Consider the following 57,671-nt stretch of genomic DNA (forward strand, 5'->3'; position numbering starts at 1 on the left):
GACTGGGAAGTACCAACTCATGTCGTACGTCCCTGGTATCAAAGGTACCATCTTTATTAATAGCAATGGACCAGATACTGCTTTGTTTATCTTCTTTGTTTACCATTGCAGAATAGTAGAGACGTTGGTTGCCATTTTTATCCGCGTGTACTCCCAAACCCCACACCCTTCTTCTTGGATCTGCCAGATTCCAGCACTCGGGTGAGGTATCAAATTGCTGCGGACACTGATTGATGTTTGCTTTGGAGGTGGGGTCAAAAGAAATAGCGGTCAATGGAGGAGCCTTGTCACCGGTAATACCTACGTAGCTGCTACGACCATCCTTACCGTGATCAAATAGTTCCAGCTCTTTACCTGTCTTTGCATCAATACGGTGAATCATACCGGTTTCCAGATCTGAGACATAAAGTTGTTTATGCTGCTTGTCATAAGTGATGTTACCCAGGGCTGCACCCGTATTTTTGCGGCCGTTTAGGGTAACCTCTGCAAAGATTTCAGGCTGATAATCGTTTGCTGCCTGCAGACGATAGATAGTTCCCGGACCACCATTAATACCCCACATACCAGGCATCCATCCAAGATTGTCTTTAGTTCGATGTAAGCCAAATTTTGATGTTGCAGTAACGTACACGACCGCAGGTTTGCTGTAGTCAATAGCGATACCAAAAATCTGTCCGGCATTTTTTGCCTTGATAGGCAAGCGTTGTGGTTCATCGATCCAATGTTGTCCTTGAGGAGGGGGCTTTGGAGCGCTGACATTGATGATACTGCCAACAGTGCCATCTACATTGATCACGGCCCTATTTTTGTTATCGTCCGGGATGGTTCCAGAAAAACGTGTCACGTAGGCCTCCCCATGTTGGAGAGGCTCTGCAGCATAGGTGCTAAAAGAAGCAATTATAATGAGAATTGGTGCACATACCCTAAGAAATTTATTCATGATTACACTTCCTTAGCTATTATTTTCTTCGCTTCCCTGCTTGTCAAAACAGGTGTAATAGGCATCGATATTATCTCCTGCCTTATTGGTGCATTCTGAAAAAATTGAAAGGTCCTGCTCATAGGTATAATGAATGTATGGGGTTATCAGTACTCGCGAAGCGCCATGATCGGTATTACCAAAGCGATCGATTTTACCTTTAAGTTCAGGGCTTTGATCAATGAATGCATTTTTTAAAACATCGCCTTTGATAAAGTTATCGGGCAATTGATCGAAGGGTCCGTCATAATAATTATTTACCATAGAGTTACCACTATAAACTCCGATGAGGATGAAGCGGTTTTTATAGTTATCTTTATAGAAGGAAAATCCGGTACGAGTGCCAATGATGATGTCTTTGTTCGTTTTGGAAGGGGTGAATGTCTCAGGAACATTTTCCCGGTCATTTAGTATATAGTGGAATTTTTTTATCTTCTGGTTGTAAACCAGATAAAGTTGGATGCCTGACTCATCATATACCGGACCAATAAATTGCTCATCTTCGCGAATTTTGCTAATTGGCGGTAGAACATTACTAAGATCATGGAGTTTAAAAATCACTGATTTGTTTCGGTAACTTAATGAGTATTTTAAAGGGGCAATTTTTTTTAAAACTACGCCATCTGTTTTTTCAAATTTTTTATAATGATTGATGACTTCTTCATTCCATCGATTAAAAGTAGAGAAACAGGCAAAATGCACTATACCTTTATCCCGATCCAGTGCATCCAAGCGTATATTGCCCGACAACTCGATGCCATTGTGATGAAATGAGTAATAATAATAGTTTTCGGTTGGGTAAACTGTAACTTCTTCCGGTAATTGCTCAAATACAAAACTGAATATTGATTCTGTAGAATTAACATCAATCGGTTGATCAGTTTTTAACATTTCAATATAATTTTGGTTGGTCATCAGGGTAGGTGATTGGCCCGCGTTTGCAATGAGTGGTTTGAGTATAAGTACGAAGGATAACGCTAAAATAGAGATAGTTTTAGCTAACATGTCATTCCCTTGCAATTGTTATTCCTTCTTTTGAGTATAGAACAGAGTGTGCAAAACTCAATACATTGGATTTTATTTTGACCAATGGCGGCCGCGAAATACAATTACCAATTGAGGTGATGCTCAAAAGTACTCTTGTGGAAGAAATGGGCACAGCATAAACCTATATTATGAGTATGAAAATGATTTCAATGTTTGCAATCCCTAATTGTGATACGGTAAAAAAAGCTCGCAACTTTTTAGAGAAAAATAAAATTGATTACCAGTTTATCGACTTTAAAAAATCGCCACCAACAACAGCACAAATAAAAGAATGGAGTGAGTACGCGGGTGAACTTCCGATCAACAAAAAAGGAATGACCTACCGAAAATACAAAGACCATTACGAAAATTTGACTCTATCCGAAAAAGTTGATTTTATTATTGCAAACACGTCACTTATCAAAAGGCCTGTTTTAGTTGAAAATGGCAAAGCAATCGCCTTAGGTTTTAATGAAGAACGATACAACGAACTCCTGGAAGGCATGGATAGTAATTCTTAATAGATGTGTCTTTGTCCTGAATCTCATTGACACATTCGGTCCAACAATCAAATGGTTTTTTGAAACACAACTCCCTTCTGGGTTTCTAGTGCTTTAAATTAGGGGACATTTTGGGTTTGGGCAACCATTTTTCAGTACATTATTACTGGATGAATTTCTCAAATTACTTAGGTTCAATCAAATAAATCACCCCATTAAAATCATCGGATAGATACAATTCACCATCGATGCCCTCTAATGACCAATCAAATCCAACCGAGTTACGTAGTCCTTTGGCATAAATCGTTAAATGATTATCTCCTGGTTTAAACCGCGATATAGAGGCTCTTAAAGAATTTCCTTCAATGCAGGACATTGCAAGAAGAGCCAATAGATACGTTTAAGTGTCCCTGGCTACTCCTGTTATCTTACATAGGCCCGGGCGACATAGTAGGATTCATCGGATTTGAGAAATCAGCCAGTAACTTTAAAATTAATACAATAGAAGCGATACTGACACTTACAACAGCAAGTGAGTAATGTGGAAACAGACCATGCATATTGCATAAATCATCATATATGCTGCTCATGGTTTCATAGACCGTTTTTCCTTGTTCAAGAATCTCTTCATATTCACTATCCTCTAGTGCTATTGTATCCACTTGCTTCATCATGTCGTGGTAAACAGTGAGTGGTGAGTATCGTTTTGCAGATAAGGATGGTGCTGCGGAGGAAAAATCATATTGACAGGTTGCTATTTGATAGTCAGTTAATTGATTGCTTGGCTCAATATATTTAGAGCGAATAATAGTTCCGCCATGCATAAAACCGGCAACGTGAAGTAAAAAATGCGCGAGCAAAGTTTTAGGAGTCAATTCTTCTATTTTCTTAAGATAACTTTTAGTTGTTTGGGCTATTTGGTGATCATTAATTTTGTCAGTATTCACACCTAATTGGTGTAAATCACTTTGGATTCCTGGAGTACGCCACAAGTGTTGAAGATAAGATAAAGCAAAAAATGGATTAATTTCTGATTTCCCTTTAAGAGACAAGGTTTGCAATTGTGTTTCTATGCCTTTAATAATCAAAAAGTGTTGGATTAATCGAGAGACATATAAGTCTTTAGGAATTTTTGTATTTTTAAAAAGATATTGTGTTTTAAATCGATGATGCTCCGCTTTTTTATGTTCGGCAGTAAGTGGGCCTGGCCGTCCCTCTTTGTACGTGGCAGTTAATAAGGCTTTGCTATAAAACATGAAGTACCTCTCCTTGATATAGAGACGCGCACTATGCCAAGGCATAGCTGCATCATACATGAGCTAATATGACAATGATGAGACTAATACTCGGCTTCATTAATTACTTCGGATTATATAATATCAAAAGAGTGGGGGCTACCGACAACCCAGAGAGATTAAATTCGGGTAACATTCTGAGAATAAAATTAATTTTAAGAAAAAGCACGGTAAGAACAGCAGCATTTTGGGATGCAGTATCAAAACGCCCCACCTGCGTTGTGGCAGAATCTTTGCGCTCATGATCATAGACTCCAATCGATGGGTTCACGACCATTTGCTTTTAAAAAAGAGTTTGCCTTTGAAAAATGGCGGCAACCATAAAAGCCTTGATGAACCGAAAATGGAGAGGGATGAGCTGCAGTTAATACCAGATGTTTTTTCTCACGAATCAAAATACTTTTATTTTTTGCATGAGCCCCCCACAATAAAAATACTAAAGAGTGCGAGCAATGATTTAATTTTCGAATGACATTGTCGGTAAAAATGGTCCAGCCTATTTTGGCATGAGACTGTGGCTTGTTCTGTTCGACACTCAACGATGTATTCAGCAGCAAAACTCCTTGAGCAGCCCATTTTTTTAAACAACCGTGATTGGGAATTGGCATATTTAAATCATTTTTTAATTCCTGGAAAATATTTTTTAAAGAAGGGGGCGGCTTAACGCCCGGGTTCACTGAAAAAGAAAGGCCATGAGCCTGACCTGGGCCATGGTAGGGATCTTGCCCTAAAATCACCACTTTAACTTGCTCATAAGCAGTTTCTTTAAAAGCATTAAACAGGTCATTTTTTTCGGGGTAAATGACTTTACCTGCTTGTTGTTCCTGAGTGAGGAATTGTAAAATAGATTGGAAGTAAGGCTGTTTCTTTTCATCGCCTATTATATCCCTCCAGGTAGTAACAGAATCTGGCATATTCATCTCGTAATTTATCATGGGCAAAATCGTAGCACGGATAGGCAATGAAATAAATTAGCCCGACATGCTGATTGGCTTTGCAGAGTCATTATTAGCAATTTATTAATTTGTTTTTGCAATGTCGGAGTTGCATATTTACTAAATCTTTTATAATTGCTGTACTCATTAATTTGCCTGAAAAATTTTAAAAAAACGCTCTGGTTATAGTTTCTAAAGTTCAGCTTAAAAGATAAATTTATCGAGCAATTTACTGCAAAATTTAGGACAATCAATTAACAATGATATTGAGATATGTTTAATAAACAAGGGAAGGCAAGCAATAGGCCTGAATAAGTAGCGGCAAGCCTACTGCGCTAAGAGAATAACTATAATAAACGGACTAAATATTTTATGAACTTATCATCAGTTTCGCACTATTCCAGCATGTTAAAGATAAAGAGTAACTTAAAGTGCGGGGTGTTTTGCTTTGTATTTTCTTTGAACTGTTTCGCCGCTAATAATGAGACTGAGCTTTCAAAAAAAATCGCTGCTATCGAAAAAAAATCGAACTCTATTATGGGTATTACAGCCATTTATATAGAGCAGAATAAGATGATTGTCCATAATAGTGATAAGCGTTTTTTTATGGCAAGTACAATTAAATTGCCAATTGCTTTAGCTTTTTTGCATCGCGTTGATGAAAAAAAAGATTCATTAAGTCGGGTTATTAAGCTCGATTTGCATAACTCAGTTCCTGGCTCTGGAACCCTATATCATTTATTTGAAAAAAGAAAACTCAGCTTGTCTTTGCAACAAATACTTAAGCATATGTTAAGTAACAGTGATAACAGCGCGAGCGATACTCTATTGCAGGCAGTAAATGGCCCTGATTATGTAACGAAACGCATGTATGCCCTCGGATTCAAAAATATTTTAATAAATCGTTCCATTCTGGAAATGTTCCTGGATACAAATCATGTAGACCATTCTTTGTTAAAAAAACCTCGACCGGTATTTTTTTGGCAAAAAACATTTAACAGCATTCCTCTTGAGCAAAAGAAAGTGGCATGGCAGCATTTTCAAAATGACGTGCGAGACACAACCACTCCTGAAGATATGGCTAAATTATTAGTGAAAATATATAAAAAACAGGCTCTTTCAGAATCCAGTACCAATATTCTGATGAAGATTATGGAGCAATGCAGAACAGGCAGAAGTAGAATAAAAGGATTGCTCCCTGCAAATGTAAAAGTAGCTCATAAAACTGGCACATGGGCGATATACGAACAAGATTATTTAAGATATGCAGGATCTAAAAAACTCTATCGCTTTGCCAGTGATGTTGGAATTATCACCTTGCCTCATAATAAAGGGCATATTGCGATTGCTGTATATATTAAATCACGGGAAGCGAGTGACTATTCACGAAGTCGCGCCATTGCTTTAGCTAGCCGGGCTGTTTATGATCACTTTATGAAACAATAAATCATAATGAAGCAAGTATCGATGAACTTAATAGGAGCAATTGGCCCTGTAATGAACAATTGGTAAATAAGGCTAAAGCTCATGAAAAAATATATCTGGTATCATCCATTGTATGTCCTTGAAACACCAGGTCAGGTTCTTAACGGCCAAAAGGCCAATGCAATTAGAAATAACTATGTAATCTTAAATGCAAACGAACTTTATAAAGTGAGTAATGCCGATCATTTAACCCTTGTCGGTCATTCAACTTCCCCGGGATTGACCCAGGATGGAGGGGATACGGGTCTTTATCTTCAGGGAGAAACTGCAATACAAATTGTCGATAGATTAACGAAGTCCGGTCTTTACTGCGCGCCTAAAGTATTATCTTTAGAATGTTGCAGGGCTGCTTTGAAAGATGGAATTGCTCAAAAATTATCGGCTCATCCTTTTTTTAAAAACAGTATTATTGAAGCTAATACAAGTGGGATTGGAAGAAATCCTGGTAATGCGGGTTGGGGAGAAATGGCAGAGGACATATTTGGTCGGGTGGTAATCAACGCAGTAAAAAATCCATGGCTTTTCTTACTCAGAGGATTTACTGTTGCAAGTTGTCTGATATGGGTCCGCATGTCTGGAACAAAATTAAGGAAAAATAAGAGCTATTCATCCATCATTTATAGTTAAAAATTCACTCAAATTAACCTATTTAAACCTACTCAATACCGTATGAATAGTGATTGCTACTACGAATTGTCTTAGGTCATTTTACCACAACTCTATCAGAATGACTTATCCACAAGTCCACAGGTCAGGAGAGCTTCACTTTCTCGTATAGGCCTGTGGGCCTTGTGGGTAAGTCATGACGCTCTCATTTAGGGTTTATGGTCTTTTCCGGCCATAATACACCTCTGCGGGCGTTAAATAATTAAAGGACTGGTGAAGCCTTCGGTTATTATAATACTCAAAATACTCCGTTAAGGCCTAATATAGGCGCGGTTTTCTGGACACAAAAAAAGGTTTTTTAAGAGCTATTCTTCTTAATACAAAGAGGAGAATAAAATGTCTAAAAAGCGAGCTTATTATACGGCGGCCAAGAAGGCAAAAATAACGCTAGCTGCGATTGAGGGGAAACTCACACAAGCGCAAATTACCAGTGAATACGGTGTTCACGCAACGCAGGTAAAAACTTGGAAGCAATCGGCCATCAAAGCCATTAACGATTTATTCTCTGGGGCTAATGAAAAAGAAGCCAAGTCCCAAGAGCAGCTTGTTGAGGCATTATATCAAGAAATTGGTCGACTTCAAGCGCAGCTATCTTGGCTAAAAAAAAAGCATGAACTTTAGTCTGGATGAAAAGCGCGTCATGATTGATCCTCTTGCCGAGCTCACCATTCGTGAACAATGCTTGCTATTAGACTTGCCTGTTTCAAGTTATTATTATAGTGCCAAGCCCATTTCTGTCGAAGATGAAGCGCTTATGGCGCTACTTGATGAGCACTATCTGCAGTATCCATGTGAAGGTAAAATTAAGCGGGCAAGATGGCTGTCAAAAGAAGTAGGCTATCCTGTTGGTAAACGTCGAGTAAAAAAGTTGATGGAAATGATGGGGTTATCGACTGTTTACCCAAAGCCAAATACAAGCGTTCCCAATAAGGAGCATGAGGTGTTCCCTTATTTATTAAAAGAGGTGGATATCACCAAACCAAATCAGGTTTGGGCCGCAGATATCACCTACATCCGCATGAAAGGAAAGCATGTGTATTTAGTAGCTATTATGGACTGGTATAGTCGTTATGTGATTGGATGGGCTATTTCACCTACTATGGAGGCTGAATTTTGTATTGAGGCGCTTAGAAACGCTTTGCTGCATTCGCGTTGTGAGATCTTTAACACGGATCAGGGTTCTCAATTTACCTCAAAAGATTGGATAAATACGCTAAAATCTCACCACATTTCTATCAGCATGGATGGGCGAGGACGTTATTTAGATAATATATTTATCGAGCGATTGTGGCGTAGTGTTAAGCAAGAAAAAATCTACCGGTATGATTTTGATACAATTGAAGAGGTTGAGCTGGCCTTAACGGAGTATTTTGAGTATTATAATAACCGAAGGCTTCACCAGTCCTTTAATTATTTAACGCCCGCAGAGGTGTATTATGGCCGGAAAAGACCATAAACCCTAAATGAGAGCGTCATGACTTACCCACAAGGCCCACAGGCCTATACGAGAAAGTGAAGCTCTCCTGACCTGTGGACTTGTGGATAAGTCATTCTGATAGAGTTGTGGTAAAATGACCTAAGACAATTCGTAGTAGCAATCACTATTCATACGGTATTGAGTAGGTTTAAATAGGTTAATTTGAGTGAATTTTTAACTATAAATGATGGATGAATAGCTCTTATTTTTCCTTAATTTTGTTCCAGACATGCGGACCCATATCAGCCAGCTCAACCTCTTCAATTGTATCAAAATCATACCGGTAGATTTTTTCTTGCTTAACACTACGCCACAATCGCTCGATAAATATATTATCTAAATAACGTCCTCGCCCATCCATGCTGATAGAAATGTGGTGAGATTTTAGCGTATTTATCCAATCTTTTGAGGTAAATTGAGAACCCTGATCCGTGTTAAAGATCTCACAACGCGAATGCAGCAAAGCGTTTCTAAGCGCCTCAATACAAAATTCAGCCTCCATAGTAGGTGAAATAGCCCATCCAATCACATAACGACTATACCAGTCCATAATAGCTACTAAATACACATGCTTTCCTTTCATGCGGATGTAGGTGATATCTGCGGCCCAAACCTGATTTGGTTTGGTGATATCCACCTCTTTTAATAAATAAGGGAACACCTCATGCTCCTTATTGGGAACGCTTGTATTTGGCTTTGGGTAAACAGTCGATAACCCCATCATTTCCATCAACTTTTTTACTCGACGTTTACCAACAGGATAGCCTACTTCTTTTGACAGCCATCTTGCCCGCTTAATTTTACCTTCACATGGATACTGCAGATAGTGCTCATCAAGTAGCGCCATAAGCGCTTCATCTTCGACAGAAATGGGCTTGGCACTATAATAATAACTTGAAACAGGCAAGTCTAATAGCAAGCATTGTTCACGAATGGTGAGCTCGGCAAGAGGATCAATCATGACGCGCTTTTCATCCAGACTAAAGTTCATGCTTTTTTTTTAGCCAAGATAGCTGCGCTTGAAGTCGACCAATTTCTTGATATAATGCCTCAACAAGCTGCTCTTGGGACTTGGCTTCTTTTTCATTAGCCCCAGAGAATAAATCGTTAATGGCTTTGATGGCCGATTGCTTCCAAGTTTTTACCTGCGTTGCGTGAACACCGTATTCACTGGTAATTTGCGCTTGTGTGAGTTTCCCCTCAATCGCAGCTAGCGTTATTTTTGCCTTCTTGGCCGCCGTATAATAAGCTCGCTTTTTAGACATTTTATTCTCCTCTTTGTATTAAGAAGAATAGCTCTTAAAAAACCTTTTTTTGTGTCCAGAAAACCGCGCCTATATTAGTCCTCATGGAACATATACCATTGAGGATGTTATAAAAACAATTTCGCCTTCTGATTTCCATAGACTTTTTTTTACTTATTATGATGCAGGCATCTTGGGTGGCCGAGTTGGCCGATATTGTTTCTTTTCTAAAAATGAAATAACTTTAGAGCAAGCATTGATTTTTGCAAATGAAGATCCAAAGTCAGCTACTTCTAAAGCATTAGATTGTCTCTGGGGGCAGAGCTCTTAGCTTGGCGGTGACCGTGCACCGCCCAACCTGTTGCTTTGTAAAATTTTTATTTTTGTATTACATCTTCATCATTTGATAAAAATTTATCCTGTCATTGACCGCGGGTATTGAATAAATCAAAAAAGGGGTCGCTCTTGCCCCCTCTATAAAACACCCAAATCATCGAACACAGGGTCTTTTAGAGCCTACTGCTTCATTAAAGTACGGCTGTCGCATGATTGCTTTGTCAAAAAATAGAGGAGCTAGTTATCGTTCTTTTTAGTCAAAAAATCATTCGAATAAGCTATATCTGCCCATACACTTCTTTTGTCAACTGCAGTGGAGGGATTGAGTCCAGAGAAAATGGAATGTTTAATTAGAGCGTTCTCTTCTTTAGGTGAGGACTTGTTTGAGTTATCAAGCTTTGACCCTATTGATGGTTGTCGTTGAACGAGCGTTGCTGTTGCCACAGGCAACGTATTTGCATTTCGCTTTTGGGTTTTGGCGACACTTATTACAGAGTGATTTTCTCCTAATTGAAGGCTGCTTGGTTCACGAGCATAAGTACTAGATTCACTGAAAACGGAACCTTTAGATTGAGTTACTGCGGATGTTAGAATCTTGGTTAATTTGTTCTGTGCAGATAAAGACGATGAGTTGGGTGAGCACTCAGGATTTATCTTTGTTGCGGGTTGTCGTTGACGGACTGTTGCTTTTGCTGCAAGCGGCGTAAAAACAGCTCTTTTTTGTGGTTGGGTTACATTTCCGCAGCGACTGTTTAATCGAAGGTTGCTTGGTTCAAGACAACTTCCTTTGATAACAATATCACCTTTTGCAGTCACATGGCTGCTAGTGCCAATGTTACCATTTATTACTACTTCTCCAAGTTTAGACGTAACTTGTCCATTACTACCCAGGCCTTCCAATTGAACTCTGTCCCTAGCTTTAAGCGTGACATGATTACCAGCCCTACCACCCACTTCAATTGCATGAGCATTGATAGTAACTCCATCGAAAATTGAACCTTTAATTTGAACTTTTACCGGGGTTAGAAGTTTGGATTCCTGGCTTTGCGCAGATAAAGATGATGAGTGGCTTGCGATATCGGGTTCTTGGTTATCTGTGATTACAATGTTTCCATAAACTGCGATCTCGTAACCTATATAAGTGTTCCCATCAATTTCTGCTTCGAAGAGTATCGGTTCCTTTTCTATTGATGCGATAGGATGATGTTTACTACCAGATGGCGCGCATCTTGACCAGGTACTTGGAGTGTTAGCCGTAATTTTAAAGCAATTATTGCCAAGATCAGTTATTTGACCTTTGGTATCAATGCGTTTATCACTATTGGCATTTTTTTTATTCCTGCTGAAAGGTTGTTGTGATAATTCAGGTGAAAAATAGGCATTAATCTGAGTATTAGCACCGACATTGCCATTGATAAGCACTGAGCCAAACAGAACTGTAATCTCAGCTCCATTACCTACATTATCCAGAGTTAGATCCTCCCCTATAAGTATAATTTTTTCGCCACTCAATACTTCCTTCATTATTTTCATAATTTTCTCTAAATATAACAAACATGGTGCTCACTATATCACCAAAAAGGATTTTTCTAAATCGTTTTATTTTATATTGTGGTCACTTGTTTAGTATTTGTCATAATTTACAAGAAGCATGCCGAAAACAGCGCTCCACCTAACGGCTATTTAGCTCTAAATCATACTCTCCCGATGTTTACGAAACAAAAAAAACCTGTTGGGTCTATATTTAAACTATGCCTGCCAAGTATTTGGACAAAACATCATGACTTCCAGTACGAAAAAAATAATGCAAATTATTCACAATCCCTTGAATGTTCCAAGCTCAAAGACGGTAGATCGTTCACAAATGACGCTATCCCCTATCGGCAGAATCTGTTTTCGAGGGGACAGTCGTTCGCCAGATGATGTTTTTGCCAAAGGTTTTAAGTTACGTGAAATTATTACTGAAAAACTTTTCAAAAAAATAGAGGACATTCAAACAACACATCTTGATAACAAAGGATTTAATCCACAAAAATTTATAGAAGATGTGGATGCATTAACTGAAATCATAAAAGAGGAGGCGACAGAGGGTTTGGTTAAAGAGTTTTTAGGTCTGCCTTCTTTTTTAAAAGATGGCTGGATCAGTCAGGTTGTTGACTGGGTGGCCAATGATTCCATCGTGGTAATCGAAGACAATCAAAAAGAGGATTTAAAAAAAGGGATTTACCGCCCCTTTGAGTCGCAAAACTTTATTTCCCTATCAAAGCGCTTTAAATCAGCCCTCCTTTTTCCCGTGCCTGGAAGCCTCACTGATAAACCGCTACAGGATAAAACCTATCTATATGCAGTGTATGTTGAAGAAGGATATGATGTGCACATGCAAGGCATTGTCAGCAGTCTGATCAATGCCCATACTTCAGAAAAGGACTTGTTAAGCGCCTTTAAAAAAGCCAATCCACATTTAAGTAAAGAACAAGTGGAGGATCACATAAAGAAAATCACCGTCATTCAGAATATAATGAATATAAGCCTTGAAGATGCTGTGATGATGTATGCAGAGGAAATCGTTTGTAAATCCATTCCTCGCGAACAGATTATTGCAGCAGTAGAAGTTGATCGGCAGCTCAGATTAAATGATGAGAATCAACCCAGTGGAACCTTTAAACTAAAAACCGAAGTGACCGTTAATGAGGATTGCACACGACCCGAGAAAACCATTAAGCAGGTTGAAGACTTTCTAAAACAGGAAATTAAAATAAATCAACAAGCCTATGACAACAAGCCTATGAGCAGGGCGCGGTGGCCAAAGATAAAACGATCCCTGAGCCAGAGGAAGGGTTTCATTCTGGCTTTAATATCGGTTTAAAATAATAAAAACGATAAATTGTTGTGCTTTTTGCTTTAACTACATCCATATTTGCTTGACCACTAAATATTGGGGTCTTCTTCATTTCTGTTTTTTGTTCGGCACAAAGGTTATTATAGGTCATTAAAACTTTAACTCTTTATGTACCAGCCTTAATATGAAAATTATTACGTCCATTCATTTTTTTATAAGCACCCTCTTTATTATTAATAAATTGGGGTATGCATTTTCTTGTCATGAGCCACAGATCATCCATCAAAAACCAATTCAATTTAATAAAGAGCGGATTGCTTTAACTCGTGAATATCAATTAACTCATTATGGTATCGATTCAGAATCAATTGAAATTGAGCCAAGAATGATTGTAGCACATTGGACCTGCATACCCAGTTTGGATGTTACTTTTCGTATCTTTGATTCTCCAGCTTTACCGAAAAATTCGCCACGACGGAGTGATATACCTGGGGAGTTAAATGTTTCGAGTCATTTTTTAGTTGACCGGGATGGAAGTATCTATCAGCTTATGCCAGAAACCTGGATGGCCAGGCATGTTATTGGTCTGAATCATTATGCAATTGGCATTGAAAATATTGGGGGCTTTGAGGGAAAAGATGATTTAACAGAAGAACAAGCCCGAGCAAATGCTTATCTGGTATGCTATTTAACGAAAAAATACCCCACAATAACGCATGTTATTGGGCATAATGATTATTTGAATTTTAAAAAAACCTCTTTGTGGCTTGAAAAAGATCCAACCTACCAAACCGATAAAACAGATCCAGGGCCAGTATTTGTTAATAAAATAAAGAAATTAATTTCCAGGTCATGAGATAAAAATTACTTAATGTATCTAATGTGGGATTTAGTAAGGTATATTTTTATTCACGCAGAAATCATTATCGTACAATAAGCAAAGTTCTTGCTGGTTGAGAAGTACCAAATTTTTTGAAGCACTCAGCTCCTATTGATTGCATAGCGGCACATGGAAATATGGAATGAGTAGAGTCACTTGCAATCTGAATCGTAAACATCTTCCCATTCGAGCATGCTACATTCCAATATGCTGAGTCGTATAAGTCCACTCCCTGGAAAAAGGATTCGATAGCGAGACAAGGCTCACCTGCTGCATTAATAATGTTACTTAATATTTGGGTTTTTTGATCAGACGATCTACTCAGCAAGATCTCATTTGCAACATTAGCATAGGTACTCGAAGCAATTATCGCCATTATCCATCCACCAATAACAGTCATCATAAACTTACTCATAGTGTATCCTTACTTTGAGCCGCATCGACCGAATATATCTGGCCTATATGATGTAATTGTAGGATACGCAACCCATTTCCACACTGATAGGGGTAATTAGGAAGGGGGAACATGTATTCAGTATATGAATAATATAAAGAGCAGCAGCAGAATAATAACTTTACACTGATGCATCTCCAATTTTATGTAAATCCTGCTCTCCAAAAATAGCTGAAGGGTACGTATAATATTTAAACTCCAATAAGTTATTGCTGGGATCTTTAAGAAAAAAGGAATGTAATGCGCTATGATGAGTAAAATATTCTACGATATAACCATTGGTTAAGTACTATAAGAGAATAGCCGCGATGATTATTGAGATAAAAGTTATTTTAGGTGGGATGTTACTTGGATTTGCTGCCGGCCTTATGTTGTTGGTCCGCGGCCAAATACTTGGCTGCAGCGGCATACTTTTTCGTTCATGGAATGTTATGACGCATAGGCCTAATGTTGATAATATTTTATTTATCTTGGGGTTGTTTATAAGTGGAATAGTTTTTAACTACATGCAGACGGTACCCAATCCCATATCTGTTTTCAAAACCGCTCCATGGGTACTATTTATTGGTGGTATCTTGGTTGGTGGCGGTACTTATCTGGGTAGCGGTTGTACAAGCGGACATGGTTTATGTGGCCTGTCACTTTTGCGCAAACGGTCAATAACCGCGGTGGGAATTTTTTTTCCTACTGCAATAATCACTTCATGGTTAGTACATTAAGGAGTAGGGATGCGAGGGCTAATCTCGTTAATAGCGGGTTTGATATTTGGTTCTGGTTTGATTTTAACAGGAATGTATAGTCCAGATATTATCATTGCCGGGCTAAAAATCGGGGCTGAGACGTTCAAGGTTAACTTGTACGCCACTTTTTTTACCGCTTTATCGGTTACTTTTGTATTGTTCCAATTACGCAGATGGCTGGTAAAACCTTTACTGAACCAAAGTTATGAACTCCCCACCCAGGAACAGATTGATTGGCAGCTGATTGCTGGCGCCGGAGTTTTTGGAGTCGGCTGGGGTCTGACTGGAATTTGTCCTGGTCCTAATGTAGTGGGGCTTGGCATTTATTCCTGGCCATTTTATTGGATAAACTTTACTGGCCTCATTATTGGTTTTTTGTTATTGCATTATTTAACTGGCAAATTTATCGGCTCAAAACATTAATATCATATCTTCGTTGAGGCCTTGTTCGATACCCTAATTACTTAGCGAGTGTCGTATAATGTTCTCGGCGAACTACACCGTATTCTGATGCCAGTCTGTTGTGTGCCCCTCTTACTTTCAGCATCTTACTCAAATGTATTCACATAAACTATTTGCTTCGAATTGAGGGCAGTATGCTTAAGGACGGCGAAATTTTCAGCCCCATAGTCTTTGAATTCGCGAATCATCCTTACCGAAGACAACGACTATTTTTCGGGCTTCTTGGATCAGTGATGTCACTAAATATAGTAGAAATTATTTTACTTCGATGAATATCAATCATTTTTAAAAATCTGTTTTTAATGGAACAAATGGTAACCAATTTTATTCAGTTTGCAATTTTAATATGCGCTTGTGCCCTGGGAAGCCAATTCAATTTGGAAGCTGTTAATAAATTGATAATTTAACTTTGCTAAACTATAAATATAACTTGCTAAACTTTATTTAAAAACAGAGTATCAAGAGGCGAAAAATATGGCTAATTTCACTTTGTTTGCTTATGGTACCGGGGAAACGCATACTACCATCCATAATATAATATCCCAATTTTCTAATGCATGCGTTAGTGAAAAAACCATTCTAGACGGTCCTAACATGCTGGGCCTTGAAGTTCAGGCTAATGCGGAACAAGGAACCAAACGCATCCTTGAGTGGCTAAAAGCACAAACTGATGATAAAAACAGCATAAACCTGACCGGATTTAGTCGTGGCTCAGTAACCTGCATTCGCATTGCCAATTTATTACAAAGTAAAAAAAATGATTTAGAGAAGCAAAAGAGTCAAAATCAAGGAAATCTGGGTGCAGAAGATGAAAATCTGCTCAAACGCCTAAACCAGCTCGACTTAAATCTGTTTCTAATGGACCCCGTGGCAGGCCTGACTGATAAAAGTGCTAAAGAGAGCAGGATAATTCCAGAGATGGTTTCCAGTTATGTGGCTGTGTTACAAAAAGACGAACGACGACCTGATTTTAAACCTCAGGATATGACGCGCATCGTGGTAGCCAATCCCCAAAAAACCAAAATGACTATGCTACCGCTGTATGGAAATCATTCTGATACTACCAAAATTAAAGACACAGGGATGGAAAGTGGACCTAAATTAGTATGGTATACCCTACATCAGTTTTTAACCCAAAAAGGCACCCAATTTGCCGAAGATAAAATACCCCCCATCGCCTTCAGTGAGAAACATTCCGATAAGAAAAAGCAAATAAAACCTATTGAGGATCTGACACCAGAGAAACCTGACGCGAAGGAATTATTGAAATTATTTGCTGAGCATCATCAAAACCGCAAAGCCTATCTCAAATCAGGCACAGCTGCTAAACTTTTTGACGGTATACCCGCTCCCAGAACCGAAAGAACGCTAAATCAACATGGCAGATATTATGTTAAAAACTCAGCGTTTTTTATCAACCAATTAGAGCGTGAACTTTTTAAAATTGCCTATCCCAAATCTTTTAACTATTTGTTTGAAAAAAACCTTAAAGACCCACGTTTTCCAGATGATAGCGAAAATTCAAAAGAATTGGTGAGAACTGAGTTGGAGCAGATAGAAAAAAATAATCCTGGGTTATTTAAACGTCTCAGGCATTATGGGGTCGAAAATTCCTCACAAGGAATCACTTTGGGCGGCCCTCGTGGCTATAATTATCTTGAACCGTGCATGAGCATGCAGCAATTACTTCCTGATTTAGTACCTGCTTTAGTAAAAGAACATGCGGAACAAATGAATAAATTACCTTTACTCGAACAGGAAGTATACCGCGTTACTTTTCAATACGAGCGAGAAAAAGGAGAACTTAGTTTTTCCGAGGATAGGTCTAAAGCAGAACGCGCACAGCAAATACGTAAAGAGGTCAATAATCTGATCAACAATGGAACGGAATCTACAGATCAAAAATACGAGCGTGTGCTGGACAAGCTGGAGCAGCATTTCAAAGAGTTAATCCTGAGCAATAGTTCCTCTGATTTAATCCATATGGTAGGAAAAATATTAGCAAAACATGATCGTAACTATGCGGTTAAACAATCCTTGACTAATGAACTTATGGTGACATTAGTTTATAGCACACTTTCCCTAGCCAAAGAAGCCGTTCGTTTTGCGGGTAACCTGGGCTATGTGGGAGGATATTCGTTGTATGCAGTTGGAGCGGCCGTCGAGGCAATTGGTGTCCGGGCTAATGAGTTAATAGGAGATATTGGCTATAACCCTTTGAAACTTGTAGGAGCAATGTGTGCCACTTTGCTTGAGGGCGTTGGCTTTCTGATTAAACATAGCTTTGGCCTAAGGCCTTTAACCCAGTTTTTGACTAATGGGATAAAAGGGATTAGAGATAGCCTGACTCAAGCGATTAACACCACTACTATTGAAAAAATAAATCCGGAGCTTATTAAAACCCTGGAGTCCGAGGTCGAAGAGGCATCCATTCCTATACTCCCTCATGGAGAAGGTTCTAAAACAACTTTCGCAGAGTTTAAACAAGCAGTAACTGAGCTCAGGTCAGATACTAAAGAGGACACCAAGTCAGAACTTAGTGATAATCATGATTTTCAGCCCCTTCCTAACCCTCCTTAGAAATTATACAACGTTTAGGCGGCTGACTAATGAAACATTTTTGCATCAAGGTTCCTGATTATTAATAAGACTTGGGGCAAGTTGATTAACCCTAAGATAAATCAGCGCCTGCGGCTAATCCGTTATATCAACACGTGTCACACCAGGAATTTCCATAACCAAATTTTGTGTATAAGCACTGGAAGGAGTTTGAAAACCTGCCGGAGCCTTGCCTGCTATAATTTTCTCCATAATTGTTACAGCAGTTAAGGCTGTAAACTTATAACCATTAGGCGTAGTTATTAATGCTGCAATTTTTTTTCCCGCCCCATTCGTTACTTCACCATAGATTTTGACTATCGAGTTTTCTCTTTCTTCCACAGTCGGTCCAGCGGGTAATTGATTAATTTTATATGCAACATATCGTTTCACTGGCGACCAGTTAAAGAGTCCTTTCACAGAATTAATCAACTTATTCAAGCGAATCATTTTTTTTGGAAGTGACATATACGTTTCAATATGAGGAATGCCTGTACTCCACCAGCCTGAAGCTAAATCGCCCCACGATACAGTAGTACAAAGTAAGGAAGTGGAGCTGCCAAAGTCAAAAGTACGTGTTTTCCAGCTTAATGGCCTCGTTTTTAAAATACCTTTATCCCGAATCATTGTTCCAGCAGCAATACCTTCCAGCATGGTTCTGGCTGTTCCCCGAGAAACACCAGCTCCAGAGTTTTTTCCATTATTTAATGTTCCTATAGCAAGAACCAATTCACTGGCATCTGGTAATCTGCTTTTCAAATAAGAAGCCAGACAGTCACTGGGAACGACATCAAATCCGGCGCCGGGTAACACCATAACCCCCGCAGCTTTTGCCTGCTCATTAATTGCCATTAACTGTTCAATCACCAGAACTTCGCCAGTTATATCCAAATAATGAGTATGACTAGCAAGACAAGCTTGTACCATTTTTTTATAGGTATGTTGAAATGGTCCTGCACAATGAATAACGGCTATAAATTCCTGCAGCACCCTCTTGGTTTCCTCCAAATGGTTCATATCAAATGCGCGATAATCCAGATTTAAAGCATTAGCCTGTTGAGCTAATTTTTCTTTGTTTCGCCCCCCTAATACCGGGTGGAGTCCTTGTTTAAGACTCAGCTCAGCAATTAAATTCCCTGTATAACCGTATGAGCCATAAATTAAAAAATTATTTTTATTATTCATCCCAAATTCCTGCTATCTTTCTGATTTAATTCATTTTATATTGATTATCTTTCATAATCGAGCTCAAATTAACCCGATGATGACTTCAAACTCCTCATTAATCCAGTTAACATAGATTCCTTAATCTCTTTCCAGTAGAACTATGCGAACAATAAGCCTCCTTGATACTTTAATAACCGAAGTTGATAGCGCCCTTCGCACTCTGCTTCCACCTCTAAAAAGAATACCGATGCGCCCCTCACCTGCTCATGAAATTGCAGATCACCCACTTTCTTCATCAGCTAAAAAACATATTGCCGGATTAATGAGAGTTAATCATGCAGGGGAAGTATGTGCCCAAGCACTTTATCAAGGACAAGCATTAACAGCACAGTTAACCCATATTAAACAACAAATGGTCCAGGCTGCAGCGGAAGAGACCGACCACCTGGCATGGTGCGAAGAGCGCTTGGTTGAATTAGGAAGCAAACCCAGTGTGCTTAATCCTATCTGGTATAGTGGATCCCTTTTATTAGGCGCCCTTGCAGGTTTAGCAGGAGACCAGATCAGCCTGGGATTTGTTGCTGAAACAGAACGACAAGTAACGGCTCATTTGCAACGTCATTTACAAACAATACCGATTGACGATAAAAAAACTAAAATCATTCTTGAAAAGATGCAAGAAGATGAGGAGCACCATGCGACCTTAGCCGTAGCAGCTGGAGCAGCGGAGCTTCCCTACCTCATAAAACAATTAATGAGAGTGGTATCGAAATTAATGACCAAAAGCAGTTATTATTTATAACCTAGGAAGATTAAGATTGGACACCAATACCCTGTTTATCCTTTTTGTTGTATTCATAGCTTTCGTTTTTGAATTCATCAATGGATTTCATGACGCAGCCAATTCCATTGCAACTATTGTAACTACCGGGGTATTAACCCCCAGGCAGGCAGTAATATGGGCTGCTTTTTTTAATTTTATTGCCTTTCTCATTTTTAATTTAATGGTGGCCAAAACAATTGGTAACGGACTTATTGACACCAGTCTTGTCGATGCCCCATTAATTCTGGCAGCCCTGATAGGTGCCATCTTCTGGAGTTTGGTTACCTGGTACTATGGCTTACCCTCGAGCTCCTCTCATGCCCTGATTGGAGGACTGGCGGGAGCTGCCCTAGCGAAAGGAGGCTTTTCATCGCTTAAGCTTTCGGGCTTTGTTAAAGTAGCTATCGGTATCGTTTTATCACCGACTATAGGGCTATTAATCGGTTTATTATTCACTTTCTTGTTAAGCAAATTACTCAAATACTTTAGTGAAGAATATCTGAATAAACTGTTTAAAGGTTTGCAACTTGCCTCTTCAGCGTTACTTAGTCTGACCCACGGCGGTAATGATGCCCAAAAAACCATGGGGATCATTGCTGTCCTGCTTTTTTCCGCCTCATGGATAGATGGCGAATTTTATGTGCCTTTTTGGGTGGTTATCTCTTGTCATGCGGTGATTAGTTTGGGCACTTTGTTTGGGGGTTGGCGCATCGTCAAAACGTTGGGAATCAAAATAACCAAGTTAAATACATTAAAAGGTTGTGCCGCTGAAACTGCTGCTGCGCTTACTATTTTTGTCGCAACGGACGGTGGAATACCTGTTTCAACAACCCATACGGTAACTGGAGCCATTGCTGGGGTGGGTTTATTCAATGGCCTTGATGGCGCACATTGGCACATACTAAGAAAAATTTTCCTTTCCTGGGCGCTCACCATTCCTGCCGCAGCAATGATTGCCGCGGCAATCATACTCTCTTTTAATTAATGTAACATCCGTTTGAGATAAGGAAACGGATCTTACTTTTTTATCATCTCCAAAGCACTGTTCTTTTGACTGTAAACAAAATAAATAACGCAACCAATGATCATCCAAATCAGAAAACGTAGCAGTGTAACCCAGGGTAAATTAGTAATCAGGTAGAAACAGCTGATTATTCCCAAAATGGGTACATAGGGCATTGCCGGTGTTTTAAATGGGCGATGCATGTCAGGCTGGGTTCGACGTAAATATAAAACACCAGAGCACACGACAATAAAGGCAAAAAGAGTACCTACATTAACTAACTCAGCTAAATCATCGATGGGAACTATTGCAGAGATTGAGGCCATCAAAAAGCCACAGACTAAAATAATTCGCACTGGAGTTTTAGTGCGCTCATTAGTTCTGGAAAATAATTTGGGCAGCAAGCCATCTCGAGCCATTGCTAAGAACACACGGGTTAAACCATAAAATAATACCAACATTACCGTAGTCAGTCCTGCTATGGCGCCAACCCCAACGAAACCTGCAGCGACTCTATGACCTAACATAAGTAGAGAGTGACTGATTGGAGATGCAACATTCAAAGTGGGGTAGTAAGCTATGGCTGTCAGTAAGCCGGAAACTATTATATATAAAACAGTACAAATAATTAATGAACCAATGATTCCTCTAGGTAAATCACGCTGGGGATTTATTGCCTCCTCTGCAGCAGTAGAAACAGCATCAAAACCTATATAGGCAAAAAATATTAACGAAGCCCCCTTCATAACGCCCATCCACCCAAAAGGCATAAAAGGAGACCAGTTTTCAGTACGAACCTCAGTAGATGCAATAGCGATAAATACCAAAATGACCGTAAGCTTGGTGATAACCATCAGATTATTAAACCGGGTACTGGATTTAACACCTGCAATCAATAACCCGGTCAAGGTCGCTATGATAATAAATGCCAATAAATTGATAACGCCACCATCTAACGGCCCATGTAATAAAAATTTAGGCAGGTTTATTTTCATGGCCCTCAGTAAATCATTAGCATAGCCACTCCACCCGACAGAAACCGCTGAAACAGAGATGGAATATTCCAATATCAGGTCCCAGCCAACTATCCAGGCAATTAACTCGCCAAATCCTGCATAAGCATAGCCATAGGCACTACCACATCCCCCGATAGCAGCGGCAAGTTCTGCATAAGATAAAGCCGCAAAAGCACAGGCAATTCCGGCGACTACATAAGAAAGTATGACTGCTGGACCTGCATAGGTTGCAGCAACTATTCCGGTGAGAATAAAAATACCGGCACCAATAATGGCACCTACTCCCAAAAAAGTCAGATCAAAAGCAGTCAGACACTGCGCCAAATGAGATTCATTATCTAATGATCCAGCAATATCTTTTTTGCGAAACAAGTCCATGATAGTATGCTCTGAGGTTTGAGACTTTTATTTTAACGTTTTTATTCGCTATTTAAAATATAGTGTCTGATTAACATCTGTCCAACTGAAATCTTTCAAAATTAAACTCTAGCACTAAAAGACTACCAGTAGAAACCCCGGAAAGGTTGAAATTTGAATGAAAAAATTAATTACCAGCTTATTCATGTGTATTTCCCTGAATGCTTTTACTGCAAAAGATCCCAGTTCATGCAGCCATTGGCTGTCATTGTTTAAACCTATTTGCCAACGTCTTCAACAGGTGTGGTCTGATGGAGATACTGACCTTTATTTGTCTGGTTATGCGTGGCATAACAGATATATTTATTCACGGGAAAAAATCAAAACCTACAACGAAAATGCCTGGGGTGGGGGGCTTGGTAAAAGTCTATTTGATGAAAAAGGTAATTGGCATGCTCTCTACGCCATTGCTTTCCTTGATTCTCATGGGCATGTAGAACCTGCAGCCGGGTATGCCTACTCAAAAATGCTCAGTATCACCAAAGACCTAAGAGCAGGATTAGGCTATTCTGTGCTAGTCACTTCGCGAGTTGATATTAATCACAACATTCCTTTTCCAGGTGCTGTTCCATGGGCTTCTGTGTTTTTTAAGAAAGTATCCATAGGGGCTGCGTATATCCCGGGGAACTCAAAAAATGGAAACGTACTGTACCTCGTTAGTAAGTATACATTTTAATGACCCTACCTCTAACCACCGCCCCTTTAGCCGGTCAAAACTAAAATCCTTTTTTGCTAGTTATACCCATAATGTGCTATGTTTTCTAAAGGATTAATATTCAGGACCGTTAAAAATGCAATCATTTATTGAGCAAGCTCAAACATACGCCTCATATCACCAGAATGTGATAACTCGTTATACCCATCTGGCAGGTGTGCCAATCATTATACTGTCTTTAATGATCTTGTTAGGCTTTATTAAAATAATTATGCCTGGCGTTTTTGCAATCACCCTTGCCTGCCTGACTACCTTGGCCATTTTGGTTTATTATTATCGCCTTAACTGGCAACTTGCCTTGGCGTTGACCCCAATTTTGCTCATTTTATTATGGTTTTCTAGTTTGTTTAGCCATCATGGACCTACAAAACTGGGAATATGGGCCTTTATCATTACTTTTGTCGTGGGATGGGGCCTTCAGCTTTATGGTCATTTTATAGAGGCAAAAAAACCAGCTTTTATGACTAACTTATCTCAGGCTCTTATTGCACCGCTATTCCTGACTGCTGAGCTATTTTTCATGTTCGGATACATGAGCTCATTAAAAGAACAAATTTATGGCTCTGGCGTAGAAGAAGTGAACAGATAATCCCCCTATCAGGACCAGTTGACTATCTAAATCCCGCAACGTGTTCGCGGGATTTAGATAGAACCTAAGAACCCAGATAATAATGTTTTGTGGGATGCTGCTGGATGACCTAAAAACATACTGAGAGTTCCAGTACCAATTAACTGCCTACTCTTCAAAAAGACAGTAGGGCTGTGTTTTGTAGTTGTCCAAAATAACTGTTTTTGGGGTTTGTTTTTTTCAAAACGGGAAGAAACGCTCAGAAAAACAATCTATTTTCTGCCATATTAACACTCTTGTAGTATAATTACAGTACATATACATGCAAGGATGTGTTTATGAAAAAAATAATTATCACTATATTACTGCTAGTACCGATTGCATTTTTGACGGGTTGCACGGCAAAAACCTATTATGGTTCTAATTATAACAGGACATACGTTTATTCAGGAACGGACGACTTATTCTCCAGGCGGGTAGATTATTTAGGTTACGGATTGGGCGGCCGAGGATTTGGCGGTTATGGGATGGGTGGTTATGGACTGGTTGGTTATGGGGGTCAACCGCCAGGTATGTAAAAAAATCTTTATGTTTGCTGGGCTTTGCAGCTGAACCAAAGCTAGATTTTTCTTTATTCTGACGTTCAGGAGCCTTAAGTAACCTGAGTAGATTGATAGCGGCAAGTTGCACTAACCGCTGTCAAACTCAGTATTATTCCCCTGAAAATTGTGGCATCCTGATTTTAAAGCAATGATGAATTTTGTGATTGCGTTTAAAGTCCTGATCTATGGTTTGACTGGTGATATCCACTACCGCATACTTCTCTTCAAGCTGGAGATCCAGTTTAAATTGGCGAAAATTGGTAGAAAAGTACAAAACACCATCAGGATTTAACAACCGCATGGCCGAGTTTAATAAAGCAACGTGATCTCTTTGAATATCCAAAGTATCCATCATCCGCTTTGAATTAGAAAAACTGGGGGGATCCAAAAAAATCACATCAAATTTATCGCGAGTTGTTTTCATCCACTCACGACAATCGAGCTGTACAAATTGATGCTTGGCTAAAGCAATATGATTTAATCTGAAATTATCTTCTGCCCAACGCAGATAGGTATTGGAAAGATCCACGTTTGTGGTGACAGCTCCAGCTAATGCAGCGTGTACACTGGCACTTGCCGTGTAGCAAAAACAGTTAAGAAATCGCGTCCCAGGATTCAATTCGGCGAAGCGTAAACGTAAAGGGCGATGATCTAAAAATAAGCCCGTATCTAAATAATCATATAAATTTACTTTTAATTTGGCCTGACCTTCCGAAACGATCATAGTATGATGCCTTTGATCCATTTTATGATATTGTTCAGTACCTTTTTGTTGTTTACGCTGTTTAACCACTAATTTATCTACTGCAATCCCTAACGCCCTGGGAACAACTTGCATCACTTCAAGGCTACGCTTCTCAGCCTTATGAACGGGAATACTGGATGGGGCGGCATATTCTTGTAACACCGCATAATCATTATAGAGATCAATAGCATACGCATATTCTGGTAAGTCAGCATCATAGACTCGATAACAGGAAATATGATTTTTTTTCGCCCATTTATTTAAATGGTGGTAATTTTTTTCCAGGCGATTAAACAGCATTTGCGCGTTAGGAGATAAGGTACTACTCATAGCCCCTTTTAATTCATTCTCAACTGAAATAGTGAGGCAATATAATTTACACTCCAATGGACCGTTATACAAAGTATATTGTTTTCCTGCACGAAGTCCTATGGCTTTGGCCAGCAATGGATTGGAGGTCAAAACAGCAGCTTGCCAACCTTGATAGTGGCGATGCAAGGCAATCCCCAGCTGCTGGTAAACAGGAACAAGTCCGGTGGCGTCCCCCAATCGTTCGCCATAAGGAGGATTACATACCAGCAAGCCTTTATTCACTAAAGGTTTAATCTCTTTCACGGGTAGGGTATCAAATGTAACCAGGGGTAAAACCCCGGCACGCTCTGCATTGGCATGTGCTATTGATATTGATCTGCTGTCTGCATCTGTTCCTAATAATTTAACCGCAAGCGGCTTGACTTGTTGTAAGGCTTGAGAACGTAATTTTTCCCACAAGGTACTCTGATGCTGTGCCCAATATTGCAACGACTGATCGTGACGCAGTAAACCTGGGGCAATATGAGCAGCCATCATAGCTGCTTCGATAATCAATGTACCCGCACCACAAAACGGGTCCTGTAAACTGTAACCTTTAGCCGCCAATTCAGGCCATTTCGCACGTACTAATAATGCCGCGGCAACATTTTCTTTCAAGGGAGCCATTCCCGCTTTACCCCGATAACCCCTTTGGTGCAAACTATACCCTGTCACATCAAAACTAACGGTTAGAATGTCATTTTTTAAGTGCGCATGAATACGAACCTGAGGTCTTTCTTTATCAACAGAAGGCCGAGAACCGTTTAGTCTGCGAAAATGATCCACTATTCCATCTTTCACCACCTGGGCACCATACATCGTATTGCGTATTTGCTCAGAAGCACCATGAAATTCAATCGCGATGGTTTTGTCATGAGTAAAAACGGTTTGCCAGTGGAATTCTGTACATAACTGATGCAAAGCCTGTTCATTAGCAGTATGACCACTAAACAAAATTAATTGAACCCGGTTGGCTATTCTGGACCAAAGACAAAGTTGATAGATAACCAATAAACTGGCATCCCCATAAACTCCCTGGGGATTCACGCGGGTCACAATCAATCCCAGAGCCTTAACTTCTTCTTCCAGTAAATATTCCAATCCTTTAGGACAGCTTATAAACAACGAGTAATTCATTTTATAGAGGACCTTAAATAACGAAAAAGCACCTTGGCAGCACCTGAATTTTTTTCCTTTAGCCGATCTTCCACTGCTTTTTTAATCAACTGTCTTAATTGCTGTACGTCTTCTGGTTGGTAAATATTAATAAACTCGGTCAGGGCATCTTTACCATCTTCTATTAGCCTGTCACGCCAGAGTTCTACCTCATGAAAGTTTGCTGTGACAGCACTATCTTCTTCCAGGATTTGTTCATAAGCGGTAAGAATTGCCTCATAATCAGCAGCCCGCATCAGCTTTCCAATTAATTGAGCCTGACGTCTCTTTGCTCCATGACTTTTAATTGATTTGGCATCGATAATCGCTTTACGCAAATTATCAGTAAGCGGCAGAGAGTCCAGTTTGGTCAAACTGAGTTCAATAAATGCCACGCCAATTTTCTGCAACGAATCGGCCTCTCTTTTCTTCTGTGATTTACTGACTGGTTCTTCCATAGCATTCACTGTAATAAAAATTGTGCTGATTATACTATAGATGTCTAAAGCCCGATACCACAGGCTTTAGAGAAGTAACTGATTCCACGAGATCTATGTATTAGAGATAAAGGCTTCCAAACCAACCGCATCGAGTGCCTCACGTGCCTGTTGTGCAATATAATAATGGACCTTATCCGTAGGATGAACATGATCCCAAAATACATAACCATCACAATTAAGCGGCTCCGCCTTATTTTTAAAGGGTGCTAATTGATATAGATAACTGGCAGACGCAGCTTCTCTTAACTCCGGATTATTTTTAATCATCTCCCAGTGTGCTGAATCAAATCTGGGATCTTGCTCTTTTAGAAAACCAAATAAAGATTGATCATCAGGTCGATAATGAAGCAACCAACCAGAGTAACTTCCCATATAACAAGGATCGACCACGTTTGAAAAACCATAATCCTGCGCATGATCTATTGCACCATTAAAAAAGGAATAAAGATCAAAATAAACAAAGGTTGCATCTGTATGTTTTAATTTCAATGCATCAACTTTAGCGGCTAATTTACGATTGTGGACTATTGTCAGCTCAGTAAGCAGCGTCTGAAGATGGGTGTCTGCGGCCTGAGGCAGCCGCCCGAGATCCGGTATATTGGGTATAAAAAATTTATTTCCGCCATAACTGATAAGACGTTCTATTGTAACCTCAATCGCATCAACTACGGAGTCGGTAATATCATCTATATTCGTTGGGCCATTCAAGTAATTATTAGCCCCTATCCAAATCATATATAAACTGGACTCCTTCTTGCCATAAGTATTCCAGTAAAGATAATCATTTAATTCAATCGCGAGAGTAAAGGGCAGACTCTGTTTATAAGATAAAACAGCGCCAGCACCTCCTACAGCATAATTTTGGAACCCTTCTGAATACTCTTGAGGATAATAAGAATTATAAAGTTGCTCGACCCATAGAATCCCATTTGAAAAACGGCCTTGAAAATAGGGTGGAGAGACCGGGAATTTATACCACATATAACGGTATAAATTCCCGGTATCAGACAGACTGTCTCCAAAAATAACCATGGTATCAAAACGCTTGTCTGCTGCGAAACAAAAAGCTGAAAAGAGTAATCCTAAAACCATACATATTAATTTTTTCATAAGTCTATCCTTGACTAATGTTGCAAAATTGACCATTATTCAGCCGCGGCAAGCCCACCAGACCTCCGAACAGGCTCTTTCATCGGCTTTGATTTTAGATACGTATGACCAATAGCAAGTAAATTATAAATTAATATAAATAATAAAAGTAAATGTAACCAAGTAATGGTTAGCTGGGTAAAAACAGGAATGGTAATCAGCACGCCCAAGCAGCCTGAAAGACTTAAGATCAGTGTTTTCTTTAAAGGAATTTTATTCTGCTGTAAAAATACCAAAGTAGTTAGAGGTTGTTGCATTGCTCCGGCAGTAGTCATGATGGGAAAAGCTACTACAGGCGAAACATTCATCAAAAATAACACTCCTTGAACCATCACAAACAATCCCACACCGACAGAGGTCAACGCCCCACAAATTACTAGCGCAAAAAACCCAATGACTAACTTCCATGAATGAAGCTCCATTAAATCACCACCTACGGGTAATAAACGAAATTGATGCGATATTAAAAGAACAATAATTAATGCAAAGGAACAGATCATCGCCAGGCGAATTGCTTGTTTACTGAGCTGGCTTACTACAAATCCACCCAACAAACCACCAACACAAGCTCCAGCAACCAGGGTTAAAAGGGTCGTTAAATCGACATCAACCAAATGCATAAAAAATAAAGACTCTATAGTGCCTGGTATTACTTGTGCCCCATTATTTACCGCGGGCAGTTCATCATCACGAAAAGTACCCAACAATTTGGCTAAAGCCACATTGACAGCGAAGCTGCCAACCCCTAACGTATCGGCAATAAAAGCAATGATTCCGCTAGCTATTAATTTAATACATTGGCTAGAAGTTAGCGGATCAGAAGACTGACGACAAAGTTTTAAAATCATCACAACAACACAGAATAAACTCAATATTATGATGCCAAGAGTAATTAAAAGAATGGTCATTCTGTTCCCAATACTAAATTAAAAGTTCAATACAGACTAAACAGTCAATAAGAATTTTATGTCGCAGATTTAAAACCACCAAAACCCAAAACGATGGATGCTAAAAAACAGTATATACTAGTTTTTTTGTTCGGCAAACATCATTTAGAGTAAAAAAAATCCTTAATGAATCAAGCGAATACAAAGAGGAAGGCTCTTCAATTTTATGTGGAAAAAGCTGCTCTACCGGCACTATTTTTTGCCTGAGAGCAGCTTGTGCATCCAATCAGACAGAACAGCCTGAGGTGTCAACACCCACTTGGTCAAAAACATTTTTGACCAGATTGCTATCTATAGATAAGTCTTTAGCGGCGTAAATAACCCCACATGCACCTGATTTAAAATCTGTACCTGGAGTCCAGTATCTAGTATTCGCAATGATCATTACATGGTAAGCCGTTTTAATACTGATGCTTTTAGACAGCAAATAAAATGCTTTATTAAATACACCACTAGCAGTATGCACTATAAAGCTTTGCCTATCTTGTGGATCTGCGATCTTTGAATTGGCGAAATCCACTAATTCATCATAGCTAATAGCACAGTAACCACCATTACTCCGGGCTAATTGTTTATCCAGACAGTCTGCTGAGCTCCCATCAGATGAAGGAAAATCCATAAACCGCAAGGCTTTACCAAATGAATCACGAACAATAGTTTCACCGATACCCCAGGTAACCTCATCAGGTTGGAGATACGCTTTACCATAGAGTAGAGGAGTTTTTGCTAGAAGGAAGGCTCGAGAGGCCTGGCCTGCCATGTCGGACATCGACTCGTTAAGGGCGCCAGATTGATCATGATATTCGAGACCCGAGTGCTGTTCGGTAAATCCATGGGTAACCTCGTGCCCCGTTACATCCAGAGAGACTAAAGGATAAAACTCGTCGCCATCACCAAAAGACATGGACTGTCCATCCCAGAAGGCATTGTCATAACTTTGGCCAAAATGAACACGCATCACCAATTTCATGGGTGAGCCATTAGCCTGTTGTAATGCATTTAACCCATACCAGTCTCGATACATGTCAACAATAGTATGGCCAAAATAATAGGCATCGTTGCTCGGAGAGAACGCACCATTGATATTTTCTGCAACGTTTTTATTACATGGGTATTGGAAAGGTTTAACCTTAAGATTGCTCCAATCCCAACTTGATTCAACATTAACCAACTTTACTTTTGGATTATCCATCACACATTGACTGCCCTTTTGAGTCACATCAAGAGCAGGCAGTCCGTCTTTACCATACCAGTATTGGTGCACTTTTTCATTACCACCAGGACCATGATCCAAATAAGTTTTAATGTTATTCCATTGTTGCACTACAACACCTGTTTGGGCATCAATAACAAAGAAAGGCCATACAGGTTTATTGTTCCCTTGTACGCTTTTAAATGATATCAAATAGACCAGTCTTAATTCCTCATCCTGATCGGGTCGAATTTGTAATTGACTTTTCTCTTGCAGGGTTTCTGCCGCAGGATTGACACTAAAATAGGTTTTTTTGGCTAAATCAATAGCTTGTTGGTCGTTAAGTGCTGGCTGGGTATTAATTTGAACATCATCCAATAAATGTCCATTTACCAGAACATTACTTTGAGCATTGATGCCTTGATTTACTCTTTTGGTAATCATAATTTGCGCACCGACTACCGGAATGCCTTTGTATAGCTGTTGATAACGAATAATGGTCTTATTATCTTGTTGGGTTTGATTCACTTGTTGTAAGGAGTTATTTTCTGCTGCAGAAGAACCTATTGCACGTGCCGTTTTTTTTGGGGCCTGTCCTAAATGAAATTGATTTAGACTGTCTAAAGGGGCTTGATATAAGTCAACTGCATGGGCAGCTAAAAGGATGGGTGAACTAAAAACCAGAGAGAAGAATATGCTTTTTTTTAACACAGAGATACCTATATATTCACACAATGCGCACCATAATGACACAAAAAAGACCAAGGTGCAATTTTTCTCTTCAGTCATGAGAGGGATTTTGGTGCTTAAAAGAGGTTTTTTTAAGAGCAATTATGAATGGTTTATTTTATTTCGCCCTTTGCTTTGCCTTCCCTAACTGCCGAATAAGCAATATCATCAAAGTGATTACATCAAGAAGTTAGAACCCAAAACAGGTGCTATGTAGTTAACCAGTTAACCGTAACCCAATCAAGGATGAGTTAGATGATGACGTTTACCAGAAAAATAATATCGCTTGGTTTTGCTTTGCTAACCACTCTTTCGACCGCTTTTTCAGGTCCTGTGGCTCTTTACATGCAAAGACAACAGGAGCAAGCACAACCGTTATTTGCCGCCAAAACCATCCACCAGTTTCAATTTACTCAGAGAACAGATCATCATAGCCCCTTGACAGAAACTTTCGCCCAACGTTACTACATTGATGAGACCTTCAGCAAAGCTAAAGATGACCCCGTGTTTTTTTATATCTGCGGTGAATCAAGCTGCTCCAAAAGAGCCCTTAACGGATCTATCAGGACTTATGCAAAAAAATACCATGCCAAACTGGTTGCTCTGGAGCATCGATATTATGGTGAAAGTATCCCTTTGGAATCTTTTTCCACTCAGAACTTAAAATATTTAACAACGGAACAGGCACTTGATGACTTGGCTTATTTCCAGCGTCAGCTTACTAAGGCTCAGAACTGGACAGGTAAATGGATAGCTTTTGGTGGCTCTTATCCCGGCTCTTTATCAGCTTATTATCGCATGAAATTTCCCTATTTAGTGGCAGGTTCATTAGCCTCTTCCGCGCCCGTTATGGCTAAAGAAGATTTTTTTGAATATGATACTCATGTCACAGAGGTTGCTGGCCCTCAATGTGCCAAACACATACGTCAAGTAATTGATGCAGTAGAAGCAACCCTCAATGATCAGATAAAATTAAACCAAATGAAGACTTTATTCGAAGCATCTGCCGTTCACGATACGGTAGATTTCTTATATCTTATTGCGGATACGGGTGCTGCAGCTATTCAGTATGGGATGAGGGACTCCTTTTGTGCCTCTTTGTCCTCTAGCCCAACCCCTCTTGAGGGATATGCTCAATTTGCCAAGGATTTATATCAATCAATGGGAGTAACTGCTTTAGAACTAACCGCTCAAGGAGCCATGAGTGAAGAGACTGCTGATTATAAAAAAATAGGCATGAGACAATGGTATTATCAATCATGCACTGAATACGGTTATTGGCAAAATGCTAATCCCGATAGTTCTCAATCGACACGCTCTTCTCTAATTAATCTGGCCTATCATCGTCAGGTATGCCAGCGTTTATTTGGTATGAATGAACCGGCAAATACCGCCTACCTAAATGAGACCTTTTATTATCCCTTAATGAATGAATTGGTTTCCAATATTCTGTTCACTAATGGCGAAAACGATCCCTGGTCTCTCTTGTCTCTTGCGGAAAAAAATGGGAACGCAGGTAACACCAAACTCGATTATTACCTGATTGAACGAGCAGCTCATTGTGATGACTTGCGTAGTCCTGCAGGTTCAGACTCTAAATCATTGCGTACAGCCCGAAAAAAGATGGAGTCGTTAATCGGAGTATGGCTTAATTCGCAAGCGGCAGCAGGAGAGCCGTCGTTCTCTCCTGACGTCACGTAAGGGGCTAAAAGCGACCATTACGAAAATCGTCCAAAGCTTGCATTACCTCTGTTTGAGTATTCATTACAAAAGGACCATAACGGGTAATTGGTTCATGCAGTTTTGCAGCGGCAATTAATAAACAGTGACTATCCTGCTCGCTCTTTAGGGTGAGTAGATCACCTGCGGTAAGCCCTGCCAATACTTCTTGCTTAATTTTTTGTTGACCAACCCCTACTTCCCCAGAAACAACAAATAATATTGCTTGGTAATCCCTAAGGATGTGCTGTTGAACAGAGGTGCCTGCCGGCAAGCGAATGTCCAAAAATAAAGGTTTAGTAGCAATACCCGTTATGGGCGATCTCGTCCCTTGATCCGTTCTGCCTGCAATTACTTTAATTACAGCTCCGCACTCTTTAGTCTCAAGGGGCAAGTGCGAACTTAGCAGTTCCTGATAGCGCGGCTCAACCATTTTTTTTGCAGCAGGTAAATTCAACCACAGCTGAAGCCCCTGCAACCGACCACTGGATGCAGAGGGCATTTCGGAATGGATAATTCCTTTTCCAGCGGTCATCCATTGCACATCCCCACTTCGGAGGACACCTTTATGACCTTGATTGTCTTCATGAGTAAGAGCACCATGCAGCAGATAGGTCACTGTCTCAAAACCACGATGTGGATGAGGAGGGAAACCACCTATGTAATCTAGTGAGTCACTGCTGTCGAAATAATCGAAGAGTAAAATCGGTTCGAATTCATTGGTTCTGTCAGCACCAATATAACGATTTAATTTAACCCCTGCACCTTCACGCATTAACCTGCCATCAATTAATTGTCCAACCTCAATTGCTTTCATGCTCATCTCTTAAACCTTTTATTATTAATAGCATAGTTCAAAAAATCATGATTTCCTATGGGCAATCATCCAGAAAAGAGATACTTATTTAAGATAATAAAAGTCACCCTACGAATAAGATATGCTAAACTGAACGCGCTTATCCAAGAGGTGACTATGAGAATGATTCGAAAATTTCTGCTATCTACCCTTATTTTTATGGCTTCATCTTCTTTTAGCCTGACGAATGTTTTATTTGAAGATACCCATGGCCAAATTACCCCTTTTTCATCTCTCAAAGGAAAATGGGTGTTCATTAATTATTGGGCCGGTTGGTGTCAGACTTGTGTTGATGAAATCCCTGAATTTAATCGCTTTTATCAAAGTCACAAAAAAAAACAGGTGGCTTTATTTGCTGTCAATTTCGACGCGCTGTCTTTACGCGAACAAAAAAACTTAATCAAAAGGCATAAGATCAATTATCCCAATTTACTTAAAGACCCTTCTAATGATTTACATCTTGGCGATATTACCGGGGTACCAGTAACTTTTATCTTCAATCCCAAAGGACAGCTGGTTAAAACTTTATATGGCGGGCAAACGGCAGAGACACTGGAGCAGGTCTTAGCAGAAAACGCCCAACAAAAACCGAGGATCTCTTAACCAGACTTTTACAGTCTTGGTCCGAGTAAATTGATTATAGGCAATGTTTCTGTCGCATCTATCAGCACAACCCCATATGCTACATCACTTTTTGTAACGGAGCCGCTTTTCGTAAGACCTACACTCTAATCTGACTTTTTCAAAAATTTTAAAAATTAGGTGAATCGCTCCATTTTATTTAAAAAAACCAGGGCTATTGTTTTTTTCATTGGTCTCATCAGTCGCAGGTGAGGAGCTTAAACTAGTAATTTCTTGTTTTAACTTGGCATTCTCTTGAACTAATCTTTTCATTTGCTGAGCGATTGCAAACAAACTGGATGGGGAGTATACATTCTTAGTAATGGGGTTTTGAGCGGATAAACCGCTTATAGAATGGAACAAGTCATCGATTCGCTGGTAATCTTTGCATTCGGATTGCAGTTCATGCAAAAACATCAGTTCTCTTGCGTTTATTGCATCTTTTTCAGATACCCTACCGTTAAGTTGTATCATCCTTGAACTTGCTTTGTGGTAGCCATTTTTAAAGCCAGACGATATTATTTCTTGATAACAGAGCTCTGCGTTTTTTGTTTGAAACTTTGATAGACAATATTCACCTAGTTGACAGAGTAAACCACGATTAAAACGTTCATCTACAAGTGTCGCTAAATGAAATGCCATATCAAAGTAATTATCCCGGGCTAATTTTATCACATCCTCCTCGCAGAAAAAATCAGCAACTTTAAAAGCGAAAAACAACTCCCTTATAGTTCTTGCATCAAACTCATCGAATAGATACATGGTAAGCAAAAGATCTTTCCATATCGATACACTTTCAAATGGAACATCATGTATTTCAAATTTAATGGGTTGATGTTTAGAGCCAAAATACTGTTGATTACATACCTGAAAAGAAACTTCCAGACCATGATAGCCCCTAATTGAAATTGCGATCTTTTCATCAGCTGTACCCAAAAGCTTGTAATTTTCATTAATTTCCCCGGATCGGCTCGATCTTGGAAGAGCTTTGATGCTATCTGGACACATGTTAAAGAAAGCCATTAGTGACTCGTTACTATTAAACTCTAAGTGCAATACAGGACTTAAAAATTCCCATCCAAGCCTGTATTCCTTGTGCTTTGTGTATCCTAATACACACACTTTATTTATTTTCACAGCTGATTGATTGCTGCTATATTCCACCTCGATACGCAATGGCCCTGAGTCCCAATCTAGGTACTTCTCATAGCTTCCTGTTTTTTTATATTTTTTACCCAAGATATGATTCCTTACAAAATTTAATTTAAAACTGGTAGGATGCGGCCCAATTGTAAATCAATAGAATAAATTAACCACTACAATACTTTATGTGACCGATGGTAACAGAAAAATATATTTATTAACCATAGATTGATATCATACAAGCTGTGCCCCGACTGGTTGTGCATAATTTAATACCATCTAACCAGGGACCGTCGACAGCCCCCAAATCTCGGCCAAATTTCCTTTAGTTTCTAACCAGCTTTTTCTATAGCCAGCCCGTTTTTTTAAGCATCATATCCATTAGGGTATCCTCTTGTTACTACTGATCGTTGGTATATTACGTATAGCCGATTCCGAATAAATTGATTACTATCAATTACTTATGACGTACTCATTAGATTTTCGCAAAAAGCATTAAAAATAAGAGCTGCAGAAATTTAAGCATTGAAGAAGCAGCCATCCGTTTTGGAATAGGCAAAGCAAGTGTAGTCCGTTGGGATGTTCATATAGAATCCCAAAAGAATCGAAATAAACCTGCGACAAAAATAAAGATGGAGGCTTTTAAAAAAGAGGTAGCACTGCATCCAGTATGGGCGAGCTAAACGATCTATTCGGACTAGGCTATAACAGGTTTCAGCTGTCCGCTCTAAAACTAGTGGTAACGTCTTTTGTCTTCATATAATTTTTCGTAAGCCTCTTCAACAAGGGAAGTTATTGAATGATGCGCACGATCATAGGCAAAAGCTCCCATGCTGAACTCAATTGGATAGTTTGTTTGAACAGATAGTAATTTATTTTGTAGTCTTTTCATGACCTTGGGAAGATGTTCTTTAAACATTCCGGGGCATAAAACACAAAATTTATCACCTCCCAAGCGAGCAAATGCATCAGAACCACGGAAATTTTTTAATAATTGCTGCGCGAATATTTTTAAAACCTTATCCCCTTCATCATGCCCATATTTGTCATTAATGGACTTAAGGTTATTTATGTCAAAATAGAGCAATAAAAGGTTTCTATCAAACTGATTACATCGCTTGATTATTTGTTTTCCAACCGGAAGCAAGCCCTGCCGGTTGGATAAACTGGTGAGCTCATCGATGGTGGAGCAATGGGCATCAAACTCGGCTTCAACTATTGCCGCCAAGTCTTTAACAATACCTATATCAGCATCACTGAATTGTTGAGCTTTATGGTCAATTAAGCATAGGGTTCCAATGTTATATAGTCCTTTAATTTTTAAAGGACAACCTAGATAAAACCGAATTTCAGGATTACCCAAGACTAAAGGATTATCTTTAAAGCGGATATCATTCAAGGCATCATTAACGATCATGATTTCTTCTTTAAGAATAACATGGGCGCCAAAAGAGATTTCTCTTGGTGTTTCCTCAAATTGCAAACCGTATTTGGACTTAAACCATTCTCGCTCTTTATCAACAAATGAAACTGAAGCAATCGGTACGTGAAATAAATTTTGAGCAACACGTGTGATGCAATCAAATCGCTCTTCAGATTTGGTATCGAGAATATTCAGATTTTGAAGAGCCTGTAATCGCTGTATTTCATTTTTTGGCTTTTGCGGCTTAATCATCATAACTCCATAAATTATTGTGTTTAATTTTGAAGTTGTTAATATAATTATAGCACTTAAGATTAATAATTCATGTTCGGCAGCATTTTTTGTTAAGTACAAGCCCCGTTTTTGTACCGGGAACTACTCAGACTCTCTCATCCATAGATAATACGTTCAGTAATCCGTATCACTAACTTTCAAAAAAATTGATTTCTTCATACGAACAACCGCTGTTTTTGTGCGTTGGTTATTCTAATCTTTAATATCCAATCACCCTCTTCACTAATAGACTCAGTTAATACGGAGCCCAGTTGATATAATTGAGCACGCAGTTTAGCTTGGGTGGGCTTTATTACTACATTCTCAATGAGAACTACTCCATGTAATTGAGTAGCGATTGCTTCTTTTAAAAGATCAAGCCCTAAATCCGAGGCAGCTGAAATCCATACTTTGCAAAAGCCTTCTGTATAATCAATCTTTGGCAGCCATCCTTCCTGTAAATCAATCTTATTAAAAACCTGAATAACTGGAATGTCATTTACACCTAATTCGTCCAATACTTTTTGTACGGCAAAAACACTATCTCGCCAGTGGGGATCAGAAATATCAATGACATGCACTAGTAGATCTGCTTGTTGGGTTTCTTCTAATGTTGCTCGAAATGCCTCCACTAAATGATGCGGTAAATCTCGAATGAATCCCACCGTGTCAGCTAAAATTACCGCAGAGGAGCCGGGTAAATCCAATTTCCGCATGGTGGGATCCAAAGTTGCAAACAATTGATTGGCGACATAGATACACTCGCCAGTCAGGGCGTTAAATAAGGTTGATTTTCCTGCGTTGGTGTATCCCACTAATGAAACAGTACACAGATCTGCTTTTCGTCGCGACTGACGATTTTGCTCCCGGCTACAACGCACTTTTTCCAATCGTTTGTTAATCGATCTGATCCGTTCACGCAATAAGCGTCTATCTGTTTCTAATTGAGTTTCACCAGGACCACGCAAGCCGATACCGCCTTTTTGGCGCTCCAAATGAGTCCAGCCTCGAATAAGTCTGGTGGATAAATGTTGTAATTGCGCCAGTTCAACTTGAAGTTTGCCTTCAAATGTACGCGCTCTCTGAGCAAAAATATCCAAAATCAACCCACTTCGATCAACCACACGACATTCAAACAATCGCTCCAGATTGCGCTCTTGAGATGGTGATAATTCATGATTGACCAAAACCAGTTCCGCATCCAGCGCCTTGACCAATTGGCTAATTTCGTCTGCCTTACCTTTTCCCAGATAATATTTGGCATCAGGGGTTGCGCGAGTGCCTAGAACACAATCCAGTATATCTGCACGTGCTGAAAGGGCCAGCTCTTTAAATTCAGCCAATGCCTCCTCAGCCTCAATCCCAGGTACTGCTAATTGCACCAAAATTGCTCTCTCACCACCCTGCGGACGTTCAAACACTATCCAACTTCCCAAAAAACAAAAGTAGCCTAGTCTGCCACAGTTCCAGCATCCTCACCAGTTGCTGCTTCATCCATAGGAATTTTCACAAGACGAGAAGGAACAACTGTTGATATAGCATGTTTGTAGACCATTTGAGTAATGGAGTTTTTTAACATCACTACATATTGATCAAAAGAATCAACTACGCCATGTAATTTAATACCGTTAACTAAAAAAACAGATACAGGGACTTTTTCTTTGCGTAGTTCATTTAAAAAGGGGTCTTGTAATAAGTGATTCTTAGACATTGCCTACTCCTTGTTGTTATTGTATTTTTTAAGGCAAACACGGGCATCTAACTACTTATTCGACATTCGTTGGAAAAACTTTAGGGTAATTTCATGACAGGTTAATTGGAATCCGTTAATATAGTCTCGCTACAATATTGAACAAACCAATATCAGCTGCTGCTGAGCTTATAAGGAGATTTAAATGACCTTCACCTTCGAACAAATAAAACAGTTGGAAAATCCATACCAGGAACTTGGTACCAGTGATGCATTAGCAGAGCACCGCGAGGAGTTAAACAAATTATCAACTAAAGAGAAGCAAAATTTAGCTTCGCGCATGATATTAGCCTGTCCACAGGAGGAATTGGACAATTTCGGCCTTGCAATTAATTCATTAAAAAGTGAAACAGAAGACGAATCCTTCCACACAGTGATTTCTCATGCTCACGAAGTAAAAAAACGAGTGCTTGAATTATTAGATCCCACCCAACAATGCCCTTATGAGTTACTAACGAATGAGGAAGTTAATGACGAATTATTTACTCCTTTTAAGGATTTAGCCCTAAAGATTTTAGAGAAGAATGAGTCTGCCATTGCAGTAAGACTGGCTCTGACCACCCCGACACACAGTCGCAGTCAGCTAGCGCATCATATTAATAACACATTCGACCATAGCGAACTTGCGACAAAAACAGCTAACGCCTTTATAGTGAATCGAGAGATCGAGCGGTTTTTATTGGGTGATAAACCTGAGCTATTTTTCTCCAGCCCTGAATTTAATGTTGATTTGTGTCTGGAATTTACCACACTTTGTTCATCATTATTAAAGGGACATGAACAGTCCATTGGTGAGAAGCTGGCCCAGTTAGATGCCAAGACTCGCCATGACATCAGTCGTCATCTTGAAATGATGTGTCCTAAAGCTTGCGATCAGCAAAACCCATTTAGATTCATCGCTCAGGCAATGGCAGCGAACCAAGAAAAAGAAGAAGAAAAACAAAAACAGGAAATAGCTGTTCAAACTGTAAAGCCCATTGAAGTAGTAACGGCCACAAGTAACCCCAATGGAATGTTCAGCTCCCAATTGAGAGCAAGAAAAAACGGGCCTGAAACAGCACTGGCTAGTAGTTTTAAGTATGAATCGGACTCTGAGTCCAATTTAGAACAAGATTCCTGGTTTTCAAATTGTTGTGGTTTATTTAAAGGATAATCGTATCCTGTCAGAATCGCCGGGTAAGTGTCTGCCACTGAGCCCGGACTAATCCGAGCCGCGCGCGTCAGCAAGCGGAATTATCTCGAGATGCTTATGTGGTGCATGGAACCTGCCGCACTTTAAGTAAGATTAATTCAGCCAATGATGGCATTTCAAATTTTTTAGTCACCCTATCGTAAATATACTGATAAACGTTAACTTTCAGTTTTCTGGCCGTCTGTACAATCGTGGCAAACGTATCCTTTGATTTGGTGCCATTTTGGGAGACCGTTTGGAGATTGATGTCGCGTATCCTTGCTTGAAACCGTGTCCCTAATTCAGAGGCATTGTTGTGCAATGGCAGAAATGGATGGTCTAACACCAATAATAACGCTTGTTTTTTAGCACGTGTCTTTGCAATGCGTTGATCTAAAACATCATAGCCTGTCGTGGTTGCGAACAAAGTATCAAATTGCATTGATAGTTGTTGGGCCATTGATTGAGATGGAGCCGTCTTGTAAGTCAATAATGCATGGTAGAAATCCCATAATTGCTCAAGAAATACAGCCAATATATTCTGATTCATATCTGAGAATGGAGTGAGTTTTTTATAATGACGACCTTCATGGATCCAGCACAGCGCATGATGTAGGGCCAATTTATTAAACTGAGGCGCATCATCTGTCATTAAATAATGGATGAAGTATTTCGAGTGCTGATAATAGGCAAGAGCTGCTGACTCAAGAATTATGCGTCGATTCGTGCTGTGTTTTTTTGGATTTGGAAAAAGTGTTCCCATCAAACTATCGATTGATTCACGTGTGAGGGGTTGTGCATGCAGCATTGGTTTAATTTGATCCAACCATTTTTTTGCGAGACCAAACTCATCCATTAACTCATAAGCCTCCTGATTAAACATAAACTTTAATTGGTCTCGACACAGCAACTCCAATAAGGTCAAGCGATCTTTTTTACGACGAGTGAAGTATGCTGTAAAAAAGTCATTACATAAAACATGGGTGTAGTGATTTTTGCCGTTAACACGACTGCCTGTGTCATCCATCTGCTGGTACAAGCCTGCGTTGCTACCGGCATCGACAATATCTTCTTTTTCCTGATGAAAAATATCATTGCCTTCTGTCAGCATGGAAGCAATTTTACCATGTGATATTTGAATACCACATGTTTTTAAAAAGCGCTCAATGGCGCTCTCCGTCATCCCTGCATCACGGTATAATGTGATGACCAGCGCTTTAACCCCAGGACCAAATTCACTGCCCTTATATTCGCCAGGAATCGGCGCAATAAAGGTTTTTTTCAAAGATGGTGAGTAATACGTTTCCAGCTTGAATTCAACATTATCCGTGATGATTTTTAGATCCTGGATGATTCGAATCTCAAAACCCTTGAACTTGGCGTCATCTGGCAGCGTTGCTTTGTCCAGAGCAATCGTAACACGTCTATCAATACGTACGTTTTTTTTGTCTTTGCCTGTGTTTTTATTGTTCCCTTTACCACGTTTATTGCGATCTCCTTCAGATGAATGATTGGAATTGCCTGTATTATCGCCATTGCTACCTTTGGATTGACCGCGAATATTAGGTTTGCCCTGTTCACCCTTAAGGCGGTTTATCTCATCACGTAATACTTGGTTTTCCTCTCTGAGCAAAGCATTTTCTTCGGCAAGCATTTCGACCAAATTAACCAATACCTTAATGATAGTCACGGCCTTTTTGTCGGCAAGACTATCGATATCTTTTGTTAACTCATCTAAAACTTGTTTGATTTCTTGGCGTTTCATCATCTACCACTGCGTTACTAATGCTGATACGGCAATCATAACATGACTTTTTTTGAACGCATTTTTCGAGTTTTAACGCCACTAAGGGCTAAGAAAAAATCTGACCTCAGGAGGGAGATGTTTTATTAGTGAAAGGGGCTACATTGTGATCTTGGGGATCTTAGGGCATGCATATTGCATGACTTACGTTTGATATGGAAAAACATCAGTTTTACAGAAAAACCGTGTCAATAGGTATTTTGAATATTTTTAAAGAATTCCGCTTGCTGACGCGCGCGGCTCGGATTAATCCGGACTCAGTGGCAGACACTTACCCGGCGATTCTGACAGGATACGGATAATCTGTATATTTTATGTCCTTATCTGGGATTATTGATAGTTTATCTGTAATTGCCTACCTGCCGCCCTGCTGGGAGATGGTCTTAAAAAATTTGATTATCTCTCAGAACAAGTCACAGGACGCCGAAGGGCCAGGCAAGTCAACTTTTCATCATTTTTATATCAGCCTTCTAATGCGCAACACTGCACCATTGAAGTTAGAAGAGTAGAGAACAAGAGTAATCTTAAATACCGTTCTGTGTATCCTGTCAGAATCGCCGGGTAAGTGTCTGCCACTGAGTCCGGATTAATCCGAGCCGCGCGCGTCAGCAAGCGGAATTCTTTAAAAATATTCAAAATACCTATTGACACGGTTTTTCTGTAAAACTGATGTTTTTCCATATCAAACGTAAGTCATGCAATATGCATGCCCTAAGATCCCCAAGATCACAATGTAGCCCCTTTCACTAATAAAACATCTCCCTCCTGAGGTCAGATTTTTTCTTAGCCCTTAGTGGCGTTAAAACTCGAAAAATGCGTTCAAAAAAAGTCATGTTATGATTGCCGTATCAGCATTAGTAACGCAGTGGTAGATGATGAAACGCCAAGAAATCAAACAAGTTTTAGATGAGTTAACAAAAGATATCGATAGTCTTGCCGACAAAAAGGCCGTGACTATCATTAAGGTATTGGTTAATTTGGTCGAAATGCTTGCCGAAGAAAATGCTTTGCTCAGAGAGGAAAACCAAGTATTACGTGATGAGATAAACCGCCTTAAGGGTGAACAGGGCAAACCTAATATTCGCGGTCAATCCAAAGGTAGCAATGGCGATAATACAGGCAATTCCAATCATTCATCTGAAGGAGATCGCAATAAACGTGGTAAAGGGAACAATAAAAACACAGGCAAAGACAAAAAAAACGTACGTATTGATAGACGTGTTACGATTGCTCTGGACAAAGCAACGCTGCCAGATGACGCCAAGTTCAAGGGTTTTGAGATTCGAATCATCCAGGATCTAAAAATCATCACGGATAATGTTGAATTCAAGCTGGAAACGTATTACTCACCATCTTTGAAAAAAACCTTTATTGCGCCGATTCCTGGCGAATATAAGGGCAGTGAATTTGGTCCTGGGGTTAAAGCGCTGGTCATCACATTATACCGTGATGCAGGGATGACGGAGAGCGCCATTGAGCGCTTTTTAAAAACATGTGGTATTCAAATATCACATGGTAAAATTGCTTCCATGCTGACAGAAGGCAATGATATTTTTCATCAGGAAAAAGAAGATATTGTCGATGCCGGTAGCAACGCAGGCTTGTACCAGCAGATGGATGACACAGGCAGTCGTGTTAACGGCAAAAATCACTACACCCATGTTTTATGTAATGACTTTTTTACAGCATACTTCACTCGTCGTAAAAAAGATCGCTTGACCTTATTGGAGTTGCTGTGTCGAGACCAATTAAAGTTTATGTTTAATCAGGAGGCTTATGAGTTAATGGATGAGTTTGGTCTCGCAAAAAAATGGTTGGATCAAATTAAACCAATGCTGCATGCACAACCCCTCACACGTGAATCAATCGATAGTTTGATGGGAACACTTTTTCCAAATCCAAAAAAACACAGCACGAATCGACGCATAATTCTTGAGTCAGCAGCTCTTGCCTATTATCAGCACTCGAAATACTTCATCCATTATTTAATGACAGATGATGCGCCTCAGTTTAATAAATTGGCCCTACATCATGCGCTGTGCTGGATCCATGAAGGTCGTCATTATAAAAAACTCACTCCATTCTCAGATATGAATCAGAATATATTGGCTGTATTTCTTGAGCAATTATGGGATTTCTACCATGCATTATTGACTTACAAGACGGCTCCATCTCAATCAATGGCCCAACAACTATCAATGCAATTTGATACTTTGTTCGCAACCACGACAGGCTATGATGTTTTAGATCAACGCATTGCAAAGACACGTGCTAAAAAACAAGCGTTATTATTGGTGTTAGACCATCCATTTCTGCCATTGCACAACAATGCCTCTGAATTAGGGACACGGTTTCAAGCAAGGATACGCGACATCAATCTCCAAACGGTCTCCCAAAATGGCACCAAATCAAAGGATACGTTTGCCACGATTGTACAGACGGCCAGAAAACTGAAAGTTAACGTTTAGTATCCTGTCAGAATCGCCGGGTAAGTGTCTGCCACTGAGCCCGGACTAATCCGAGCCGCGCGCGTCAGCAAGCGGAATTATCTCGAGATGCTTATGTGGTGCATGGAACCTGCCGCACTTTAAGTAAGATTAATTCAGCCAATGATGGCATTTCAAATTTTTTAGTCACCCTATCGTAAATATACTGATAAACGTTAACTTTCAGTTTTCTGGCCGTCTGTACAATCGTGGCAAACGTATCCTTTGATTTGGTGCCATTTTGGGAGACCGTTTGGAGATTGATGTCGCGTATCCTTGCTTGAAACCGTGTCCCTAATTCAGAGGCATTGTTGTGCAATGGCAGAAATGGATGGTCTAACACCAATAATAACGCTTGTTTTTTAGCACGTGTCTTTGCAATGCGTTGATCTAAAACATCATAGCCTGTCGTGGTTGCGAACAAAGTATCAAATTGCATTGATAGTTGTTGGGCCATTGATTGAGATGGAGCCGTCTTGTAAGTCAATAATGCATGGTAGAAATCCCATAATTGCTCAAGAAATACAGCCAATATATTCTGATTCATATCTGAGAATGGAGTGAGTTTTTTATAATGACGACCTTCATGGATCCAGCACAGCGCATGATGTAGGGCCAATTTATTAAACTGAGGCGCATCATCTGTCATTAAATAATGGATGAAGTATTTCGAGTGCTGATAATAGGCAAGAGCTGCTGACTCAAGAATTATGCGTCGATTCGTGCTGTGTTTTTTTGGATTTGGAAAAAGTGTTCCCATCAAACTATCGATTGATTCACGTGTGAGGGGTTGTGCATGCAGCATTGGTTTAATTTGATCCAACCATTTTTTTGCGAGACCAAACTCATCCATTAACTCATAAGCCTCCTGATTAAACATAAACTTTAATTGGTCTCGACACAGCAACTCCAATAAGGTCAAGCGATCTTTTTTACGACGAGTGAAGTATGCTGTAAAAAAGTCATTACATAAAACATGGGTGTAGTGATTTTTGCCGTTAACACGACTGCCTGTGTCATCCATCTGCTGGTACAAGCCTGCGTTGCTACCGGCATCGACAATATCTTCTTTTTCCTGATGAAAAATATCATTGCCTTCTGTCAGCATGGAAGCAATTTTACCATGTGATATTTGAATACCACATGTTTTTAAAAAGCGCTCAATGGCGCTCTCCGTCATCCCTGCATCACGGTATAATGTGATGACCAGCGCTTTAACCCCAGGACCAAATTCACTGCCCTTATATTCGCCAGGAATCGGCGCAATAAAGGTTTTTTTCAAAGATGGTGAGTAATACGTTTCCAGCTTGAATTCAACATTATCCGTGATGATTTTTAGATCCTGGATGATTCGAATCTCAAAACCCTTGAACTTGGCGTCATCTGGCAGCGTTGCTTTGTCCAGAGCAATCGTAACACGTCTATCAATACGTACGTTTTTTTTGTCTTTGCCTGTGTTTTTATTGTTCCCTTTACCACGTTTATTGCGATCTCCTTCAGATGAATGATTGGAATTGCCTGTATTATCGCCATTGCTACCTTTGGATTGACCGCGAATATTAGGTTTGCCCTGTTCACCCTTAAGGCGGTTTATCTCATCACGTAATACTTGGTTTTCCTCTCTGAGCAAAGCATTTTCTTCGGCAAGCATTTCGACCAAATTAACCAATACCTTAATGATAGTCACGGCCTTTTTGTCGGCAAGACTATCGATATCTTTTGTTAACTCATCTAAAACTTGTTTGATTTCTTGGCGTTTCATCATCTACCACTGCGTTACTAATGCTGATACGGCAATCATAACATGACTTTTTTTGAACGCATTTTTCGAGTTTTAACGCCACTAAGGGCTAAGAAAAAATCTGACCTCAGGAGGGAGATGTTTTATTAGTGAAAGGGGCTACATTGTGATCTTGGGGATCTTAGGGCATGCATATTGCATGACTTACGTTTGATATGGAAAAACATCAGTTTTACAGAAAAACCGTGTCAATAGGTATTTTGAATATTTTTAAAGAATTCCGCTTGCTGACGCGCGCGGCTCGGATTAATCCGGACTCAGTGGCAGACACTTACCCGGCGATTCTGACAGGATACAACGTTTATCAGTATATTTACGATAGGGTGACTAAAAAATTTGAAATGCCATCATTGGCTGAATTAATCTTACTTAAAGTGCGGCAGGTTCCATGCACCACATAAGCATCTCGAGATAATTCCGCTTGCTGACGCGCGCGGCTCGGATTAGTCCGGGCTCAGTGGCAGACACTTACCCGGCGATTCTGACAGGATACGAATAATTGTACAAAAAATTGCCAATAAGGGCTGTGATGGTCTATTATTAGTACATATAGGTGATGACTGATCCTGCTGAACCAGTAAGTAATTTCAAATAGGGAGACTGTTTTGAAGGGTGGTGTGTAAGCCTGGATTTTACAGGAAACCTTAAGCTCTGCATAAGTCTCCAAAGTGCATGTTAGTCGCGGCTCAGTATCTAGGATGTCATTGCCTGTTCTATCTATTGTTCTGCTAGCTCATAACGTTTTCCCCTCCTAGTAAATGAAAGCACTCCATTTGAGTAAATGAAAATCATGCTGTATAATTAAAGAACAATTATATGCTAGGAAGCAATCATGAATAAGTTAGTAGTTGCTATTACTGTGAGTGCACCTTTACTGATAATTACCGGTTGTGCTGCTAATACTGGAGTTAATACTGTTATTTATGATCCAGCTTATAGCAATGACTATGTTTACTCGGTAGGTTATTACAATACCAGACCCTATTGGGGAAATAATTACTATTATATTGGTTATCCGGGATACTACTGGGGAAACACTGGGTATTGGGGGGCTGGTTATTTCGGTGGTTACTAGACTGCTAAATAGTTCAAAGCAGATGACATAAAACGCCATTAGTTCAATAGTGACGTTTTATGTTATGAAATTATTCCTTAGCCCGTGAAACATACTCGCCTTTCCGGGTATCCACTTTAATTAATTCACCTGTTTGAACAAATAAAGGGACGCGCACTACAGCACCGGTCTCTAATTTGGCAGGCTTTCCACCGCCGCCTGAGGTATCGCCCTTGAGACCAGGATCGGTTTCAACAATTTCCAAAATGACAAAAGTAGGTGGCATAACTTGTATGGGTTCATTATTCCACAGCGTTACGATACAGATATCTTGTTCTTTTAACCATTGAGCAGCATCTGCAAGTGTGGTCTCATTCACGGCATATTGTTCGAAATTATCTGGAACCATAAAGTGCCATTGTTCGCCGTCATTATAAAGATATTGCATTTCTACATCTGCAACATCTGCAGAGGGTAACGTATCTCCAGATTTAAATGTCCGCTCTACTACCCTGCCTGTTTTTAGGTTACGAATTTTAATTCGGGTAAAGGCTTGCCCTTTTCCTGGTTTAACAAACTCACAATCAAGAATGTTACATGGTGCATCATCAACCATTACTTTTAAGCCATTTTTAAATTCGTTAGTGCTATAGATTGCCATCAGTGCTCCATAGTTGAGATTTTGCTTTATTTTCGTTACAGTTCGCACAGTTTATCAAGTCTGTATAATTAATGCGAGAAACCTCTTTGAGTTGGCAGAAAATTTTAGCGCAAGGATTCACTTCGGCAAGTGACTTATTAGATTTTTTAGAGTTGCCAATCATCAATGGTAGTTTGTTGGCGGAAAAACAATTTCCCAGCCGTATCCCATTGGGATTTGCAAAGCGTATGCAAAAAGGAAACCCCAATGATCCTTTATTGTTACAAGTGCTGGCCGCATCTAACGAACTTAAAGATAAGGATGGTTACAACGTTGATCCACTTATTGAATTAAACACCATCCCTATAAAAGGATTGATTCATAAGTATCATGGGCGGGTATTACTTACCCTAACAGGGGTTTGCGCAGTCAATTGTCGTTATTGTTTTAGAAGACACTTCCCTTATCAAGGCAACAATCCAGGGCGAAGGGGTTGGAAAGAAATCTGTAACTATATCGCTAATGATATCAGTATTACAGAGGTTATTTTAAGCGGAGGCGATCCTTTACTGGCCTCTGACGTAATGTTAGCTGATTTGCTTCAACAGCTTGAATGTATTCCCCACCTTCATACTTTACGCATCCATACCCGTATCCCTGTTGTGCTTCCTGAACGAATAGATCAGGGCTTGATCGCGTTATTGGCAACAACGCGTTTTAAAAAGGTTGTGGTATTACATTGTAATCATCCCCAGGAGCTTGATGAGGACGTGCGAAAAGCCTGTGACGATTTGCAAAAGGTTGGTTGTTGCTTGTTAAATCAATCCGTTTTGCTAAAGGGTATAAACGATGATGCCACAACTTTAGCTGTATTAAGTCAATCTTTATTTGCTTATGGCGTCATGCCTTATTATTTGCATGTGCTGGATAAGGTAAAAGGTGCCGCTCACTTTGATTTACCCTTTACCACGGTACAAGCATTGTATAAGCAGTTACAAATCCGCTTGCCCGGCTATTTATTACCACGTCTGGCTCGAGAAGAGCCAGGAAAATCAAGTAAGACATTATTGATTTGAAAGAGATTCAGACTGAGTCATCTTCATAAAGTTTTACTAATTTTTCCTGGGCACAGTTATTTCCCTGGATATTGGGCTTATAGGTCCCATCACTTTGCATCTCCCAAGTATTGCTATTATCTTTGAGATAGTTTTTGATGATTTCCTGTTTGATTCTTTTTTTGGATTGCTCATCAAGAATGGGGAACATTATTTCGATGCGATGATATAAGTTTCTTTCCATCAGGTCTGCGCTGGAACAAAAAAAATGCTCCACCTCATTAATGCGAAAATAATAGATTCGATGATGTTCCAGAAAACGACCAATAAATGACAAGACACGTATGTTATCCGATACTCCATGTAGTCCGGGTTTCAAGCAACAAACACCCCGAACTAACAGGTTAATTTTTACCCCCGCTTGAGATGCTCTATACAAAGCCTGGATGGTTACCTTATCAGTTAATCCGTTTATCTTGAGCATTATTTCAGTTTCTACACCATTTGTAGCAGCATTGATGCATTGCTCTATGAATTGCAGTAGGGTTTTTTGCAGGGTAAATGGAGCGTGACTCAGTGCTTTAAGCTTTACCACTTTTCCAAGGCCGGTAAGTTGCTGAAAAATAATTTGAGTGTCTGAGGCAATTGTTGGCTCGCAGGTTAACAAACCTATATCGGTATAACGTTTCGCTGTTTGTTCGTGGTAATTTCCTGTACTTAAATGGACATAACGCTTTAACTTACCATGGGTTCGCCTTACTACCAGGGTCATTTTGGCATGGGTTTTATAGCCGACCACCCCATAAAGTACCAGCACACCGGCTGTATGCAGTTTATTAGCAAGTTTTAAGTTGGACTCTTCGTCAAAACGGGCACGTAACTCTATAACTGCTGTTACTTCTTTTCCTGAATGTGCTGCATTAACCAGGGCATCAACCATTACTGATGCGGAGTGTGTGCGGTATAGGGTTTGGTTAATTGCCAGAACATGGGGATCTGCCGCTGCTTGTCTCACAAAATCGATGACCAGTTCAAAGCTTTGGTAAGGATGGTGGAGCAATATGTCCTGTTCATCGAGAACATTGAATAAATTTCGCTCTGATTTGGGAAATTTAGGGTATTGAGCAGTTAATGGGGGGTAATTTAAGTCAGGTCTGTCAATACTATTAATGGCACTGGTATATCTTTGTAAATTCACAGGACCATCACAATAATAGGTATCCTCATGTCTTAAATGATATTTCTGCAGGAGAAAATCGATTATTTTCTCAGGGCATTTATGCTCAATTTCCAGTCTGACTACATGGCCATAATGACGGGAAAAGATTTCCCGTTGCACTGCTTGAGCCAAATCATCAATTTCTTCTTCTCTTAAGAATAAATCGCTGTTACGGGTTAAGCGAAATGAATAACAACCACTGATCTCCATTCCAGGGAATAAACTATTGACGTGAGTTTTAATAATAGACGTCAGATAAACAAAATAATGTGCGTCTCCACATAGTTCTGAGGGCAAATGAATCATACGTGGTATCGATCTTGGGGCGTGCACCACCGCATAGTTAATATTACGATCAAAGGCATCTTTTCCACTTAAGGAAATGATAAAATTCAGACTTTTATTGATTAGTTTGGGCAATGGGTGTGCTAAGTCAAGTGCTATAGGACTGATTACAGGTAGAATTTCATGTTTAAAATAGTGTTTTGCCCATAAATGGATGTCATCTGTCCATTGGTGAGTTTCGAGGAAATGAATGTTTTCTTTGCGTAAGGCAGGCAGAAGTTGCTTGTTAAATATATTATACAGCTGTTCAATAAGGAGATGAGCTTTTTGGCTAATCTGACTAAAAGCCTCATCAGCCCGCAAACCATCTATGGTTCTTTTGCTTGAAGACAAGGCAATTTTTTCCTTAAGACCTGCCACTCGAATTTCAAAAAATTCATCCAGATTACTACTGCAAATACTAAGAAAACGCATTCTCTCCAATAAAGGGACACGCTCGTCATTAGCAAGCATCAGTACTCTTTGATTAAAGGCTATAGCAGAGAATTCTCTGTTAATATAATATTCCGGATTATCCAATTTTGTGTCCATGGGGCCTTCATTTCCTTTTTTATGAAATTAGAGTAATACGTCCTTTAGTATAACGCTACCACTTGCCAGGCTCATCTGATTTTTTCTGCTCTTGGAAAAAAGATGAAGCACTGCTCTGATCAACGAACCAAAAAAAAACAAATGCCGATAAAAGCAATAAAACCATAAAAAGGGGATAAATTCCAAAAGGCCAAAGCCAAAAAAAACACGGCACACATAATGGCAATTGGAATAGAGGAATGCATATTCACAACACCTTGAGCAACAGAAAAAGTTGCAGCAGCTAATAATGCCAGACCACCATACTGAACTGAGATCATAATTTTACGCGTAGTGGGTCCATTATGAGAGGTAAGCCAATGATAGCCCAATATTGCCAGAATCAAGCCTGGGAGGTTAAGGCAAATGACGGCAAGGAGCAATCCCAAAAATCCCGCCGCTTTATATCCTATCAGTGCTGCTAATTTTACCGCAGTGAGCCCGGGAAATAAAAAGCTTGAGCCTAGCATACTGATGAACTCTTCATTTCCAACCCAATGACGGTACTCAACAGCTTCGTATTCCAGTAGTTTTAACATGGAATTGCCTCCACCCAGGGAGACTAGGCCGATTTTGCCAAAGCTAAAGATGACGTGCAACAGGGTTTGGATCATAATTTTATTATACTTTTCAAAAAGGTCACATAGTCGCAGGAAACCTGCTTCTTCAGCAAGTGTTCGTTAATTTTTTCTACCAAATAAAGCGATTTACCCTCAATGCATACACTAAAATACACTGTATTTTTGACTTCAAGTCGAGCCAATTCAAGCTTTACGCCTGGATTTGTTGCAAATTTATAGGTAAACGACTCTTTTTTGACGCATACTTCAATTCCTTTTTCTCGAGTTTTACGTAATATGTCTTGTAGCTTAAGGACCGTAGCTGGTTGTTGAACAGGGTAATCGTCTTCAGCCTCAAGATTGATTTTAGTTCCATATCCAATAGCATTGGCTGCCTGTTGCAAAATGGGTTTATACAGTATTTCATCCCGGCGACGTTTGATATTATAGGTACAGTCAGGCAAAAGATAATAGTAATCCTCCTTGTGTTTTTGCTGGTAATTAGCAATATCGAGCAAGGAGTCATCCAGGAGGTGCAGGCTAATGATCTGCTCTTCAGGCCAAAAATAACGTATTTCCCACTTCACGTTATCTGGCTCATTTATCTTACTTCTTAGAAGGGGTGTATTTATTGTGGAAAATTCAAAATTCCAAACCAGTCTGTGAGTCATGCTGTAATCACCAATCCATCAATATTGACGCAGTTGAGCGGCATAAAAAAATATATGTTAAACCTCTGCTAGAGTATCGTCTGAAGATTTTTTCCACTCGTAAAAGGAACTATAAAGAGTATATACTACCTAACTATCCTGCAATAATAAAAAAGCAAAGGAAGAGGTATTATGGCTATTGCATTATTTTTAGTTTATCTGGTATTTACGTTAGTTGTACTTTATAGAGCAATAAACCCACTAGTCTGGGGTATTGGTAGTGTTGTTTATCTGATTGTGGCTACTTTTATTATCGGATTGCCGTTCATTTCCGGTTTATTATTATGGACAGTTATTATTATTGCAATCGTAATAATACAAGTTGAACCCGTACGTATGTTTATTAGTGACTATCTGTATAAAACTGCGGGTAAAACGATACCCAAACTATCAAAAACTGAGGAAGAAGCCCTAAATGCAGGAGATACCTGGCTGGAGCAGGATATTTTTATTGGTCAACCGAATTGGCAGCGATTAGCCAGTATTGTTACCCAATTAACTCCAGAGGAACAGTCCTTTGTTGATAATGAAACTCAAATTTTATGTGGCATGCTTGATGAGTGGGAAATCAATCAGGAGCGTGATTTACCCGCTAAAGTATGGACGTATATTAAAGAAAAAGGATTTTTTGGTTTGGTAATCCCGAAAGAGTTTGGTGGTAAGGGATTTTCCGCGAGGGCACATTCTGATGTAGTTATGAAAATTGCCAGTCGTTCTGGGGTGGCTGCGGTAAGTGTAATGGTTCCTAATTCTCTGGGCCCGGGAGAGTTACTCAATTATTATGGAACAGAGGAGCAAAAGGCCTATTATCTTCCCAGGCTGGCTAAAGGCGTTGATATTCCCTGTTTTGCTTTAACTGAACCGGGGGCGGGCAGTGATGCTACCTCTATTCAGTCCAGCGCTACAGTAGTTAAAAAGACAGTCGAAGGCAAGGCAATACTGGGACTTAATATTACTTTGGATAAACGATGGATAACTTTGGCCCCTATTGCAACACTAATCGGATTGGCGGTTAACTTAAAAGATCCAGATGGCTTATTAAAGGGAGAAGGGCAGGAAGGCATTACCTGCTTATTAATTCCTCGTGATACAGAACATCTGGAAATTGGTAACAGACATTTGCCAGCAGACCAACCCTTTATGAATGGTACTTTGCGCGGTAAGGATATTTTTGTTCCGATTAGCACGATTATTGGCGGACAAAAGAAGGCCGGCAACGGATGGCAAATGCTCGTTGAATGTTTATCAATAGGTCGCTCTATCTCTTTGCCGGCATTAGGGGCAGGATCCTCTTCCGTGTCTTATTTAACGGCAGGGGCCTTTGCTCGTATTCGCCGTCAGTTTAATGTTGAAATTGCCCAATTTGAGGGGGTGGCGGAAAAACTCGCTGAAATTGCTGGATTAAACTATTTAATCAACTCAACTCGTTTATTAACGGTTGCTGCGGTCAATGAACATAAAAAACCTTCCGTGGCTTCTGCTATTACCAAATATTTTAATACAGAACTTGCACGAGTAGTGGTTAATGCAGCTATGGACGTTCATGCTGGACGTGCTGTGGTTGTTGGGCCACGTAACTATTTAACGAGCATGTATCAAAGTGTTCCTGTTTCTATTACGGTGGAAGGAGCTAATGTGATGACTCGAAACCTGTTGATATTTGGACAAGGTTCCATGGCTTGTCATCCATTCATTCGCGACGAGTTTTATGCAGTTTCGGCTGAGAATAAAGAAGCCTTTAGAGTGTTAATTTGGAAACATATTCAATATTTCATGCAAAATCTTGCTAAAACGATTTGCTCCGCATGGACAGGTGGAATATTTATTTCTGTACCTCACAATTCCATGAAAAGAGAATACAAACGTTTGGCACGTTTGAGCCATGCCTATGCCTGGCTTGCCGATTTGTCTTTAATTTATTTAGGTGGTGATTTAAAGCGTAGGGAACGACTGTCAGCACGACTTGCTGATGGGATTTCCTACCTTTATATGGCTATGGCTGCTTTACGCAATGTGCAAATGAATGAAGACCATGAGGATGAGCAATTACATGCTCAATGGGCAGTGACCTATTGCTTTTATCATGCTCAAAAATCATTGATCGCATTGTGTCAAAATTTCCCCTCCAGGCCCTTAGGGTTTTTAATGCGCTTATTAGCTTTTCCTTTTGGACAAACCATGCGCTATCCTAAGGATAAACTGGAGCAAAGATTAGCACGTTTAATGACTGGCAATAACCATTACCGAGATAGGATTAAGAACTATGTCTATCTAAGTGGCGATGCCAAACAACCAGTGGATAGAATGGAACATGCGTTACAGTTAATTATCCAAACTGAAGGGCTATCACATAAAATCAACGATTTGAAGCGTTATAAATTTAGCGCATTAAAAGCGAAACTGCAGGAAAAAGTTGCAAAAAACGAGCTGACCCAACAAGAAATGAATGATTTGCTGGCGGTTGAAAATGCTCGTTGGGATGCGATTTTGGTGGATGAATTTACTTTTGATTCAATGAAGAAGAAATCGTTTGCTTCGGTAACCGATAGTATCAAATCACCGCTGATGTAAATTTTTTACGTTCTTTTAACATCTGGCCTCAGAACCAGAGGCAATTGTACGCCTCTGGTTTGCTATAATCAGAACATCCACTCTGTGATTCTAGCACATTAGGTAAGAAAAAAATTTTAGAGAGAAATAAATTATGGCGAAAGCAAAGGCATTACCTCCAAACCTGAAAGAAACCCTTCTGGATGCCATGAGTGTTGCAGAAACCTCGGTAGAAGCGGCGGACTATCTGGTAACACAATTTAGACAGGTATTAACTGATGCGAAAATGCTGGATCAATGTGGTGATATCCTGAAAAAGGTAGAGGATTTTGCCAAATATACTAAGTTTAAATTACTTTCCAGTTCCCAACCATGGCTTGGTCAGAGCCCAGAGTCTTCTGACTTTAAGAATATGCAGGCCAATATGGCAATTGATGCCGTTAAAGATCTGGAAAGCCTCAGTGTAGGAGTTGAGGATGTGACTTTTGATTTTGCGATAAGTGATAATTCTGAATTTTTACGCGGTTGCTCTTTAAAAGGAAAAGCATTGGAGGCCACTGACAAACTATTTAATTCATGGCTTGCTGACAAAAATCTGGTGAGCCAAGGTAGTACGTTGTATGACGCCAATGCAAATGGCCAAATAAAACGGGATGCGCAAGATAAGCCCGCTAAAGCAAATCCTAACGAGGTGAGGAAACTAATTACTGATCCAGAACAAGGTTTTTCACAATATATGGAAACAAAAGGAATTAAAGTCACCTGCCATGAACAGGTGTTCCCAACAGTACAAAAAGGTGCACAAGTACAACAGGCAGTTAAACAGGCAATGAATAAAACTCCTGAGGCTGCAGTATCTGAAGAAGCGGCAGTAGAGCCTCAAACCACGATGAGAACAGGTGGTTAGCGGATGTTCGCAGCATTAAGCCGTTCAATAGAGCCTATATCGTACCAAAAACCTTGATGTAGGCTGGCAGTCGCTTTATTTTGTGCCACATAATTCCGAATCAAAGTTCTAACGGAATAGCGCCCTGGAGTGCATTGGGCGAATATTTTGGGATGATAACAGGCTATGCCCGCGAATGTATAATCACAACTCGAATTAGTCGGTTGAGTATTATTATTTAAACCAAAATCACCATGATGGAGTAAAGTCGGGTTTTTTTTAGTCAAAATGATATGAAGATTTTCCACCTTTTCCAGTTGGATTTGTTTGAAATCAAAATCCGTGAAAATGTCCGCATTTACTGTAATGAAAGGTTGATTGGCAAATAAAGGTAACGCTTGAACTATACCTCCTCCTGTTTCAAGCCCACCTGGTGGTTCAGGGGAATAAAGAATGGCAACTCCCCAGCGCGTACCATCTCCTAAATAGTGACGAATTTGCCCCCCAAGATAGGCATGATTAATTACGATTTGTTTAAATCCCGCATTTGCCAAATTGATTATATGATGTTCGATTAGGGGCTTGTCTTTTACTATGCATAAAGCTTTAGGATGCACTTCAGTAAGAGGTCTTAAGCGCTCTCCTCGACCGGCTGCCAGAATCATAGCAATGCTCATGGTAAATAGACTCTTTTCTGGAGAAAACCCAAGAAAGGAGAGAGCTCTTCATAAAGCTCACAACATTCAAGGACGTATTTTAACGTAAGTGGCAGATTCGCAAGATATCCTGCTTTATTATCCCTTAGGTACAAGCGGCAAAAAACTCCTAAAACTTTTAAATGCCGCTGCAGACCGCACAGGTCAAAGGCACGAACAAATTCTGATAAAGAATAACTACTGACTAGTCCACTTTGGGCATGAAAAAATTCGACCCATTCTAAAACCTGCTCTCTAGGCCAGGAAATATAACAATCTTTCAGTAAGGAAACCAGGTCATAGCTTAACGGACCCCTCATTGCATCTTGAAAGTCGATGACGCCTAAAGCACTTTCTTCTTGCTCATTAAGTACCATCAGATTACGCGAATGGTAATCGCGATGAATAAAAGTTAAGGGTTGTTGTGATACTTCTGTTGCAATCCATTCCATCGTGTTTTGTACTAACTGATGCTCATCGTTAGCTAATTCCAGGGAAAGATATGCTTTAAAAAACCATTCGGAACATAAATCCATTTCATTTAGCATGAATGCCTTATCGAAGGATGGTAGCTTAGGATCATTAATCGGGCACCCTTGAATTTTAAATAAAGTATTGATGGCATCACGATAATAGCGATTTGCTGTTTCAGATTGCAGTAAAGTTAGCAGAAGTTGATCGCCAAAGTCATTGAGCAAAAGAAAGCCTTGCTCCATATTCATAGCCAGGATTTCTGGAGTCTTTACCCTGGCTACGCTGAGCGTTTTGGCAATATGTACAAAGGGTGCAAGATCTTCTTTTTCAGGTGGAGCATCCATTACAATCCGTGTTAAACCCCCTGAGTACAATCTAAAGTACCTTCTGAAACTGGCATCACCGGCTAAAGCAGACAGGATAAAATCTTTGTGCTTAATCGTATGGAACAGCCACTCTTTCAGTGCGTTTTCTCTTTCATGCATGCTATACTTCCCGTCTTTATTTCTGGTTTGTAATTGAATAAATTGCAAGCTTACTCTAATTTAAACCACACAACTCAGGATGATACGCTTCATATAGAAACGTGATACAAAACCAATGCGGATTAATTCAAACTGATTGTGTGCATAATAAGGCATTTTGTTAGCTGTGAACATTAAGTTTTGTAATAAGCTAATCAGTTTTTTTTCCACAATAGCCTTATTGCGTGTATTTGTTTATTTTTTAAAACTCTTGCCTTGTAAAATCATTCAGTTCTGTCGTTCAGTAAAATGGTTGGTCATGAGCTTGGGAATGACTGCATCCGCTATAAGCATGGCTGTTTATTATGAGCTAGCAAATTCTGCATCGTTTATTGATGAACCGGTTC

53 protein-coding genes and 1 pseudogene (2 of these 54 only partly in view) are annotated in these 57,671 nt (G+C 39.7%); 25 read left to right on the forward strand and 29 right to left on the reverse strand.

Going from position 1 to position 57,671, the window contains the following annotated elements:
* Both HRS36_RS01475 and HRS36_RS01480 read right to left on the reverse strand, forming a co-directional pair.
* Positions 1–940, reverse strand: the 5' end (the start) of a protein-coding gene (locus HRS36_RS01475; protein WP_173235854.1) for a YncE family protein. Its footprint begins 1,346 nt before the window's first position; the window shows 940 of its 2,286 coding nt (coding positions 1–940); the start codon lies at positions 938–940; its stop codon lies beyond the left edge, outside the window.
* A gap of 12 nt (positions 941–952) precedes the next feature.
* The gene (locus tag HRS36_RS01480; protein ID WP_173235856.1) at positions 953–1,999 is read right to left on the reverse strand and encodes a hypothetical protein; all 1,047 of its coding nucleotides are present in this window, start codon (positions 1,997–1,999) and stop codon (positions 953–955) included.
* A gap of 167 nt (positions 2,000–2,166) precedes the next feature.
* Here HRS36_RS01480 and HRS36_RS01485 point away from each other — a divergent pair, with 167 nt between their 5' ends.
* Positions 2,167–2,526 (forward strand): arsenate reductase family protein, encoded by a 360-nt coding sequence (locus HRS36_RS01485; protein WP_173235858.1) that lies wholly within the window; start codon positions 2,167–2,169, stop codon positions 2,524–2,526.
* Positions 2,527–2,933: 407 nt separating this feature from the next.
* Here the strand turns inward: HRS36_RS01485 and HRS36_RS01490 are convergent, their stop codons facing one another.
* Together HRS36_RS01490 and ung are read right to left on the reverse strand one after the other, a co-directional pair.
* Positions 2,934–3,761, reverse strand: a complete 828-nt coding sequence (locus tag HRS36_RS01490) for a biliverdin-producing heme oxygenase (protein WP_173235860.1) — start codon at positions 3,759–3,761, stop codon at positions 2,934–2,936.
* Between the two features lie 284 nt (positions 3,762–4,045).
* Complete coding sequence (gene ung / locus HRS36_RS01495) at positions 4,046–4,714, reverse strand: uracil-DNA glycosylase (protein WP_173235862.1); 669 nt, start codon at positions 4,712–4,714, stop codon at positions 4,046–4,048.
* A gap of 393 nt (positions 4,715–5,107) precedes the next feature.
* Here ung and bla point away from each other — a divergent pair, with 393 nt between their 5' ends.
* Together bla and HRS36_RS01505 are read left to right on the forward strand one after the other, a co-directional pair.
* Positions 5,108–6,181 carry a class A beta-lactamase gene (bla, locus tag HRS36_RS01500; protein ID WP_226905541.1) on the forward strand — a complete coding sequence of 358 codons (1,074 nt, stop codon included), beginning with the start codon at positions 5,108–5,110 and terminating at the stop codon, positions 6,179–6,181.
* A gap of 81 nt (positions 6,182–6,262) precedes the next feature.
* On the forward strand, positions 6,263–6,847 hold the full coding sequence (locus HRS36_RS01505) for a hypothetical protein (RefSeq protein WP_173235864.1): 585 nt from the start codon (positions 6,263–6,265) through the stop codon (positions 6,845–6,847).
* A gap of 195 nt (positions 6,848–7,042) precedes the next feature.
* On the opposite strand, the pseudogene HRS36_RS18990 reads toward HRS36_RS01505, so the two are convergent.
* Positions 7,043–7,117: pseudogene (locus tag HRS36_RS18990) on the reverse strand (hypothetical protein); the annotation flags it as partial.
* A 105-nt stretch (positions 7,118–7,222) separates the two neighbouring features.
* Between HRS36_RS18990 and HRS36_RS01510 the strand changes: the two are divergent.
* On the forward strand, positions 7,223–7,507 hold the full coding sequence (locus tag HRS36_RS01510; RefSeq protein ID WP_173235475.1) for a transposase: 285 nt from the start codon (positions 7,223–7,225) through the stop codon (positions 7,505–7,507).
* Positions 7,497–8,342: an IS3 family transposase gene (locus HRS36_RS01515; RefSeq protein WP_173235473.1), complete on the forward strand. Its 846-nt coding sequence runs from the start codon at positions 7,497–7,499 to the stop codon at positions 8,340–8,342. Before HRS36_RS01510 ends, HRS36_RS01515 begins: the two co-directional genes overlap by 11 nt.
* 223 nt (positions 8,343–8,565) lie before the next feature.
* Here the strand turns inward: HRS36_RS01515 and HRS36_RS01520 are convergent, their stop codons facing one another.
* From HRS36_RS01520 to HRS36_RS01530, 3 genes are all read right to left on the reverse strand, one after another.
* Positions 8,566–9,354, reverse strand: a complete 789-nt coding sequence (locus tag HRS36_RS01520) for an IS3 family transposase (protein WP_173235866.1) — start codon at positions 9,352–9,354, stop codon at positions 8,566–8,568.
* Complete coding sequence (locus HRS36_RS01525) at positions 9,344–9,628, reverse strand: transposase (protein WP_173235475.1); 285 nt, start codon at positions 9,626–9,628, stop codon at positions 9,344–9,346. Before HRS36_RS01525 ends, HRS36_RS01520 begins: the two co-directional genes overlap by 11 nt.
* A 552-nt stretch (positions 9,629–10,180) precedes the next feature.
* The gene (locus tag HRS36_RS01530; protein WP_173235868.1) at positions 10,181–11,476 is read right to left on the reverse strand and encodes a hypothetical protein; all 1,296 of its coding nucleotides are present in this window, start codon (positions 11,474–11,476) and stop codon (positions 10,181–10,183) included.
* A 247-nt stretch (positions 11,477–11,723) separates the two neighbouring features.
* Here HRS36_RS01530 and HRS36_RS01535 point away from each other — a divergent pair, with 247 nt between their 5' ends.
* Together HRS36_RS01535 and HRS36_RS01540 are read left to right on the forward strand one after the other, a co-directional pair.
* Positions 11,724–12,809, forward strand: coding sequence for a hypothetical protein (locus tag HRS36_RS01535; protein ID WP_173235870.1), 1,086 nt, complete (start codon positions 11,724–11,726; stop codon positions 12,807–12,809).
* Between the two features lie 157 nt (positions 12,810–12,966).
* On the forward strand, positions 12,967–13,638 hold the full coding sequence (locus HRS36_RS01540; protein WP_173235872.1) for an N-acetylmuramoyl-L-alanine amidase: 672 nt from the start codon (positions 12,967–12,969) through the stop codon (positions 13,636–13,638).
* A 67-nt stretch (positions 13,639–13,705) separates the two neighbouring features.
* Here the strand turns inward: HRS36_RS01540 and HRS36_RS01545 are convergent, their stop codons facing one another.
* The gene (locus tag HRS36_RS01545; protein WP_173235874.1) at positions 13,706–14,077 is read right to left on the reverse strand and encodes a hypothetical protein; all 372 of its coding nucleotides are present in this window, start codon (positions 14,075–14,077) and stop codon (positions 13,706–13,708) included.
* A 347-nt stretch (positions 14,078–14,424) separates the two neighbouring features.
* Between HRS36_RS01545 and HRS36_RS01550 the strand changes: the two genes are divergently transcribed.
* From HRS36_RS01550 to HRS36_RS01560, 3 genes are all read left to right on the forward strand, one after another.
* Positions 14,425–14,835 carry a YeeE/YedE family protein gene (locus tag HRS36_RS01550; RefSeq protein ID WP_173235876.1) on the forward strand — a complete coding sequence of 137 codons (411 nt, stop codon included), beginning with the start codon at positions 14,425–14,427 and terminating at the stop codon, positions 14,833–14,835.
* Positions 14,836–14,844: 9 nt separating this feature from the next.
* Positions 14,845–15,279 (forward strand): DUF6691 family protein, encoded by a 435-nt coding sequence (locus tag HRS36_RS01555; protein WP_173235878.1) that lies wholly within the window; start codon positions 14,845–14,847, stop codon positions 15,277–15,279.
* A gap of 513 nt (positions 15,280–15,792) precedes the next feature.
* On the forward strand, positions 15,793–17,898 hold the full coding sequence (locus HRS36_RS01560) for a DUF5621 domain-containing protein (protein ID WP_173235880.1): 2,106 nt from the start codon (positions 15,793–15,795) through the stop codon (positions 17,896–17,898).
* Positions 17,899–18,012: 114 nt separating this feature from the next.
* On the opposite strand, the gene HRS36_RS01565 is transcribed toward HRS36_RS01560, so the two are convergent.
* Positions 18,013–19,101, reverse strand: a complete 1,089-nt coding sequence (locus HRS36_RS01565; RefSeq protein WP_173235882.1) for a saccharopine dehydrogenase family protein — start codon at positions 19,099–19,101, stop codon at positions 18,013–18,015.
* Positions 19,102–19,243: 142 nt separating this feature from the next.
* Between HRS36_RS01565 and coq7 the strand changes: the two genes are divergently transcribed.
* Positions 19,244–19,885: a 2-polyprenyl-3-methyl-6-methoxy-1,4-benzoquinone monooxygenase gene (gene coq7, locus HRS36_RS01570; RefSeq protein ID WP_173235884.1), complete on the forward strand. Its 642-nt coding sequence runs from the start codon at positions 19,244–19,246 to the stop codon at positions 19,883–19,885.
* A gap of 16 nt (positions 19,886–19,901) precedes the next feature.
* Entirely contained in the window at positions 19,902–20,891 is a 990-nt protein-coding gene (locus HRS36_RS01575; RefSeq protein WP_173235886.1) for an inorganic phosphate transporter, read from the forward strand.
* 32 nt (positions 20,892–20,923) lie between these two features.
* Here HRS36_RS01575 and HRS36_RS01580 read toward each other — a convergent pair whose 3' ends face one another.
* On the reverse strand, positions 20,924–22,303 hold the full coding sequence (locus tag HRS36_RS01580; RefSeq protein ID WP_173235888.1) for an amino acid permease: 1,380 nt from the start codon (positions 22,301–22,303) through the stop codon (positions 20,924–20,926).
* Positions 22,304–22,487: 184 nt separating this feature from the next.
* Here HRS36_RS01580 and pagP point away from each other — a divergent pair, with 184 nt between their 5' ends.
* From pagP to HRS36_RS01595, 3 genes are all read left to right on the forward strand, one after another.
* Positions 22,488–23,018, forward strand: a complete 531-nt coding sequence (gene pagP, locus HRS36_RS01585; RefSeq protein ID WP_420814319.1) for a lipid IV(A) palmitoyltransferase PagP — start codon at positions 22,488–22,490, stop codon at positions 23,016–23,018.
* Between the two features lie 115 nt (positions 23,019–23,133).
* Entirely contained in the window at positions 23,134–23,646 is a 513-nt protein-coding gene (locus HRS36_RS01590) for an Mpo1 family 2-hydroxy fatty acid dioxygenase (protein WP_173235892.1), read from the forward strand.
* A 317-nt stretch (positions 23,647–23,963) separates the two neighbouring features.
* Positions 23,964–24,203: an EexN family lipoprotein gene (locus HRS36_RS01595; protein ID WP_173235894.1), complete on the forward strand. Its 240-nt coding sequence runs from the start codon at positions 23,964–23,966 to the stop codon at positions 24,201–24,203.
* Positions 24,204–24,336: 133 nt separating this feature from the next.
* On the opposite strand, the gene rlmKL is transcribed toward HRS36_RS01595, so the two are convergent.
* The 5 genes from rlmKL to HRS36_RS01620 all read right to left on the reverse strand — a co-directional run bounded on the left by rlmKL (position 24,337) and on the right by HRS36_RS01620 (position 30,977).
* Positions 24,337–26,460, reverse strand: a complete 2,124-nt coding sequence (gene rlmKL, locus HRS36_RS01600; RefSeq protein ID WP_173235896.1) for a bifunctional 23S rRNA (guanine(2069)-N(7))-methyltransferase RlmK/23S rRNA (guanine(2445)-N(2))-methyltransferase RlmL — start codon at positions 26,458–26,460, stop codon at positions 24,337–24,339.
* Positions 26,457–26,936, reverse strand: coding sequence for a ribosome biogenesis factor YjgA (gene yjgA, locus HRS36_RS01605; protein WP_173235898.1), 480 nt, complete (start codon positions 26,934–26,936; stop codon positions 26,457–26,459). Before yjgA ends, rlmKL begins: the two co-directional genes overlap by 4 nt.
* Before the next feature lie 93 nt (positions 26,937–27,029).
* The gene (locus tag HRS36_RS01610; RefSeq protein WP_173235900.1) at positions 27,030–28,088 is read right to left on the reverse strand and encodes an SGNH/GDSL hydrolase family protein; all 1,059 of its coding nucleotides are present in this window, start codon (positions 28,086–28,088) and stop codon (positions 27,030–27,032) included.
* Positions 28,089–28,123: 35 nt separating this feature from the next.
* Positions 28,124–29,035 carry a sulfite exporter TauE/SafE family protein gene (locus HRS36_RS01615; RefSeq protein ID WP_173235902.1) on the reverse strand — a complete coding sequence of 304 codons (912 nt, stop codon included), beginning with the start codon at positions 29,033–29,035 and terminating at the stop codon, positions 28,124–28,126.
* 265 nt (positions 29,036–29,300) lie between these two features.
* The gene (locus HRS36_RS01620) at positions 29,301–30,977 is read right to left on the reverse strand and encodes a M4 family metallopeptidase (protein ID WP_173235905.1); all 1,677 of its coding nucleotides are present in this window, start codon (positions 30,975–30,977) and stop codon (positions 29,301–29,303) included.
* 273 nt (positions 30,978–31,250) lie between these two features.
* On the opposite strand from HRS36_RS01620, the gene HRS36_RS01625 reads away from it, so the two are divergent.
* Positions 31,251–32,696, forward strand: coding sequence for a S28 family serine protease (locus tag HRS36_RS01625; RefSeq protein ID WP_226905542.1), 1,446 nt, complete (start codon positions 31,251–31,253; stop codon positions 32,694–32,696).
* A 4-nt stretch (positions 32,697–32,700) separates the two neighbouring features.
* Here HRS36_RS01625 and HRS36_RS01630 read toward each other — a convergent pair whose 3' ends face one another.
* A complete protein-coding gene (locus tag HRS36_RS01630) occupies positions 32,701–33,531 on the reverse strand; it encodes a pirin family protein (protein ID WP_173235907.1) in 831 nt (276 codons plus the stop codon).
* A gap of 156 nt (positions 33,532–33,687) precedes the next feature.
* Here HRS36_RS01630 and HRS36_RS01635 point away from each other — a divergent pair, with 156 nt between their 5' ends.
* Entirely contained in the window at positions 33,688–34,173 is a 486-nt protein-coding gene (locus tag HRS36_RS01635) for a TlpA disulfide reductase family protein (protein WP_173235909.1), read from the forward strand.
* Positions 34,174–34,347: 174 nt separating this feature from the next.
* On the opposite strand, the gene HRS36_RS01640 is transcribed toward HRS36_RS01635, so the two are convergent.
* The 4 genes from HRS36_RS01640 to hfq form a co-directional block, all read right to left on the reverse strand.
* On the reverse strand, positions 34,348–35,430 hold the full coding sequence (locus tag HRS36_RS01640; RefSeq protein ID WP_173235911.1) for a hypothetical protein: 1,083 nt from the start codon (positions 35,428–35,430) through the stop codon (positions 34,348–34,350).
* A 637-nt stretch (positions 35,431–36,067) separates the two neighbouring features.
* The gene (locus HRS36_RS01645; protein WP_226905544.1) at positions 36,068–37,012 is read right to left on the reverse strand and encodes a sensor domain-containing diguanylate cyclase; all 945 of its coding nucleotides are present in this window, start codon (positions 37,010–37,012) and stop codon (positions 36,068–36,070) included.
* Between the two features lie 194 nt (positions 37,013–37,206).
* Positions 37,207–38,451, reverse strand: a complete 1,245-nt coding sequence (hflX, locus tag HRS36_RS01650) for a ribosome rescue GTPase HflX (RefSeq protein ID WP_173235912.1) — start codon at positions 38,449–38,451, stop codon at positions 37,207–37,209.
* Positions 38,452–38,480: 29 nt separating this feature from the next.
* Complete coding sequence (gene hfq, locus HRS36_RS01655; RefSeq protein WP_173235913.1) at positions 38,481–38,741, reverse strand: RNA chaperone Hfq; 261 nt, start codon at positions 38,739–38,741, stop codon at positions 38,481–38,483.
* Positions 38,742–38,925: 184 nt separating this feature from the next.
* Between hfq and HRS36_RS01660 the strand changes: the two genes are divergently transcribed.
* Positions 38,926–39,933, forward strand: a complete 1,008-nt coding sequence (locus HRS36_RS01660; RefSeq protein ID WP_173235915.1) for a lpg0008 family Dot/Icm T4SS effector — start codon at positions 38,926–38,928, stop codon at positions 39,931–39,933.
* Between the two features lie 94 nt (positions 39,934–40,027).
* On the opposite strand, the gene HRS36_RS01665 is transcribed toward HRS36_RS01660, so the two are convergent.
* Complete coding sequence (locus HRS36_RS01665; RefSeq protein WP_173235423.1) at positions 40,028–41,719, reverse strand: IS66 family transposase; 1,692 nt, start codon at positions 41,717–41,719, stop codon at positions 40,028–40,030.
* A 908-nt stretch (positions 41,720–42,627) separates the two neighbouring features.
* On the opposite strand from HRS36_RS01665, the gene HRS36_RS01670 reads away from it, so the two are divergent.
* Positions 42,628–44,223: an IS66 family transposase gene (locus HRS36_RS01670; RefSeq protein WP_173235917.1), complete on the forward strand. Its 1,596-nt coding sequence runs from the start codon at positions 42,628–42,630 to the stop codon at positions 44,221–44,223.
* A 91-nt stretch (positions 44,224–44,314) separates the two neighbouring features.
* Here the strand turns inward: HRS36_RS01670 and HRS36_RS01675 are convergent, their stop codons facing one another.
* On the reverse strand, positions 44,315–46,006 hold the full coding sequence (locus HRS36_RS01675) for an IS66 family transposase (RefSeq protein ID WP_173235423.1): 1,692 nt from the start codon (positions 46,004–46,006) through the stop codon (positions 44,315–44,317).
* Positions 46,007–46,197: 191 nt separating this feature from the next.
* Here HRS36_RS01675 and HRS36_RS01680 point away from each other — a divergent pair, with 191 nt between their 5' ends.
* Both HRS36_RS01680 and HRS36_RS01685 read left to right on the forward strand, forming a co-directional pair.
* Entirely contained in the window at positions 46,198–46,443 is a 246-nt protein-coding gene (locus HRS36_RS01680; RefSeq protein WP_173235919.1) for a hypothetical protein, read from the forward strand.
* Between the two features lie 431 nt (positions 46,444–46,874).
* Entirely contained in the window at positions 46,875–47,117 is a 243-nt protein-coding gene (locus HRS36_RS01685; RefSeq protein WP_173235921.1) for a hypothetical protein, read from the forward strand.
* 70 nt (positions 47,118–47,187) lie between these two features.
* On the opposite strand, the gene efp is transcribed toward HRS36_RS01685, so the two are convergent.
* Complete coding sequence (gene efp / locus HRS36_RS01690) at positions 47,188–47,757, reverse strand: elongation factor P (RefSeq protein WP_173235923.1); 570 nt, start codon at positions 47,755–47,757, stop codon at positions 47,188–47,190.
* Between the two features lie 71 nt (positions 47,758–47,828).
* On the opposite strand from efp, the gene epmB reads away from it, so the two are divergent.
* Positions 47,829–48,812, forward strand: coding sequence for an EF-P beta-lysylation protein EpmB (epmB, locus tag HRS36_RS01695; RefSeq protein WP_173235925.1), 984 nt, complete (start codon positions 47,829–47,831; stop codon positions 48,810–48,812).
* A gap of 7 nt (positions 48,813–48,819) precedes the next feature.
* Here epmB and ppk1 read toward each other — a convergent pair whose 3' ends face one another.
* The 3 genes from ppk1 to HRS36_RS01710 form a co-directional block, all read right to left on the reverse strand.
* Positions 48,820–50,886 (reverse strand): polyphosphate kinase 1, encoded by a 2,067-nt coding sequence (gene ppk1 / locus HRS36_RS01700; protein WP_173235927.1) that lies wholly within the window; start codon positions 50,884–50,886, stop codon positions 48,820–48,822.
* Between the two features lie 119 nt (positions 50,887–51,005).
* Complete coding sequence (locus HRS36_RS01705; RefSeq protein WP_173235929.1) at positions 51,006–51,539, reverse strand: chromate transporter; 534 nt, start codon at positions 51,537–51,539, stop codon at positions 51,006–51,008.
* Positions 51,536–52,156 (reverse strand): hypothetical protein, encoded by a 621-nt coding sequence (locus HRS36_RS01710; RefSeq protein ID WP_173235931.1) that lies wholly within the window; start codon positions 52,154–52,156, stop codon positions 51,536–51,538. The genes HRS36_RS01705 and HRS36_RS01710 overlap by 4 nt, the downstream gene beginning before the upstream one ends.
* Positions 52,157–52,327: 171 nt before the next feature.
* Here HRS36_RS01710 and HRS36_RS01715 point away from each other — a divergent pair, with 171 nt between their 5' ends.
* Positions 52,328–54,766, forward strand: a complete 2,439-nt coding sequence (locus HRS36_RS01715; protein ID WP_173235933.1) for an acyl-CoA dehydrogenase — start codon at positions 52,328–52,330, stop codon at positions 54,764–54,766.
* A 133-nt stretch (positions 54,767–54,899) separates the two neighbouring features.
* Positions 54,900–55,652 (forward strand): hypothetical protein, encoded by a 753-nt coding sequence (locus HRS36_RS01720; RefSeq protein ID WP_173235935.1) that lies wholly within the window; start codon positions 54,900–54,902, stop codon positions 55,650–55,652.
* Here the strand turns inward: HRS36_RS01720 and HRS36_RS01725 are convergent.
* Together HRS36_RS01725 and HRS36_RS01730 are read right to left on the reverse strand one after the other, a co-directional pair.
* Entirely contained in the window at positions 55,649–56,308 is a 660-nt protein-coding gene (locus tag HRS36_RS01725; RefSeq protein ID WP_173235937.1) for a nucleotidyltransferase family protein, read from the reverse strand. The two genes, HRS36_RS01720 and HRS36_RS01725, sit on opposite strands and share 4 nt — an antisense overlap.
* On the reverse strand, positions 56,305–57,285 hold the full coding sequence (locus tag HRS36_RS01730; RefSeq protein ID WP_173235939.1) for an aminoglycoside phosphotransferase family protein: 981 nt from the start codon (positions 57,283–57,285) through the stop codon (positions 56,305–56,307). The genes HRS36_RS01725 and HRS36_RS01730 overlap by 4 nt, the downstream gene beginning before the upstream one ends.
* 298 nt (positions 57,286–57,583) lie before the next feature.
* Here HRS36_RS01730 and HRS36_RS01735 point away from each other — a divergent pair, with 298 nt between their 5' ends.
* A protein-coding gene (locus HRS36_RS01735) for an LPS-assembly protein LptD (protein ID WP_173238414.1) crosses the window boundary here: on the forward strand, positions 57,584–57,671 show its 5' portion. 2,498 nt of this gene lie beyond the right edge of the window; the window shows 88 of its 2,586 coding nt (coding positions 1–88); it begins with the start codon at positions 57,584–57,586; its stop codon lies beyond the right edge, outside the window.

Source organism: Legionella antarctica, assembly GCF_011764505.1.
Classification (GTDB): Bacteria; Pseudomonadota; Gammaproteobacteria; order Legionellales; family Legionellaceae; genus Legionella; species Legionella antarctica.

Bases quoted from the DNA above. Each gene is read 5' to 3' on its own strand.
- HRS36_RS01595 (WP_173235894.1), top strand. From the start codon at position 23,964: ATGAAAAAAATAATTATCACTATATTACTGCTAGTACCGATTGCATTT.
- hfq (WP_173235913.1), bottom strand. From the start codon at position 38,741: ATGTCTAAGAATCACTTATTACAAGACCCCTTTTTAAATGAACTACGC.
- HRS36_RS01710 (WP_173235931.1), bottom strand. From the start codon at position 52,156: ATGACTCACAGACTGGTTTGGAATTTTGAATTTTCCACAATAAATACA.
- HRS36_RS01660 (WP_173235915.1), top strand. From the start codon at position 38,926: ATGACCTTCACCTTCGAACAAATAAAACAGTTGGAAAATCCATACCAG.
- efp (WP_173235923.1), bottom strand. From the start codon at position 47,757: ATGGCAATCTATAGCACTAACGAATTTAAAAATGGCTTAAAAGTAATG.
- coq7 (WP_173235884.1), top strand. From the start codon at position 19,244: ATGCGAACAATAAGCCTCCTTGATACTTTAATAACCGAAGTTGATAGC.
- HRS36_RS01610 (WP_173235900.1), bottom strand. From the start codon at position 28,088: ATGAAAAAATTAATATGTATGGTTTTAGGATTACTCTTTTCAGCTTTT.
- HRS36_RS01535 (WP_173235870.1), top strand. From the start codon at position 11,724: ATGACTTCCAGTACGAAAAAAATAATGCAAATTATTCACAATCCCTTG.
- HRS36_RS01630 (WP_173235907.1), bottom strand. From the start codon at position 33,531: ATGAAAGCAATTGAGGTTGGACAATTAATTGATGGCAGGTTAATGCGT.
- HRS36_RS01515 (WP_173235473.1), top strand. From the start codon at position 7,497: ATGAACTTTAGTCTGGATGAAAAGCGCGTCATGATTGATCCTCTTGCC.
- yjgA (WP_173235898.1), bottom strand. From the start codon at position 26,936: ATGGAAGAACCAGTCAGTAAATCACAGAAGAAAAGAGAGGCCGATTCG.
- HRS36_RS01540 (WP_173235872.1), top strand. From the start codon at position 12,967: ATGAAAATTATTACGTCCATTCATTTTTTTATAAGCACCCTCTTTATT.
- HRS36_RS01530 (WP_173235868.1), bottom strand. From the start codon at position 11,476: ATGAAAATAATGAAGGAAGTATTGAGTGGCGAAAAAATTATACTTATA.
- HRS36_RS01510 (WP_173235475.1), top strand. From the start codon at position 7,223: ATGTCTAAAAAGCGAGCTTATTATACGGCGGCCAAGAAGGCAAAAATA.
- HRS36_RS01715 (WP_173235933.1), top strand. From the start codon at position 52,328: ATGGCTATTGCATTATTTTTAGTTTATCTGGTATTTACGTTAGTTGTA.
- ppk1 (WP_173235927.1), bottom strand. From the start codon at position 50,886: ATGGACACAAAATTGGATAATCCGGAATATTATATTAACAGAGAATTC.
- HRS36_RS01635 (WP_173235909.1), top strand. From the start codon at position 33,688: ATGAGAATGATTCGAAAATTTCTGCTATCTACCCTTATTTTTATGGCT.
- HRS36_RS01615 (WP_173235902.1), bottom strand. From the start codon at position 29,035: ATGACCATTCTTTTAATTACTCTTGGCATCATAATATTGAGTTTATTC.
- pagP (WP_420814319.1), top strand. From the start codon at position 22,488: ATGTGTATTTCCCTGAATGCTTTTACTGCAAAAGATCCCAGTTCATGC.
- epmB (WP_173235925.1), top strand. From the start codon at position 47,829: ATGCGAGAAACCTCTTTGAGTTGGCAGAAAATTTTAGCGCAAGGATTC.
- HRS36_RS01720 (WP_173235935.1), top strand. From the start codon at position 54,900: ATGGCGAAAGCAAAGGCATTACCTCCAAACCTGAAAGAAACCCTTCTG.
- HRS36_RS01555 (WP_173235878.1), top strand. From the start codon at position 14,845: ATGCGAGGGCTAATCTCGTTAATAGCGGGTTTGATATTTGGTTCTGGT.
- bla (WP_226905541.1), top strand. From the start codon at position 5,108: ATGAACTTATCATCAGTTTCGCACTATTCCAGCATGTTAAAGATAAAG.
- HRS36_RS01565 (WP_173235882.1), bottom strand. From the start codon at position 19,101: ATGAATAATAAAAATAATTTTTTAATTTATGGCTCATACGGTTATACA.
- HRS36_RS01490 (WP_173235860.1), bottom strand. From the start codon at position 3,761: ATGTTTTATAGCAAAGCCTTATTAACTGCCACGTACAAAGAGGGACGG.
- HRS36_RS01685 (WP_173235921.1), top strand. From the start codon at position 46,875: ATGAATAAGTTAGTAGTTGCTATTACTGTGAGTGCACCTTTACTGATA.
- HRS36_RS01670 (WP_173235917.1), top strand. From the start codon at position 42,628: ATGATGAAACGCCAAGAAATCAAACAAGTTTTAGATGAGTTAACAAAA.
- HRS36_RS01550 (WP_173235876.1), top strand. From the start codon at position 14,425: ATGATTATTGAGATAAAAGTTATTTTAGGTGGGATGTTACTTGGATTT.
- HRS36_RS01625 (WP_226905542.1), top strand. From the start codon at position 31,251: ATGATGACGTTTACCAGAAAAATAATATCGCTTGGTTTTGCTTTGCTA.
- HRS36_RS01545 (WP_173235874.1), bottom strand. From the start codon at position 14,077: ATGAGTAAGTTTATGATGACTGTTATTGGTGGATGGATAATGGCGATA.
- HRS36_RS01580 (WP_173235888.1), bottom strand. From the start codon at position 22,303: ATGGACTTGTTTCGCAAAAAAGATATTGCTGGATCATTAGATAATGAA.
- HRS36_RS01680 (WP_173235919.1), top strand. From the start codon at position 46,198: ATGGAAAAACATCAGTTTTACAGAAAAACCGTGTCAATAGGTATTTTG.
- HRS36_RS01705 (WP_173235929.1), bottom strand. From the start codon at position 51,539: ATGATCCAAACCCTGTTGCACGTCATCTTTAGCTTTGGCAAAATCGGC.
- HRS36_RS01665 (WP_173235423.1), bottom strand. From the start codon at position 41,719: ATGATGAAACGCCAAGAAATCAAACAAGTTTTAGATGAGTTAACAAAA.
- HRS36_RS01520 (WP_173235866.1), bottom strand. From the start codon at position 9,354: ATGAACTTTAGTCTGGATGAAAAGCGCGTCATGATTGATCCTCTTGCC.
- HRS36_RS01485 (WP_173235858.1), top strand. From the start codon at position 2,167: ATGATTTCAATGTTTGCAATCCCTAATTGTGATACGGTAAAAAAAGCT.
- HRS36_RS01675 (WP_173235423.1), bottom strand. From the start codon at position 46,006: ATGATGAAACGCCAAGAAATCAAACAAGTTTTAGATGAGTTAACAAAA.
- rlmKL (WP_173235896.1), bottom strand. From the start codon at position 26,460: ATGAATTACTCGTTGTTTATAAGCTGTCCTAAAGGATTGGAATATTTA.
- HRS36_RS01505 (WP_173235864.1), top strand. From the start codon at position 6,263: ATGAAAAAATATATCTGGTATCATCCATTGTATGTCCTTGAAACACCA.
- HRS36_RS01725 (WP_173235937.1), bottom strand. From the start codon at position 56,308: ATGAGCATTGCTATGATTCTGGCAGCCGGTCGAGGAGAGCGCTTAAGA.
- HRS36_RS01560 (WP_173235880.1), top strand. From the start codon at position 15,793: ATGGCTAATTTCACTTTGTTTGCTTATGGTACCGGGGAAACGCATACT.
- HRS36_RS01645 (WP_226905544.1), bottom strand. From the start codon at position 37,012: ATGATGATTAAGCCGCAAAAGCCAAAAAATGAAATACAGCGATTACAG.
- HRS36_RS01590 (WP_173235892.1), top strand. From the start codon at position 23,134: ATGCAATCATTTATTGAGCAAGCTCAAACATACGCCTCATATCACCAG.
- HRS36_RS01525 (WP_173235475.1), bottom strand. From the start codon at position 9,628: ATGTCTAAAAAGCGAGCTTATTATACGGCGGCCAAGAAGGCAAAAATA.
- HRS36_RS01730 (WP_173235939.1), bottom strand. From the start codon at position 57,285: ATGCATGAAAGAGAAAACGCACTGAAAGAGTGGCTGTTCCATACGATT.
- ung (WP_173235862.1), bottom strand. From the start codon at position 4,714: ATGCCAGATTCTGTTACTACCTGGAGGGATATAATAGGCGATGAAAAG.